The following is a 56,214-nucleotide window of genomic DNA, read 5'->3' as shown; positions in this document are numbered from 1 at the left end:
GGGTTGGCTTTGGTGATTGTCGGCAACGGCTTGTTCAAGCCGAATATTTCCTCGATGGTCGGGCAGTTGTACGGCGTCGGCGACGAGCGCCGCGACCGTGGTTTTACGCTGTTCTACATGGGCATCAATTTCGGTGCGTTGATCGCGCCGCTGTTGACCGGATGGATGGCTGCGTATTTCACCGGCACGCCGTTGCAGCAGAACTACAGGGTGGTGTTCGCGGCCGCAGGTATCGGCATGGCCTTGAGCCTGCTCTGGTTCTGGTTCGGTCGGCGCGGCCTTCGCGGCGTGGGGCGTCCGGCGCCGGGTGCGGAAAGTTTGATGCGTGTGGTGTGGGTGCTGGTAGGCATCGCGATTGCCGTGCCGCTGGTGTACCTGCTGTTGAAGTTCGCGGCGGAACGTCTTTCGCTGGTATTGGCGCCGTTGTTCGTGATCGTGGCAGCATCGCTGATCGTCGAAGCGAAACGTCACGACAAAGCGCAGCTCGATCGCGTTATCGCGATGTTGATTATTTTCGCGTTCAACGTGCTGTTCTGGACGTTCTATTACCAGCTCGGCACCTCGTTCAATTTCCTTGCGGAAAATCTTGTCGACCGCCGGATGCCGGGCGGCTGGGTTTTCCCGACGGCGTGGTTCCAGTCGGTCAGCCCGCTCGCGATCATTGTGTTGGCGCCGGTGGTGTCGCTGACCTGGGGCCTGCTCAGCAAGCGGCATAGGGAGCCTTCGATTCCGCGCAAGTTCGGCCTGGGCCTGATCTTCAATGGGCTTGGATTCGCGGGCCTGATGTTTGCGTTGTCGCGGTTGATCGGCGAAGGCGGAAACTTGATTCCGTTCTGGCCGCTGGCGCTGTGTTACGTGCTGCAGACCGTCGGCGAGTTGTGCTTGTCGCCAATCGGTTTGTCGATGGTCACCAAGCTGGCGCCGCCGCGACTGGTCGGCGTGGCGATGGGCGGATGGTTTTTGTCGTTGGCCGTGGGCGGCAATTTGTCCGGCATGGTGGCCAGCTATATCAGCGGCGCCAACGGCATGACGGCTGCTTCTGCCCTGGGCGGGTTCACCTTCGGCTTCTGGCTGTTAGTGGGCGCCGGCGTGTTGTTGTTGCTGGTCTCGCCGTTGATCAACCGGCTGATGCACGGCGTGAAATAACGTCGCACAAATCTCGCAACTAAAGAACAACGGCGAGCGATTTTTATCGCTCGCCGTTTTCGTTTTTGGGTGCTCCAAGCAATTTGTCGAGAATTCGCGTCAGCCATTGCTGCTCGTCGGTATCCAGCTTCGCCAGCACATCCCGCTCGCGTGCCCGCGCCATGGGCGCGATGTCGTCGTGGATCAGCCATCCGGCCTCAGTGAGATTCAGCACGGAACGGCGTTTGTCGCCGCCGTGCGTTTCGCGGTGCACGCGACCGGCCTCCACCAGACGGGCCAGGGCACGGCTGACGGCGACCTTGTCCATCGCGGTGCGTTCGGCTACTTCGCGAGCGGAGAGGCCGTGGAAGCGCGCCAGCACGGCCATCACACGCCATTCCGTCATGCTGAGGTCGTAACGTCGCTGGTAGTCGTTCGCGATCGCCTGGCTCACCGTGTTCGACAGAATCGACAGCCGGTAGGGCAGGAAGTGCTCCAGCTCCAAGGGAGCGTGCTCGGCTCCGGCGGGGGCGGGCTTACGCGAATGCGACATGCGGCAGTGTTCCTTGCAATTAGTTTCAATTGTAACTATAACGGTGGCCTGATCCCGATGGTGGCACGCTGTCGCAGTCGCCGTCGCGCATCGACTTACTTCAGGAGAGCGCTATGAACGCCCAGCCCAACCTCGGCATGCACGTGACCACTTTCGAGAACCCCATGGGCATCAACGGATTCGAATTCGTTGAATTCGCCGCACCGGCGGGCCGAGGCGGCGAGTTGCATAGGTTATTCCAGAACATGGGCTTTTCGGCGGTGCTCAAGCACAAAAGCCGACCCATCACGGTGTATCGCCAGGGCGGCGTGAACTTCCTGATCAACGAAGATCCCGACTCCTTCGCCGCCGACTTCGCTGCGCAGCACGGGCCTTGCGCGTGCGGCTTTGCGATCCGCTTCCAGAAGCCCGCGGCCGACGTGCTGAAGGTTGTTCTGGGCAACGGTGGCGAGGCGTTGACGCACAAGGCCGAAAGCAAAGCCGTACAGGCGCCGGTGGTGAAGGGTATCGGCGATTGCATGCTTTATCTGATCGATCGTTACGGCGACGCCGGGTCGATTTACGACGGCAATTACGAGCCGATTCCGGGCGCCGAACAACATCCCGCCGGTTTCGGGCTGACCTTTATCGATCACCTCACGCACAACCTCTACTTCGGCAACATGCAGAAGTGGTCCGATTACTACGAGCGCCTGTTCAACTTCCGCGAGATTCGCTACTTCGACATCAAGGGTGCGAAGACCGGCCTCGTCTCCAAGGCGATGACGGCGCCGGATGGCATCGTGCGCATTCCGCTTAACGAGTCGAGCGATCCGAAGAGCCAGATCAACGAATACCTCGACGCGTATCACGGTGAAGGCATTCAGCACATCGCGTGTTTCACCGACAACATCTACGACACCGTGGAAGCGATGCGCGCCAAGGGCGTGGCGTTTCTGGATACGCCCGATACGTATTTCGACGTGATCGATATGCGCATTCCCAACCATGGCGAAGACGTGCCGCGTCTGGCGAAGAACAAGATCCTGATCGATGCCGATCCGGAAACCAAGCAGCGCAAACTGCTGCAAATCTTTACGCAGAACAATATCGGCCCGATCTTCTTCGAAATTATTCAGCGCAAAGGCAACGAAGGTTTCGGCGAAGGCAACTTCCAGGCGCTGTTCGAATCGATCGAACGCGACCAGATGAAGCGCGGCGTGTTGTAATGTTTTTCGTGCCCGTCTCCCTCATAGGAGACGGGTGAAGTGCAGGGGAAAACGGTTTCTCCGAACTTCAACAGAACCATCGCTCGTTATTTTCTTCCAAGCACGATTGGCCCCTCACTCCGCTGGAGCGCGAGGGAGTAACCGCTAGGCAAGAGCACTTCACATGCATTCGAACGGCTACCAATCCGGCTTCGGCAACGAATTTGCCAGCGAAGCGATTCCGGGCGTGCTTCCGGTCGGCCAGAATTCGCCGCAGCGCGTGGCGCACGGTTTGTATGCGGAGCAGCTTTCCGGCAGCGCATTCACCGCGCCGCGGCATAGCAATCGGCGCAGCTGGCTGTATCGCATTCGTCCGGCGGCCATGCACAAGCCGTTCGAGCCGCGTCCGCACACCACTTTTCACAATCGCTTCGACGAAGCGCCGCCGACACCCAATCAGTTGCGTTGGGACCCGTGGCCGATACCGGGCCCGCCGACGGATTTCGTCGATGGTCTGGTGACGGTCGCCGGCAACGGCGGTCCCGCGGAGCAGGCCGGTTGCGGCATTCATATCTACGCCGCGAATCGTTCCATGCAGGGACGCTTCTTCTACGACGCCGACGGCGAATTGCTGATCGTGCCGCAACTTGGGCGACTGCGCATCGCCACTGAGTTTGGCGTGCTCGACGTCAAGCCGCTCGAGATTGCCGTGATTCCGCGCGGCGTACGTTTTCGCGTGGAACTGATGGATGCCGAAGCGCGCGGTTATGTCGCGGAGAATTTCGGCAGCTTGCTGCGCCTGCCCGATAACGGTCCGATCGGCGCTAACTCCATGGCCTTGCCGCGCGACTTTCTCACGCCGCACGCGGCGTACGAAGACGTGGAAGGCAACTTCGAATTGATCGCGAAGTTTCAAGGTTCGTTGTGGAACGCGAGCATCGATCATTCGCCGTTGGACGTGGTCGCGTGGCACGGCAATTACGCGCCCTACAAATACGATCTCACGCACTTCAATACGGTCGGTTCGATCAGCGTGGATCATCCAGATCCGTCGATCTTCACCGTGCTTACCTCGCCCAGCGATACACCCGGCACCGCGAATGTGGATTTCGTAATCTTCCCGCCGCGCTGGCTGGTGGCCGAGCATACGTTCCGTCCGCCGTATTTCCATCGCAATATCGCCAGCGAATTTATGGGCTTGATCGAAGGCGTGTACGACGCAAAGGCCGGCGGTTTTGCGCCGGGCGGCGCGAGTCTGCATAACTGCATGAGCGGTCATGGACCGGATGCGGCGAGCTTCGAAAAAGCGACGGTCGCGGATATCAGTAAGCCCGATCATCTCACCGGCACCATGGCGTTTATGTTCGAAACGCGCAAAGTCATTCATCCGACGATGCAGGCGCTCGATACGCCGCTGCTGCAGCGCGATTACTACACGTGCTGGCAGGGCATCAAAAAGCATTTCAATCCGGAGCGTGCGTGACCTGCGCATCGCTGCACATCGACTACGTGAAAGGCCGCGCGGTTGCGCAGCCGGCGGAGCAATGACATGAAACTGGGCAGTCTCAAGGAAGGCGGTCGCGACGGTACGCTGGTCGTGGTGAGTCGCGATCTTACGCACGCGGTGAAAGCGACCGGCATCGCCGCGACGATGCAGGCGGCGCTCGACGATTGGTCGAACATCGCGCCGCGCTTGAATGCGTTGTCGGACGAGCTCAATGCAGGCAAGGCATCCGGCGCGTTTGCGCTCGACATGACCAAGCTTGCCGCGCCGTTGCCGCGCGCTTACGAATTTGTCGACGGCAGTGCGTATCTGCCGCATGTCGAACGTGTGCGTCGTGCGCGTGGCGCGGAAGTTCCTGAATCGTTCTACGTCGATCCGTTGATGTATCAAGCGACCAGTGCAGGTTTTCTGGGGCCACGCGATCCGGTGGTGGTGCCGAGCGAAGATTACGGCATCGATCTGGAAGCGGAAGTCGTCGTGATCACTGACGACGTGCCGATGGCGATGACCGTTGCGCAGGCCGCTGAACACATCCAATTGGTTGGCTTGGTCAACGACGTGAGTTTGCGCGGTCTTATTCCTGGCGAGCTTGCGAAGGGTTTCGGTTTTCTGCAATCGAAGCCACGTTCTGCGTTGTCGCCGGTGTTCGTTACGCCGGACGAACTCGATGGTGTGTGGCAAGACAATAAGCTGCATCTGCCGATGCGCACGTGGCTCAACGGCAAATGGTTCGGCGAGGCCGAATGCGGCGTGGATATGCAATTCAATTTTGCACAGCTGGTGGCGCACGCCGCCAAAACGCGGCCGCTTACCGCCGGCACCATCGTGGGCTCTGGGACGATCGCCAACGAAGACACCGGCAAAGGCGCTTCGTGCCTGGCCGAGCAGCGCACGGTGGAAACCTTGCGCGATGGCAAGCCGAGCACGCCCTTTATGAAATTTGGCGATACCTTGCGCATCGATGTCACCGACAAGAATGGTGTGTCGATCTTCGGCGCCATCGAACAAGTGATCGCGCCGTTGAAGTAAATCGTCATCCCGGGCTGGCGGGATGCCATGCTCAGCGATGAAACAGGTGACGCGCCGAAGCATCGGCGCTATCGTGACCTGATCGTTCTCTCACAGACGTCAGGAGTTCCCCATGTCGCAAGTCACTTTGAAGGGCAATCCGGTAAAGGTCGACGGTCACCTGCTTGCCGTGGGCGAGAAAGCGCCGGCTTTTAGCCTCGTCGCCAAAGATCTGTCCGATGTCGCGCTGTCCAGCTTCAGCGGCAAGCGCAAAGTGTTGAATATTTTTCCGAGCATCGACACGCCGACGTGCGCGACGTCGGTACGTCATTTCAACGAATCGGCCAGCAAGCTCGATAACGCGGTGGTCTTGTGCATTTCGGCCGATCTGCCGTTCGCGCAGGCGCGCTTCTGCGGCGCGGAAGGTCTGAGCAACGTAGTGATGCTGTCGACCATGCGCGGACACGACTTTCTCGAGCATTACGGTGTGGCGCTGGCGTCTGGCCCGTTGGCTGGTCTGGCTGCGCGCGCCGTGGTGGTGTTGGACGAACACGATAAAGTGCTGCATACGGAGCTGGTCGGCGAAATCGCCAACGAGCCGAATTACGATGCGGCGCTTGCTGCGTTGAAGTAATCGCTGGTTTCAGAAATTTCCAAGAAAAAAGCCGGGCATTCCCGGTTTTTTTTGCGTCGTCGTTCCAGCGATCACCGAATCAACTTTTGCTGACGATGGGAATGCCAAGCCCTCGCTTTTCCATCTGTTCCGGCAAACCAAGCCCCAGTCGCAGACTGCGTCCGATGCGTTCGGCGTATTCGATCATCTGGGCGGTGCCTGCTTCGTCCAGCACTTCGGGCGTGGTTTCGCGCCACAGCGCCAACCAGCGTGCGAAATGTTCGACACGGATCGGCTGCCCGCGATGCATCGCCATCGGATTGCCGCGATAACTCGCCGTGCGCAACGCCACCGACGACCAGAAAGACGTAAGCGTGCGCTTGTGCTCGTCCCAGTCGTGCACGGCGGCGTTGAATACCGGGCCGAGCAGCGGGTCGATACGAACTTTTTCGTAGAAGCAATCGACCAGTTGAGCGATCTGTGTTTCATTGAACGTAGGGTCTTGCATGACCACCATGATAATACCCGCGCGGTTGGCGAGTTCTGCGGCAAGTGGACGCTGGCACAAAAAAAGCCGGGCAAAGCCCGGCTTTTTTTTCGAATGCGATAGCGAAGAACTACTTCGCCGCCATCAACGCCTTGGTCATATCCAACATGCGGTTGGAGAAACCCCACTCGTTGTCGTACCAGCTCAGCACCTTCACCAACGTGCCACCCATCACGCGGGTCTGCGTGGAGTCGTAGATGGACGAATGCGAGTTGTGGTTGAAGTCGATCGACACCAGCGGCTTGCTGTTCACGCCCAGGATGCCCTTCAGCGCGCCGTTCGCGGCGTCGTGGATGGCGGCGTCAATTTCTTCCTTCGTGGTGTTGCGCGCTGCCACGAACGAAAGATCCACCACCGACACGTTGATGGTCGGCACGCGCATCGCGAAACCGTCGAGCTTGCCGTTGAGTTCCGGCAGCACCAGGCCTACCGCGGCGGCGGCGCCGGTCTTGGTCGGGATCTGCGAATGCGTGGCCGAACGGGCGCGGCGCAGGTCGGAGTGGTAGACGTCCGTCAGCACTTGGTCGTTGGTGTAGGCGTGGATGGTGGTCATCAGGCCGTGCACGATGCCGATCTTTTCGTGCAGCACTTTGGCGATCGGCGCCAGGCAGTTGGTGGTGCAGGACGCGTTGGAGATTACCTGATGCTTGGCGGTGATCGTGTCGTGGTTCACGCCATAAACGAAGGTGCCGTCCACGTCTTTGTCGCCGGGAGCGGAAATGATCACCTTCTTGGCGCCGGCCGCCAGATGCGCGCCAGCCTTGGCCTTGGAGGTGAACAGGCCCGTGCATTCCAGCACCACGTCGACGCCCAGCTCGCCCCAGGGCAGCTTGGACGGATCGCGCTCGGCGAAGACCTTGATGCGGTCGCCGTTGACGACGAGCTCGCCGCCATCCACCGACACTTCGCCGGGGAATCTGCCGTGGGCCGTGTCGTACTGCGTCAGGTGCGCGTTGGTCTCGGCGTTGCCGAGGTCGTTGACCGCGACGATCTGGATTTCGTTCGTGCGATGAGCTTCGTACAGCGCACGCAGCGTATTGCGGCCGATACGACCGTAACCATTGATGGCGACCTTGATGGCCATGAGACAGCGTCCTCCAAAGGATGATGGGGCAGCGAAGCGGCGGCCCATAAGGCCGCCGAAACCCGCATTTTAGCCCGAATCGACCGCCTCCCTCACCCCGGGGCGGCGGAGGCGTTCGGACCGGGTAAATCGTGCATGATGGCGAGGCCATCCCACATGAAGATGCGTCATGAGCGACGAGCAGCAGATCGAGCTGAGCCTGGAGCAGACCGGCGACTATGAGTTCCGGGTGCGTTTCGACGGCACCGCGATGCCGGACATCACCACCGACGAAGCCTCGCCGCTCGGCGGCGATACGGGACCTAATCCGGCGCGCTTGCTAGTGGCGTCGGTGGCCAATTGCTTATCCGCCAGTCTGTTGTTCGCCTTGCGCAAGTACAAAAACGCGCCAGGCAAGCTCGCCACCAAGGCGCTGGCGACCCTTGCGCGCAACGAACATGGCCGCTGGCGCGTCACGCACATCAAGGTGGATGTGCAGCTGGCCGACGCGGTGCCTGCGCTGGATCACGCCGACCGCGCGCTGCTGCAGTTCGAAGATTTTTGCATCGTGACCGAGAGCGTGCGGGAGGGCATCGTCGTCGACGTCAGCGTGCGCGACGCCACGGGCGCAGTGGTGCATACCCGCGGCGCCTGATTGTCATAAGGCGTATGGCATGATCGCAGGCTTCACGCTCAGGTGTTTGATCATGCTCAAAGCACGCCGTCTCGCCGCCACCCTGTTCACTGCGTTGGCTATCGCTCCGTCTGCTTATGCATGGGGACCGTTGGGTCACAGCGTCGTCGCCGAATTGGCGCAGCGGCATTTGAGTCCTGCGGCGGAAGCGGAAGTGAAGCATCTGCTGGCGCTCGATCACACCGCATCGCTGGCTGATATCGCCAGCTGGCCGGACGCGATTCGCAACGATCCTACGCAGCAAGATTTGTGGAAGCAAACACGCCCGCTGCACTACGTCGATATTCGCAGCGATTCCTGCCACTACGTGCCGCCGCGCGATTGCAAGAACGGCGAGTGCGTGGTCGAAGCTATTCCGCACTACATCGCCATCTTGAGCGACCGGACCCAGCCAGACGCCGCACGACTGCAAGCGCTCAAGTTCGTAGTGCATTTTGTCGGCGACATTCACCAGCCGCTGCATGCGGGTTATCGCGATGACGCCGGCGGCAACACGTACCAGGTGCAATTCCAGGGGCAGGGCATGAACCTGCATCGCGTGTGGGATTCGGGCCTGCTCGGCACGCGCGGCCTGGATTGGAAAGCGTATGCGAAGCGGTTGGATGCCGAAGGCATTGCGCCGCTGCCGCCGACCATCGCGCCCTTGGACCAACCGGCGGCGCAGTGGGCGGAAGAATCCTGCCAGATCACTCGCGATATTTACCCCGCCGGTCACAAGATCGATCAGGCATACATCGACGCGGAACTGCCCGTGGCGGACAGCCGCCTGCGCGAAGCCGGCAGGCGCTTGGCCGAAGTGTTGAATATCGCGTTGCAAAACGGATGATCTCTGCGTGGCGCAGCGGCCGCAGTCAACCATAGGACGGACCATGCGCGACAGTATTGGATGTCGCGCCGATCGACGGCGCGTGCGCGTTGCAGGTTATTTAAACGTCTAAAAAAGGTCGCGCAGACCAAAGAGCCCGATTTACGTCTATCCGTCCAATCGCGATGCAAACCTTGTCACATGGCGACATCACGATCTTGCATACGATTGCATGACGAGATGTTGCCGAGTCCGCATTCAGTTCTGTTAGGCTCCACGGACTACTGTGAAAACGTGAACATGACTACCGAAACTCCCGCTCGCCGCACCAAGATCGTCGCCACCTTAGGGCCTGCCACCGACGCACCGGGCATGCTCGAACGCATCATCACCGAAGGCGTCGACGTCGTACGTCTCAATCTCTCCCACGGACAGCCCGACGATCACCGCGCCCGCGCCGCTGCTGTGCGCAAGGCTGCCGAGAAAGTAGGCCGCGAAGTCGGCGTGCTTGCCGACCTGCAAGGGCCGAAGATCCGCGTCGAGCGTTTCGCCAACGGACCGATCGAATTGCGCGAAGGCGATTCCTTCGTGCTCGACTGCCGCAACGATGCGCCACCCGGCGACAACACCCGCGTGGGCGTGAGCTATCTGGGTCTGCCGCAAGACGTGAAAGCCGGCGACGTGTTGTTGCTGGACGACGGTCTGGTCGCGCTGACCGTGCTCGATGTCGTCGGCACCGAAGTGCGGTGCAAAGTGTTGATCGGCGGTCGTCTGTCGGATCGCAAAGGATTGAATCGCCAGGGCGGCGGTTTGTCGGTCAATGCGTTGTCCGATAAAGACAAGGCGGATATCAAACTCGCGGCCGAGATCGGTGCGGATTTTCTCGCCGTGTCGTTCGTGCGTTCCGCAGCTGACATGGAGCAGGCGCGGCGCTTACTTAAAGAAGCCGGCGGCAACGCATCGCTGGTGGCGAAGATCGAACGCGCGGATGCGATTCCAGTGCTCGGCGAAATCATCGACGCCTCCGACGTAGTGATGGTGGCGCGCGGCGATCTCGGCGTGGAAATCGGCGATGCCGAACTGCCGGGTCTGCAGAAGAAGATCATTCGCGAGACGGTGCAGCGCAATCGCGCAGTGATCACCGCAACGCAAATGTTGCAATCGATGGTGCGCTCGCCGATCCCCACGCGCGCCGAAGTGCTCGACGTGGCCAACGCCGTGATCGACGGCACCGATGCGGTGATGCTTTCGGAAGAAACCGCCGCGGGCGCGCATCCGGACAAAGCCGTGGCCGCCATGCGCCGTATTTGTCTCGGCGCCGAAAGCCAGTTCGAGCCGAAAGAAGATTTCGTCAAAGGCGGACACCGCTTGGACCGCACCGATCAGGCTATCGCCCTGGCTGCGATGGTCATGTCGAACGAAGTGGGCGTGCGCGCCATTGTCGCGTTGACCGAATCCGGAGCGACCGCGCAGTGGCTGTCGCGTTATCGCAACGCGGTGCCGATCTACGCGCTCTCGCCGTTCGCCGATGCGCGCCGTCGCATGCTGATGCTGTGCGACGTGCATCCGGTGGCGTTTACGCACGACACGCTCAATCCGGCGGTGTCGGCGCGCGAAGCGGTGCGTCAGTTGTTCGTGATGGGCAAGCTCGCCGAAGGCGATCGCGTGGTGCTGACGCACGGCGACCATATCGGTCGTGGCGGCGGCACCAACACCGTGAAATTGCTGTCGGTGGGCGCCGATGGCATGGTGGAAAGCCTGCGGGATCTCTGAGCAGATCGCCCGTGACGTTCCGTTCGCGGCGCTAATTAAATGGCATCGAAGGCCTGCAGCCCCTAGCGACTGCAGGTTGGCTAGACTAAATGCCAGTCCCCACCCGCCCACTTCGGAGAGATGCCATGCGCACGACGACTCGTTTCGGCCACATCCTGCTTGTCGCCACCGTACTGGCGGCCGCCGCGCCGGCCATGGCGCAACAGGTGCGCAAGGTCGCGCCCGAGCAGCTTTCCAACGATTGGGTCTTGCTCAACCGCGATGTCTCGGTGGATGTGCCCAATAGCGGCGTGAATATCTATAAGCCCGGATGCGTGGCGGTGACTTACACCATCGGCAACGACGGCGTTCCCATGAACGTTCAGGCCGTCAAGGTGTTTCCGCCCAGCGATCTGGCCAAGCCGGCGGTGAGCGCCGTCTCCAACTTCCGCTACGGCCCGGCGCTCAACAACAAGTACCACGCGCCGGTGTCCACGTATTACATCGTGCCCTTCAACGCCCCCGACGACCCGGCGCAGCAGGCACAGGTCATGGCGCCCTGCAAGCTGCCGGGCTACGCCCAGAGCTGAGGCCCGTTTACAGGCCTGACCGACCGGCCAAACGGCGTCTTTCGCCGGATGGGGCTATAATCGCGCGCTTTCCAGCTTGTCCGCCCACCCGGGTGGCCTCCCATCCTTGCGGCCCAACGCCGCCAAAGTTTTATGGAGTCGTCCCATGAGCATTGAAGATCTCGAGAGCGTCGCATTGGCGATGGTCGCGCCCGGCAAGGGCATCATCGCCATCGATGAGTCGACCAACACCATCAAGAAGCGTTTCGAATCGGTCGGCATCGAGAACACGGAAGAGAATCGCCGGGCCTACCGCGAACTGCTGCTGACCGCGCCGAACCTCTCCGAGCACATCTCCGGCGCGATTCTGTACGACGAAACCATCCGTCAATCGACCAAAGACGGCGTTCCCTTCACCCAGATCATGAAGAAGAACGGCATCATTCCCGGCATTAAAGTCGACAAGGGCACCGTGCCGCTCGCCGGTTTCCCGGGCGACGTGATCACCGAAGGCCTCGACGGTCTGCGCGAACGCCTCGCCGAATACGTGAAGCTCGGCGCGCAGTTCGCCAAGTGGCGCGCGGTGATCAACATCAGCGAAGACAACCCCAGCTCCACCGCGATCGAAGCCAACTGCCATGCACTCGCCCGTTACGCCGCGCTGTGTCAGGAAGCCGGTCTGGTGCCGATGGTGGAACCGGAAGTGATCATGGACGGCGACCACAGCATCGAAGTGAGCTACGAAGTGCACGAAGCCGTGCTGCGCAGCTTGTTCAATGCGCTGTACGAGCAGAACGTGCTGCTGGAAGGCACTATCCTCAAAGTGAGCATGGTCATTCCGGGTAAAGATGCCGACGAACAAGCCAGCGTCGAAGAAGTCGCCGAAGCCACCGTGCGCGTGCTCAAGACCACCGTACCCGCAACGCTGCCGGGCATCGTGTTCCTTTCGGGCGGTCAGACCGACGAGCAATCCACCGCGCATCTCAATGCGATGAATCGCATGGGCCCGCATCCGTGGCCGCTGTCGTTCTCCTACGGTCGCGCCATGCAGCAAGCGGCGTTGAAGTTGTGGGCGAAGGATATGAAAGCCAACTACGTCGATGCGCAGAAAGTGGTGCACGCACGTGCGAAAGACAACGGTCTCGCTGCGTTGGGTCAGTGGAAAGGCTGATCGGTTTCAGGCTTTTTTGCAGTAAGAAAAGGGCGCCTTCGCGGCGCCCTTTTTTATTATCTATTCGCTTCCCTTGCGCTGTATTTTCGAGGTTATAACGAGTGACTTTTCGATATAGCCGTCTAAATATCAGTCGGTTTTATTTATGTGTTTCGCCGACAGATTTTGATCGTTTTTTAGAGTAGTGTCCGCGCCAAATAGTGCTTGTGTTTGTCGTGCTTTTGCATAACACGGCACTGATGTCCTGATCTGGTTCTCTTCATGTCTTAGCAGTCCCGTCGGTTTATCCATTGGGGGCAGTCATGAACAGGGTGTATCAGGTTGTCTGGAGTGGCGCGTTGCAGGCGTGGGTTGTCGTATCGGAGTTGGCGCGTTGTCGCGGCAAATCGAAGGTGCGACGCGTAGCTTGCTTGCTGACGGTATCCCTTCAACCTGCCGCAATTGGGCAGCAACTTCGTACTGGAACCGCAAGGTCAGATCGTGTGGCAACACACAGCATTCGATCAACGCAACGACGGCGAAGGCGAAGTAGGTCTTGGCAGTTCTGACATGACCAGCGGACGGATCGGCGTGCGCGGTAAGTGGACGCTGGAAACCGACGATCACCACGTGTGGCAACCGTATGCGCGTGTCAATCTTTGGGACGATTGGCGTGCGCGATCACGCACTAACTTCGGCGGGACGAATGTCGCACTGTTGGCAGGTGGCGAACGACTGGAGGCCGGCGGCGGCGTCACGACAAAGATACGCGACAACCTCTCGTTCTATCTCAACGCCGACTATGAATTCGCCATCGGTCACAACGACGGCGGCAAGCGCGATGGTGTACGTGGAGCGGCGGGAGTGCGTTACAGCTGGTAAATCGCGTACAAAAAAACGGGCGCCATCAAGGCGCCCGTTCATTACAACGTCATTGCAGATTGCGATGGAAATTTTTATTAGAAGCGATATTCGACGGAAGCCGTCACCGCATTGGTGTCCAGCTGTACACCGTGGTTGCGGTTGGAGCCGTCGTAGTAGTTGTAGTTCACGCCCACGCTCCAGTTCTGCGTGAGGTTGTAACCGACGCCGACACCTGCGTAGTAACGCGTGCGATCGAAGCGTTGATAGCTCCCGTTGAAGTTATCGGTGAGACCTTGGCCTTGCGCATAGAACGCGCCGCCACGGACTTCGCCGTACCACTCGGGCGTGAAGTTGTAGCGCAGGTTGGCGCCGAGCGTCGGGCCGTACAGCTTCGAACGAAGCGAGGAATCACTCGAGTAACGCGCATCGACGCGGCCGAGGTACTGGTAACCGGCTTCCACGCCGATCGAGGTGGCCTGGCCTACGGCAAAGCGATAGCCGCCCTTGACGCCGCCAATGGCGTCGCCGTTGGAATTGTAGGGACCTTTGTTGATCTGGCCGTAGCCGGCTTCAGCGCCGACGTACCAGCCTTGCTGCGCCGTTTGAGCGGGGGTGCTCTGCGCGAATGCAGCGGGGACTGCGGCAAAACCCGCAGCAGCGAGGGCAATAGCAAACAGCGTCTTTTTCATGGAGTACTCCTTGTTATGCATTGATCGGGACGGTCGGCACGAGGGGGGAAGCCGACCGTCCCGTACGGCCGCTTGAGCGGCGCGTACCCGGGAAATAGGGGCGGGGTGATGGGATTCAATACCGGTCAGTACAGTATTAAGGAATGATTAAGGCTGTAGGAAAACCGAGTGAAAGGTGGCAGCCAGGCGATTGGCTCTAGATGCGGCGAATAAGGCGTCGCCCTGTGCGGAAGCGGACGACAGGCCGCACCCGATCGGCGACAATAGGCATCTTTGCGCCTGCCCTCGGAGATAGAACTGATGACGTCCCGCCGCGAACTTGCCAACGCCATCCGCGCCTTAGCCATGGATGCCGTCCAGGCAGCCAATTCCGGACACCCCGGCATGCCCATGGGCATGGCCGACATTGCCGAAGTGCTGTGGAACGACTACCTCAAGTTCAATCCGACCAACCCGAAGTGGCCCAACCGCGACCGCTTCGTGCTCTCCAACGGTCACGGTTCGATGCTGCAGTACGCGTTGCTGCATCTCACCGGCTACGACCTGCCGATGGATCAGCTCAAGCGCTTCCGCCAGCTGCATTCCAAGACGGCCGGCCATCCGGAAGCCAGCGAAACGCCAGGCGTGGAAACCACCACCGGTCCGCTCGGCCAGGGCTTCGCCAATTCCGTGGGTTTTGCGCTGGCTGAAAAAGTGCTCGCCGCGCACTTCAATCGCCCCGGTCACGACGTCGTCGACCATCACACCTATGTCTTTATGGGCGACGGCTGCATGATGGAAGGCATTTCGCACGAAGCCGCCTCGCTCGCCGGTACGTGGAAGCTCGGCAAGTTGATCGCGGTGTACGACGACAACAACATCTCCATCGACGGCGAAGTGGAAGGCTGGTTCACCGACGACACGCCGATGCGTTTCGAAGCGTATGGCTGGAACGTGATTCGCGCCGTCGACGGTCACGATGCCGAAGCGGTAAAGAAAGCCTTCGCCGCCGCCGTCGCGCAAAGCGACAAGCCCACGCTGATCTGCTGCAAAACCATCATCGGTTTCGGCGCGCCGCATAAGCAGGGCAAGGAAGAATCGCACGGCGCAGCACTCGGCAAAGACGAAGTCGCCGCCGCGCGCGACGAACTCGACTGGCGTTCGCCGCCGTTCGAAATTCCGGCCGAGATTTATGCAGGCTGGGACAAGAAGAAAGTCGGCGCCGAACGCGAGCAGCAGTGGAACGATGCTTTCGCCAAGTACGAAGCCGCCTTTCCGGAACTCGCCGCCGAATTCCGTCGCCGCACCGCGGGCGAATTGCCGGCCGATTGGGCGAGCAAATCGCAGGCCTTTGTCGACAAACTGCAGGCCGATGGTCCGGATGTCGCATCGCGTAAAGCGTCGCAGATGACGCTCGATGCCTTCGGCCCGCTGCTGCCGGAGTTGGTGGGCGGTTCGGCCGACCTTGCCGGTTCCAACCTCACCATGTGGAAGGGTAGCAAGAACATCACCGGTCCCGACGGCAACTACGTGCACTACGGTGTGCGCGAATTCGGCATGACCGCGATCGCCACCGGTCTTGCGCTGCACGGTGGCATCCTGCCGTACGACGCCACCTTCCTGGTGTTCTCCGATTACGCGCGCAACGCCGTGCGCATGAGCTGCCTGATTCCGTCGCATGTCGTGCACGTCTACACGCACGATTCGATCGGCCTGGGCGAAGACGGCCCGACGCATCAGCCGGTCGAACATCTCGGCTCGCTGCGTCTGATTCCTAACAACCGCGTGTGGCGTCCGTGCGATGCGGTGGAATCGGCGGTGTCGTGGAAGGTGGCGATCGAGCGCAAAGGCGCGCCGTCGTGCCTGATCTTCTCGCGTCAAACGCTCAAGCATCAGCAGCGCACCGCGCAGCAGGTGGCTGATATCACGCGCGGCGCGTACGTGCTTTCCGATCCGGCGGACGCCAAGTTCAACGCCATCATCATCGCCACGGGTTCCGAAGTGGAGCTGGCGATGGAGGCGGCCCGCACGCTGGCGCAACAGAACGTGCCGGTGCGCGTGGTGTCGATGCCGTGCACCGAAGAATTCGACGCGCAGCCGCTGGAATACCGCGAAGCGATCTTGCCGAGCTGGTGCCGCGCACGCGTGGCGGTGGAAGCGGCCAGCGTCGATTTCTGGGGCAAATATGTCGGCCTGGATGGCGCGGTGGTCGGCATGACCACGTTCGGTGCGTCAGCGCCGGCGCCGGCGTTGTTTGAACACTTCGGTTTCACCGTCGCCCATGTGGTCGATACGGTGAAACGCGTTATCGACTAACGCACTTCACACCCTCTCCCCTCCGGGGAGAGGGCTGGGGTGAGGGGGCCGCACTCGCGAATGCCACCATTGATACCTCACCGTCATTCCGGCGCAGGCCGGAATCCAGTCCAAAATGGCGTCCGCAGGACACTAAATTTATTTAGTGTGCTTCGCACAACGTATTGAAACTGGATGATTCGTTTCGCTCACCCCTTCGGGGCCGCCCTTCGGACGTTCTCCGCGCTTCGCGCTCCGTCCGGCCTGCGCCGGAATGACGCTACGGCTTGGTTGAATTGCTTGACAAGTAATTGTGGCTGCGTTCGATCAAACGCTCGCTAACGTCGTAACAACTCCGAACGCAATCGCCATCACTACTGCCACCGCGACACACGCGCTACCCACGCGAATACGTCGAGCATCGACGCGCGGAACCAGGCGCCACAACGTCACCACGCCGATCAGCATCGACACCACCAGCGATGCGCGGAATGTTCCGCTACCGATCAACGGACCAAACGGTGCGCGTGTCACGCCGACATGCACAGCGGCGACTGCGCCGATCAACAACGTGAGCAGACACCAGATCAAACACGCGAGATAAACGCGGTTGAACACCACCGCCGCGCGTTCGCTCCAACGCAACACGACCCATGCGATCACCGCCGGCAAAATCGCGCCGGCGCTGCTTGCCAACACCCACCAGATCAGGCTGCTGAGCAGCGTGAGCACACTCGTCATGCGGTTTCCTTGAAGCCGAGGCGACGCAGAAATTTATCCATCAGCCACGCTGGTCCGACCAGCAGGTACGCGAGGTCGGTAAAAAAGCTCGGCCGGCGTCCTTCGAAAATATGGCCGATAAATTGGCCGATCCATGCAACGACGAACACGCCGATGCCAAGCTGTAGCAAATGCCTGGGACCGTATTGCTGAAACAAGTAGAAACAGCTCAGCGCAAATAAACTCAATACGATCAGCAGCGCACCGCCGAGTCGGTGCGACCGTTTCCAATACCACGCAAACGCCAGCACGATCGCAAATACCGACCACGCGCCGGGATGTAAAAGCGATTCCGGCACCGGAATCGTCCACAACATGGCGACCGCGCTCCACACGATCAGCGGCACGCAAATCCAGTGCAAGATCTGATTAGTCGGATGCTGATGATCGCGGCTGTAGCTGTCGAGCCAATCGCGCATGCTGCGTGCGCTTTGTGTGGTGTCGTCGGTCGTCATCAATGGGCGCTGCTCCGTGAGAAAAGGTTGAGCACTAGCACGCCGGCCACGATCAGGCCAATACCAAGCACAGCGGCCAGGTCCAGTTTCTGTCGATATACCACGACACCGATCAGCGCGATCAACGCGGTGCCCGCGCTGGACCACACCGCGTAAGCGATGCCGAGCGGCATCTGTCGCAGCGTGAGGCTCAGGCAATAAAAAGCCACGCCATAGCCGACGACGACAATCGCGCTCGGCAGCCAATGGCTGAAGCCGTCAGAGGCTTTCAGCGCACTGGTTCCGATGACCTCGGCGAGTATCGCGAGGCTCAGGCTAAGCCACGCGTTCATGCGGTCAGTCCAGCGTGATGCCGGCCAGGCGTTGCAGCGCTTCGGCGTATTTGGCGGACGTGCCTGCAATGACTTGCTCGGGAACCTTCGGTCCTGGCGCTTTCTTGTTCCAGTCCAGCGTTTCCAGGTAATCGCGCACGAACTGCTTGTCGTAGCTCGGGGGGCTGATGCCGACGCGGTATTGATCGGCCGGCCAGAAGCGCGAGGAATCCGGCGTGAGCATTTCGTCCATCACATACAGCTTGCCGTTTTCGTCGGTGCCGAATTCGAACTTGGTGTCGGCGATGATGATGCCGCGCTCGGCCGCAAACGCCGCCGCCCATTTGTAGATGGCGAGCGTGGCGTCGCGTACTTGTTCGGCGAGATCTTTGCCCACACCGGCAATCACCGCGTCGAAACTCACGTTCTCGTCGTGATCGCCCACCGCCGCCTTGGTCGACGGCGTAAAGATCGGTTCGGGCAATTGATCGGCCTGGCGCAGTCCCGCTGGAAGCGTGATGCCGCACAGCGAACCGGTCGCTTGATAATCCTTCCAACCCGAGCCGATCAGATAACCGCGCGCAATCGCTTCCACCGGCACTGGCTTTAGGCGACGCGTCACCACCGCGCGCTTTTCATACAGCGCGATATCGGTGCCCGCCGGCAGTACTTCTTCCAGCGGCGTGTGCAGCAAATGATTGGGCACGATATGCGCGGTCTTGCCGAACCAGAAGTTGGAAATCTGCGTCAGCATCTCGCCCTTGCCGGGTATCGGATCGGGCAGCACCACGTCGAAGGCGGACAGGCGATCGGTAGCGACGATCAGCAAGCGATTGCCGGGCAGCGCGTAGACGTCGCGCACCTTGCCGCGGTGGATCAGCTCAAGGCCGGGCAGGTTCGATTCCAGCAGGGTGGTAGGCACAGCGCACTCCGGGGGTGAGACGAATTAGGGATGCTCTGATTAATTCCACGTGGGCGGCATGATGTCCAGAAGGCGCGCAGGGTGTGTTGCGCGGCGCAGGACAGACTGGCCGTCTGTTCAAGCCGCGCGGCGCAGCCTGCACGCCTTCTGGACATCACCCTTCGGGCCGGTCCTGTCTTTCCGCATATCTTCGGCCCATCGTCTCGACAGACGGCCAGTCTGCCTTCGCCGATGGTCCTGTGATCTTCGAACAGACAGGACCGGTGACGCCCGCGTGGAATTAATCAGAGCATCCCTATTGTACCGGTCAAGCCACGGGACGCTGCTAGAATCGGTGACTTTCATGCCTATGTGTTACCGATGCGAATCGTACTCGCGGCACTCGTTTTGACCTGTGCCCTGCCAGCGTTTGCCGCCGATATGCCCGCCAAGCCGGTCCGGTTGGGGTTGTGCGCGGCGTGTCATGGGGAAACCGGCATGGCGCAAATGCCCGGCGCGCCGAATCTTGCCGGCCAGCGCCTTGATTACTTGCGCAAGGCGCTGGGCGAATACCGCGACGGCACGCGTAACGTACCGCTGATGCGCACGGCCATCGGCCCGCTCAACGATGCGGAGCTGGATCAACTCGCACGCTGGTACAGCGCCCAAACACTCCCGCCGCAGGCCGCCGCGCGCCCATGAGTTACACCTACACGTTCTGGTTCGCCATGGCGGGCCTGCTGCTTGGCCATGGTTTTGTCGGCATGGGCGTCGGCGCGATCGTCGGCTTCGTGCTCGATAATCTGCGCTATACGCAGCGGCGCAGCGCGATTCCCGAGTCGGGCGGCTATGTGTTTCCGCTGTTTGCGCTGCTCGGCGCGATCGCCAAATCCGATGGCCGCGTTTCCGAAGCGGAAATCGCGACCGCCGAACGCATCATGGCGCGCATGGGCTTGGATGCGAACGCGCGCCAAGTTGCAATACAGGGTTTCAACAAAGGCAAGCAGCCCGAATTCGACGTGACCGGTCCGATCAGCGCCTTGCGCCAATGGGTGGGGCTGCGCCGCGATCACGCGTTTCCGTTGCTCGATGTGGTGATCGAAACGGTGCTGGCCGAAGGCAATCCGTCGCCGGAGAAAATGGCGATCTTGCGTCAACTCGCTTTCGCCCTGCGCATCAGCGACATGGAGCTGATGGCCTTGATGGCGATGAAGGGGTTTGTCTGGCAAGGCGCTTACGGTGGCGGTCGCGGTCCGGGCGCGGGTCATGGTTATGTGCCGCCGCAGCGGAACACGCAGGGGCCCGATCCCTACGCCGTGCTCGGCATCACACGCGACGCCGACGAGCGCGCCATCAAGCGCGCCTATCGCAAACTGATTTCCGAACATCACCCCGACCGCCTGGGCGATCTGCCCGAAGACATGCGCAAGCGAGCCGAAGGGCGCGCCAGCGAGATCAATGCGGCGTACGAGCGGATCAAGGCGGAGCGCGGCTTCAAATAAGCCACAAGCGGAACGCGCCCGCGTCCCGGTAAAATGACGGCTTCGCATTCGCCGCATCTCACCTGGGCCCGTCATGAGCAAACAATCCCCCATCATCGCCCCGTCCATTCTCTCCGCCGATTTCGCGCGGCTGGGCGAGGACACCGCCAACGTGCTGGCCGCCGGCGGCGACTGGGTGCATTTCGACGTGATGGACAACCATTATGTGCCCAACCTCACCATCGGGCCGATGGTGCTCAAAGCGCTGCGCAATTACGGCATCACCGCACCCATCGACGTGCATTTGATGGTGAAGCCGGTGGATCGCATCGCGCCGGATTTCGCTAAGGCCGGCGCCAGCTTGATCAGCTTTCATCCGGAAGCCTCCGAGCATGTGGATCGCACCATCGGCTTGATCAAGGACTCCGGTTGCCAGGCGGGCCTGGTGTTCAATCCGGCCACGCCGCTGAACTGGCTCGATCACGTGCTCGACAAGCTCGATCTCGTGCTGATCATGTCGGTGAATCCCGGTTTCGGCGGACAGAAATTCATTCCTGAGGCGCTGGAAAAACTGCGTCGCGTGCGTCGACTGATCGACGACAGCGGTCGCGGGATCCGCCTGGAAGTCGATGGCGGCGTCACCGCGGAAAATATCGGCGAGATCGCCGCCGCCGGCGCCGACACGTTCGTGGCCGGCTCGGCCATCTTCGGCGCGCCCGACTATCGAACCGTGATCGAGAAAATGCGCGCCAGCATCGGCTGAGTTCGCAACGCCAACCTCAAAAAAGAGAAACCCGGCACAGGGGGAAGTCTGTGCCGGGCAGAGGGGCGTCGGAAAGACGCTAGAGGAGACACCATTGGCAGTTGCATCCTGCACGCGGCTGAAAGACGGGAGGCTCGGCCGTCAGTCAGACCTCGGCGAGTTCCACGGCAATGGACTATGCGCCTGCCAAGTAATCGGACCGGGCTCTTTTCGATTGGTTCCCGGCGTGCCGAAAATATTTTTGTACGGCAAAAAAATCCCCTTCGGACCAGGAAGGGGAAGGAACGCTAGGACAGGGGGAAGGTCGGAAACGGCTTGGTATCGCGGTTTGTGGAGGCTTACCGATTCAGGTTGCCGGATGCGCGACCGGCGAACGTCCTTGCGTGCCGGTCGCGCCCATGCCTTCCACGGCAGTTCCACGCAAAACTCAGTGCAAGCTCATCAAGGCCGCCAACAGCAACGAACCCACGGCCAGCACCACGCGCAGCGGTTCGAAGCTGCGAAGTTCGGCATTGGGGTCGACGGAAGGATCGGCGCGCATGGATGAGACTCGTAATCGGGGCGTTGGAGATATCAAACACCCCGCCCGGGCGCGGTCGCCGACGCCTCAAGGGCGAACGAACGACGGAATCTGGCAGAACGCGGGCAAACGTCGTGAGCGGCTTGCGTAAGCCGCACCCGCATAGCAACCTGCGCGCCATCGTCACGAGGAATCCACATGGGACGCAACATCGCCATCGTCGAAGATGAACCCCTGATCCGCGCCAACTACGTCGAGGCGTTGAACCGCTTCGGCTACGACACGCGCGGCTACGGTTCGCGGCAGGACGCCTCCAGTGCGTTCGCCATACGGCTTCCGGAATTGGTCATCATCGATATCGGTCTGGGCGACGAGCCTGAGGGCGGTTTCGATTTGTGCCGCGAACTGCGCGCGAAATCCTCCACGCTGCCGATCATTTTTCTGACCGCGCGCGATTCGGATTTCGATGTGATCTCCGGCCTGCGCCTGGGCGCCGACGATTACCTCAGCAAAGACACGAGCCTGCATCAGCTGGCTGCGCGTATCGCTGCGTTGTTCCGTCGTATCGAATCGCTGAAAGCGCCGGCGTCGAGCGAAACGGTGATCGGGCACGGTCCGCTCAAGCTCGAATCGGAACGCATGCGCGTAACCTGGAACGACGTGGAAGTGCCGCTTACGGTGACCGAATTCTGGATGGTCCACACTTTGGTGCGTTTCCCTGGACACGTGAAAAATCGCGATCAGTTGATGCGCGAAGCGGAGCTTGTCGTGGATGACGCCACGATCACCTCGCACATCAAACGTATCCGCAAGAAATTTATTGCGGTGGCGGAAGATTTCGACGCAATCGAAACCGTACATGGCGTGGGTTATCGGTGGCGTCCGTAATGGTTTCGCGTTGGATTTTGGCCAGCCTGCTGCTGTGCGCAGGTTCAGCGCTGGCGGCGAAGTCCGATACGGCGGTCGATGCGCATGGTCTTGCCGACGGCAACGCGCCCGCGTGGACGATCAACACAAGCGCGCCGTCTGGTTGGACCAAGGATTGCTGCACGTACGCGAGCGCGATCGGCGTCAACTACGTGCTGTATCAGGGCGAGTGGACCGGCAAGCCCGAGCGTGTGATGGTGCTCAACGTTTGGCCGTCCAAATTGCCATCGCTGGATGCGGAGCTGCAGGATGATCGCAAGCAATATCTGCTGCGCGATCCGAACGGGCAGGTCGTTACGTTTGCCGTCAACAATCGCAATATGCCATGCCGCGGCGTGCTGTATGCCGGCACCGATCATATCGACGACGCGATTGTGTTCTGCGATCCCGGCAATGCGTCGGGCATTCGTTACAGCTGGTCGATGTCCATCGCCGCGGACGACCCGTCGCGTCAGACGCTGCTCGATCAATTTCAGCAAGTAGCGGAGCGTTCGAGCTACGCCCACGGCGCCAAGGCGCCCGGCGGCAGCGGCAAATCCAGGTAAATTATCGCCTGTGAGCCTGCGCCAAAAACTCCTGCTGGTCGCCCTGTGCACCCTCGCGCTGCCTATCGCGGGGTGGTTGTACGTGCGCCAAATGGAAACCTTGCTGCGCCAAGGCCAAGAGCAAGCGTTGACGGCAACCGCGGCAGCCGTCGCGCGCAGTTTGGCCGTGACGGACGTGCCGCTGCCGCAACCGGGCAACGGCTGGTACGTGCAGCAGGCGGTGAGTCCCATCGTTGTCGACGGTTACGGCGACGATTGGGCGCCGATGACGCCATGGAGCCAACCGGTCGGCGCACACGGCAAGTTGTTGTTGGCCGAAGACGATAACGGCTTCTATCTCTACATCGACGTGCGTATCGCGCGGCGAGCACGTGCGGATGCGGGCGATACGAATGCGCTCGCATCCGATCATGTGGTGCTCGACTTGGTGCAAGGCGCCGTTCATCGGCGCTACTTGATCGCCAGCGCCGCGCCGGGCGCCTTCACCGCGCTGACGCTCGATCCGCCCGCGGGCGATTTGCCCGAGCGCGTGGTGGGACAGTGGCAAGAAGATGGCAGCGGCTATCACGCCGAGCTTCGCTTGCCGCGCGGTCTGGGATTGAGTGCGCTTGGCGTGGGCGTTTATAGCGCTGTCGATGGCGGCGATCCCATGGCCGTGGATGTGCGTCCGCTGTGGCGTTACTCGGGCGACCTTTCACAAGAACTGGCGCAGCTGGCGCCGAGCGGTACCCGCGCACGTTTGTTGGTGCCTTCTGGCTGGTTGCTGGCGCAAAGCGGTCATCTGACGACATCCGGTCCGCAGCCAAGTTGGTGGTCGTCGGTGATTTACCGCTCCTTGCTCGCCAATCCGTTGGAAGAAGCCGAAGCCTGGACGTCCGATGCGCCGCGCCTGGATCTGCCCGAAGTGAAAGCGGCCGACAGCGGCGCGGCGTCAGTGGTATGGCGCCAGGGCGAACAACGCGACAGCGTGGTGCTGGCGACGGCGGTGCCCGTACGGCGCGGCGACGATGTGGTTGGTGTGCTTTTGTTGGAGCAAGCCAGCCGTGCGGTGCCGCTGCTCGCCAATCGCGCCTTCCTGAGTCTGCTGACGACCAGTTTCGGTGTGATGCTGGTCGCAGGCGCGATTTTGCTGTTGTTCGCCACGCGCCTTAGCTTGCGCCTTGGCCGATTGCGCGACGCCGTGGAGCGGGCACAGCTCAACGACGGACGTTTGGACGGCCAATTGATGCAAAGCCATTTTCCGATGGCGGATTCGGAAGACGAAATCGGCGATCTGGCGCGCAGCTTCCAAAAATTGTTCGAAGCCGTCGGCGGCTACACCGACTATTTGCGCACCCTGGCGTCCAAGCTCTCGCATGAGCTCAATACGCCGCTGGCGATCGTGAAATCCTCGCTGGACAACCTCGAACACGCCGAACTTTCCGACGAAGCGCAACCGTATCTGGCGCGCGCACGCGACGGCGTTGCGCGTCTGGGTACGCTGGTTCGCGCTATGAGCGAAGCCAGCCGTATGGAGCGCGCGATCGCGGCGGCTGAGCCGGAAGATGTGGATCTGGTGGATGTCGTGGACGGATGCGCCGAAGCCTATCGGCCGCTGGCAGGCACGCGCCGGCTCGACTGCGTGCTGCCCGATCAGTCGGTGCATCTGCACGGCGCGCCGGAACTGATCGCACAGGCCTTGGACAAACTGTTCGACAATGCGCTGTCCTTCACGCCTGCCGACGGCTGGCTCAGGCTCACGTTGCGCCCGTTCGACGATGGCGCCGAAATCGAATTGGCGAACCAAGGGCCGCCGCTGCCCGCAGCGATGCAGGGCCGATTATTCGACTCGCTGGTCAGTCTGCGCGACAAAACCACGCCTGGCGACGTGCCGCATCTCGGCCTGGGCCTGTACGTCGTGCGTCTGGTGGCCGAGCGTCACGGCGGCATGGCCTCGGCGCGCAACTTGGAAGATGGTAGCGGCGTGGCCTTCAGCCTGCGCCTGCACGGCATGCCGAGGCAACGTCTAGCCGGTTGAGGCCGCGTTTCTCCTACCGCTTCCCCTACAATGGCCGTTCCCCGTTCGGCCATCCGGAACCTTACGTGATTTCTCGCGACGAATTCGAAGCGCTCGCCGCCCAAGGACACACCCGCATTCCGCTTGTGCGCGAAGTGTTCTCCGATCTGGATACGCCGCTATCGGTGTATCTCAAACTGGCCGATGGTCCGTACACCTTCTTGTTCGAATCGGTGGAAGGCGGCGCGACATGGGGTCGCTACTCGATCATCGGTCTGCCTGCGACGCGCGTGTATCGTCTGCGCGGTCACGAATTGGAAGTGGAAGACGCCGGGGAAATCGTCGAACGCCGTCATCTCGACGACCCGCTGGGCGAAATCGAGAAGCTGCGTCAGCAGTATCACGTGCCGCGCCTCCCGCAGTTGCCTGCGTTCAGCGGTGGCCTGGTGGGTTACTTCGGATTTGAGACCATCGGCTATATCGAGCCGCGTCTGGCGCAGTGGGATCGTCCCGACGAACTCGGCACACCCGATGTGTTGCTGATGCTGGCCGAAGAAGTGGCGGTATTCGACAACCTCAAAGGCCGTCTGTATTTGATCGTGCACGCCGACCCGTCGCAGCCGCAGGCGTATGCGCACGCGCAGCGCAGGCTCGATGCCTTGACGCATCGTTTGCGCCAAGGCGGGGCGTCGTATCCGCAACTTACGCAATCCACCGCGCTGAACGAAAGCGATTTCAAATCGTCCTTCACGCGCGAGGAATTCGAAGCGGTGGTGGATCGCGCGAAGGAATACATTCGTGCGGGCGATATTTTTCAGGTGGTGCCGTCGCAACGCTTAAGCGTGGGCTTTAACGCGCGACCGGTGGACGTGTATCGCGCGTTGCGCGCGATGAATCCGTCGCCGTATATGTATTTCGTCGATCTAGGCGATACGCAGATCGTCGGTTCGTCGCCGGAGATTCTGGCGCGTTTGCAAGACGGCAAGGTCGTGGTTCGCCCCATCGCCGGGACGCGTAAGCGTGGCGCTTCGGAGGAAGAGGATAGGGCGCTCGAAGCCGAATTGCTGGCCGATCCCAAGGAACGCGCCGAGCATGTGATGCTGATTGATCTCGGTCGCAACGATATCGGTCGAATCTGCGAGGCGGGCAGCGTGGAAGTGAGCGAGTCGTTCGTGGTCGAGCGTTATTCGCACGTCATGCATATTGTGTCGCAGGTGCAGGGCGATGTGCGTCCGCATCTCAGTTATATGGACGTGCTCAAAGCGACATTTCCCGCAGGCACGGTCAGCGGCGCGCCGAAAATCCGCGCAATCGAAATCATCCAGGAACTCGAACCCTACAAGCGCAACATCTACGCCGGCGCCATCGGCTGGATCGGCTGGTGGGGCGATGCGGACACCGCCATCGCCATTCGCACGGCGGTTATTCAAAACGGCCGTCTGCATGTGCAGGCGGGCGCAGGCATCGTGTACGACTCCGATCCAGCGTCGGAGTGGGAAGAAACCATGAACAAGGGCCGCGCGCTGTTCCGTGCGGTGGCGCAGGCGGCGAAGGGACTATGAGCCATGCAACCACGTTTCAATCGCGGTCGTAGCTGTTTGGTGGCGCTCTCGGTGTTGGCATGTGCGGCGCCGCTGGCGGCGCGCGAATCCTCGCAAAGTTGGCCGGATACGCCGCTCAGTCGTACGCAGGCGTTAGCTGAACTGCAAACCTTGAATGCACAACTGCTGAGTCATCCCAGCGCGACGTTGACGCTGGAGCAATGGTGCGCCGCGCATCATCTCGCACCAGAACCGCGCGTGCTTGCGCATCGTGTGCACGGTGCGGATAAACCCTTGCCGGATGGCGGACGCACGTTGCTCGGCATCGGTCCGGACGAACCGGTGCGTTATCGCCGCGTTGCGTTGAGCTGCGGCGATGTGGTGCTGTCGGATGCGGATAATTGGTACGTGCCTTCACGCCTTACCGCCGAGATGAATCATCAACTGGATACGTCCGACGCGCCCTTCGGCAAAGTTGTTCAGCCGCTGCATTTTCGCCGCCAGACACTTTCGGCTGATCTGTTGTGGTCGCCGTTGCCGGAAGGTTGGGACAGCGGCGCACCGCTGCCGCCGTCGCATGATGAAGCGCTGACCATTCCCGACCACGTGCTGCAGCATCGCGCCGTGCTTTTTACCGGCGAAAATCAGCCTTTCAGTTTGGTGGTCGAGAGCTATACGTCGCGCGTGCTGGTTCATCCTTAGCGCGCGGCGGCATCATCTGGCCGATCAAACCGATCGCGACCAGCGATGCGGCGAACACAAAAAAGCGGTACGTGTCGGCTGGAAAGAGCAAAAGGTGCGCGGCGACAAACGCCATCGGGATGACGAAAACGGCGCTGATCAAGCGCCTCTCGATGCGAAGCGCACGAGCTCCGTTGCTTATCAGTAACCAAATGGCGAGGCTGTAGATCACGAAATGCGGATGCATCGTGAAGTTATAGATCGTGGAAGCGTACGGTCGTAGGTAATCGTCGAGAGCGTGCGATGGAAGAAGTGTGGCTGGATACGCCGTCTTGTGGATCAGAGACGTGTTGAACAAAGTCAGCCATCCGTAGGCGTGGTTCATTTTTACGGTCAGCAGATACAGCAAACACGCCATCATCATCGAGGCGAGTGCGAATTTTCTTTGCCCGAAAAGAAAGGCGTGCCCGAGTACGAGCAACGAAAGCAGCAATAGATCCGTTCTGATCAAAGGCAGCAATGCTGCAAGCAGGAAAGCCCACATGTTGCGCCGGATCAACATGTAGATCGTCAACATCGAAAAGAAACACGCCATCGCATCGGGCGTCGATAGTCTTGCGATGTCGACGAATCCCGTGAACGCGACGACTAAAGGTACGGCAGCGATGGGCGCGCCGATGTTATGCGCAACCAGCGCAAGCAGCACGACTGAAAGCGCCGCGAACACCGCGCTTATCGCGTAGGTCGACTCGGGATAGTTCAATCCCAGCGCATGAATCATCCGGATCAATCCGACATACAACACGCGAATGCGATAGAACGGGAGCTGTTGCGCCAGCGACGTCGGATCGCGAAAAACGGTTTCGCGATAGTCACCCTGCGTCAATTGCGCGAACGTATTCGCGTCGACCGCATTTCGCACGCTGTCATACGTCATTTTGTTGAGATCGGCGCCGCGATATCCGTCGGCGCTATATGCCGTCGCGACGTAACCGATGAGGTCCCAGTTGTTGGTCGGCTTCTTCCATCCGAAAAACAGCACGATGAGCGCCGTGACGGCCGTGAGAAGCAGCGCCGAGATACGCAAGGAAGACCGCGCGAGGCGTGGCGTCTTGGTGTCGTCGATAGTTGTCACCGCCATGCGAAATTCCGACAAGTAATCGGCAGTAGGTGCCCCCGCTCGATCATCGGGTTGCGTCTAAGCGAAGACAGGCATAGGTGTTCATGTGCTCGATCACTTGGGCACAGTTGAGATTAATTCTCATTTGCCGGAAAACACGGTGCCGAGCCACGCACATGACGGTTTAGCATGAGCTGGCCAACTCAAAGCAGATGACGGCGGCGAAGGGGATCGCGCACAATGGGCGTCCATGCCGCAATGCCGCATAGCACTCAGGATTCCCCGGCCATGTTGTTGATGATCGACAATTACGACAGCTTCACGTTCAACCTCGTGCAGTACCTCGGCGAGTTGGGGCAGGACGTAAAAGTCGTGCGCAACGACGACTTGGATGTGGCCGGCATTCGCGCCCTGAAACCTTCTCACCTCATGATTTCGCCGGGCCCTGGCACGCCGGACGACGCGGGCGTATCGCTCACCGTGCTGCGCGAGTTGGCCGGCGAGATCCCGGTGTTCGGCGTTTGCCTCGGTCATCAGGCGATCGGCCAGGCATTTGGCGGCAAGGTGATTCGCGCCAAGCAGATCATGCATGGCAAGACGTCGCCGGTGCGCCACCTGGGCAAAGGTGTGTTTGCCGGTTTGCCCAATCCGTTCGAAGCCACGCGCTATCACTCGCTGGTCGTGGAGCAATCGTCGCTGCCCGATTGTCTGGAAGTGACGGCGTGGACGGAAAATCCCGACGGTTCCATCGACGAGATCATGGGGTTGCGGCACAAGACGTTGGCGGTCGAGGGCGTGCAATTCCATCCCGAATCGATTCTCACGCAGTATGGTCACGATCTGCTGCGCAACTTTCTTGGCCTGCCGTTGAAAAAGCTCGCCGCATGACCGTGCGCGCCATCACCATCACGCCGCAGGAAGCGCTACAGCGCACGATCGAACATCGCGAAATTTTCCACGATGAAATGATCGCGTTGATGCGCCAGATCATGAGCGGCGATGTGAGTCCGCTGATGACGGCGGCGATCATTACCGGCCTGCGCGTAAAAAAGGAAACCGTCGGCGAGATCACCGGCGCGGCGCGGGTGATGCGCGAATTGTCGGCGAAGGTCGATGCACCGCCGCATCCTTATTTTCTCGATATCGTGGGCACCGGCGGCGACGGCGCCTCCAGTTTCAACATTTCAACAGCGTCGATGTTCGTGGCGGCGGCGGCGGGTGCGCGCATCGCCAAGCATGGCGGACGCAGCGTGTCGTCCAAGTCGGGCAGCGCGGATGTGCTCGAAGCGCTAGGTGCGTGCATCGATCTTTCGCCGCTGAAAGTCGCCGAGTGCATGACCGAGACGGATATCGGTTTCATGTTCGCGCCCAACCATCATCCGGCGATGAAGGTGGTGGCGCCGGTGCGCAAGGAAATGGGTGTGCGCACGCTATTCAACATCCTCGGGCCGCTTACCAATCCGGCAGGCGCACCGAACATCTTGATGGGGGTTTTCCACCCGGATCTCGTAGGCATTCAGGTGCGCGCCCTGCAGGCGCTGGGCGCCAAGCACGCCATGGTGGTGTGGGGCCGGGACGGGATGGACGAGATTTCGCTGGGCGCCGCCACCCTGGTCGGCGAACTGCGCGACGGCGAGGTGCACGAATACGAGGTCGAGCCGGAGGATTTCGGCTTGGCCATGGCGTCTAGCCGCAATCTGCGGGTGGAGAACGTCGAGCAGTCCAAGGCCATGTTGCTGGATGCCCTGGAAAATCGGCACGGCGTGCCGCACGACATCGTTTGCCTGAATGCCGGGGCTGCGCTTTATACCTGCGGGCTGGCGACCAGCATCGCCGGTGGCATCGAATTGGCCCGGGCGACCATCGCCAGCGGCGCGGCTCGTGCCAAAATGGACGCGTTCGTTGCGACCACACAGCGCCTTGCCCATAGCTGATACTAGCCTTGGCCCAAGGTTTTTGTTTTCACGTTTTCTACGTGCCGATCAGAGCTCATGACCGACATTCTTCAACGCATCCTCGCCCGTAAGGCGGAAGAACTCGCCGAACGCAGCGCCAAGTTGCCGCTGAAGGAGTTGTCTGCGCGCGTGGCGGACATGCCCGATACGCGCGGCTTCGCTGCGGCTATCGAAGCGCGAATCGCTTCCGGCGATGCCGCCGTGATCGCCGAAGTGAAAAAGGCGAGCCCGAGCAAGGGCGTGATCCGCGCGGAGTTCGATCCGGTCGCCATCGCGCGCAGTTACGAGCTGGGCGGCGCGGCATGTTTGTCCGTGCTCACCGATCGGGATTTCTTCCAAGGCAGCGAAGATTTTCTGCAGCAAGCGCGTGCCGCGTGTTCGTTGCCGGTGCTGCGCAAAGATTTCGTCATCGATCCGTATCAAGTGTACGAAGCGCGCGCGATCGGCGCCGATTGCATTTTGTTGATCGTCGCCGCGTTGAGCGATGCGGATTTGCTGGAGCTGTCGTTGCTCGCCGCCGATCTTGATTTGGACGTGCTGTGCGAAGTGCACGACGCCGAGGAACTGGAGCGCGCCCAGGCGGTGCCGGTGCCGTTGATCGGCGTCAACAATCGCAATCTGCGCACGTTCGAAACATCGCTCGAAACCACGCTCGAATTGCAGCAATTGATGGAATACGACCGCATCCTGGTGGCCGAATCGGGTATCCACACGCTCGACGATGTGGCGCGTCTGCGCGAAGCGGGCATCAACGCATTTTTGGTCGGCGAAGCGTTTATGCGCGCGGCCGATCCCGGTTTGGAACTGAAACGGCTGTTCAACACGCACTGATCATGTTTACAGGGGATACGATTCAAGCGCCGGCGCAAACCGGCGGCGACGCCGATGCGTCGCGCACGGTGCTATTCGATTTCGATGGCGTGCTGCATCACGGCGATGCGTTTTATCTTTTTATTCGGCATCGCTATGCAAGTTCCTTGCATTGCAAGCTGCTCGCTGCGCTGACCATGCCCTGGTGGTTGCTTTGTCTCGTGTTCTCGCGCAGGTTGGCGGCGCGTGCGCTTGTGCATGTTGCGTTGCTTGGCGTCAGCCAAAAGCGGTATCAGGTCATCGCCGAAACATTTGCCGATCAGCTGGTGCAGCGTCCGCGTCAATTCTGTCGCGACGGCTTGAATGCGCTGCGTCGTCATCAGCAGGAGGGCGACGACGTGATCATCGTGACGGGTTGTGAGCACGTGCTGGTCAGTCGCTTGGTGAGCCGGTTGGGTTTGTCCAACGTCACCATCGTCGCATCGCGATTCAAGCCGGGCTGGCTGGGCATGCGGGTGGCGTTGCACAACGTCGGCCGCCGCAAGCTGCAGAGCTTGGCGAAGCTGGGCATCCAACAGTGGCGGGTCGCCTACAGCGACTCCTTTCAAGACACGCCCATGCTCAAGCAGGCGGGGGAGGCCGTGCTGGTCAATGGCACGCCCAAGCTCTGCAAGCGCGTGGAAAAGGCACTAGGCCGTTCGGTCATGCGGGTCGTCTGGTACTGAGCGTCGAGCCGGGCTTTTTCGTTTTTTGAAAAACGCTAGAAAAGCGCTTGCAGGCGGCATCGGCAAGATATACGTTAGTACTTACGTTAATGCTTACGCATATCTTGGGTGGCGCGCTATGTACTTGGCATCCTTGGGGAAATTGGCGCTCGGTAGCCGGCTTAAGGCGCTTAGCGATCACTTTTACGGTGCGGCCGACGAGGTCTATCAGACGCTCGGCGCGCGGATCGAATCGCGCTGGCTGCCGGTGCTGCGCTATCTGTGGGACGTCGGGCCCCGCTCGGTCACCGAGGTGGCCGATGCGATCGGCCAGACCCATTCCGCGGTCAGCCAGCTCACCGACAAACTGGTTCGCGCCGGCATGGTGGAGCGCCAAAACGATCCCAATGACGGACGCCGTACGGTGCTGGTGCTGACTGATCAAGCGCATGAGTCGCTCGCCGAACTCGGCCCGATCTGGTGCGCTGTGCGCCGTGGTGTTGCGGTATCGCTGGAAGAGCACGCAACGCAGCTGCTCGATGCGATTGCGCTATGCGAGCGCGCGTTGCAGGAGCGCCCCATCGTCAAGGCGATCCTGACCGAACACGCCGCGATCATGAAGGCGCCGCTTGAGATCGTCCCTTATACGCCGGAACTGCGCGATCACTTTTATCGCTTGAACGCGCAGTGGTTGGAACGTTACTTCCGCATCGAAGATATCGATCGCACCGTGCTTAGCGATCCCGAGCGCTACGTGTTGGAACCGGGTGGGGCGATTTTTTTCGCCAAACTCGGAGACGAGATCGTTGGTACCTGCGCGCTCTTGCAGGAGTCGCCCGGCGTGTTCGAGTTGACCAAGATGGGCGTGGACGAAACCTTCCGCGGCCTGGGAGCCGGCAAGCGGCTGCTCGATGCGTGCATCGCCGAATTTCACCGGCGCGGAGGACGCGAGTTGTTCCTGGAATCCAACAGCGTTCTCAAGCCGGCGCTGCGGATGTACGAGAAAGCAGGATTTGCCTTCCAGCCGGCCATTCGCCCGGGCTCGCACTACGAGCGGGCTGACGTCTACATGATTTACCAGCCGACGGTGAAGGAATTCGCCTGAGATGGCTCGCCCCGGCGAACGCCGGGGCGATAAAGCGTTTTAGCGCGTACCGCGCACCACGATGGTCTTGCCCGACACATCGATCATGCCTTGCTCTTCCAGCTGCTTGAGCACGCGGCCGACCATTTCGCGCGAGCAGCCGACGATGCGGCTGACTTCCTGACGAGAAATGCGGATCTGGGTGCCGTCGGGATGGCTCATCGCGTCCGGCTCCTGGCACAGGTCCAGCAGGGTGCGCGAAATGCGGTTGGTGACGTCCATAAACGCCATGCGGCTGACCTGGCGCGAGGTGCGCAGCAGACGATGGGTGAGCTGGGCGCCGATCGAGAACAAGATCTTGGGGCACTCGTCCCGCAGCGGGCCTTCCAGCAGCTGGAACAGGCGTTCGTAGCTGATTTCGGCCATTTCGCAGGGGCTGCGCGTGCGCACCATCGATTCGCGCTGGGCTTGCTCGACGAACAGACCCATCTCGCCGATGAACTGGCCGCGGCTGATGTAGGCAAGGATGAGCTCGCGCCCTTGTTCGTCTTCCGTACAGACCGCCAGCGAGCCCTCGATCACGTAATACAGCGTGTTGGCGGGGTCGCCCGGACGGATGATGGCGGTCTTGCCGGGGTAGCGTCGACGGTGGCAGAGCCCCAGGAACCGCTCCATGGAGGCCGGGTCTGGCGCGAAGCCAAGCGGAGCCTGCGACCGTTCGAAGGCCTGTTGTAACTGGTATTTCAGTTGCACCACAGAGGTTTTCCCCACGCTGAGTTATCTTCCCGGCCGCCCGATCCAGCGGCCTATGTCTGAGCATCCCTGGCAACTTTCGCATTATGGCAAAGTCAATGCGAGCCCCGAAGGTTACGTTTTCAGTCCAATTGCCTCATACTTCGCAGTCTTCCGGAGGATGCGCTTTGCCATCGTCCGTACACAAGGGGCGTGCAGGATAAGGGTCCAGCACGCTTTATTAATCAGCGGGGACCCTTGTAGCTAACCCGCCTCACCTGTCGGCCGTGACCCGGCCATGGAGTGTCGCCGTGGTGAAACCCCTCCCGCGCCTGCGTTTGCAGGGCTTCAACAACTTGACCAAGGCCTTGAGCTTCAATATTTACGATATCTGCTACGCAGTATCGGAAGATCAGCGCCAACGGTACATCGAGTATATCGACGAGCAGTACGACGCCGATCGTCTCACGCAAATTCTTACTGACGTGGCCGAGATCATCGGCGCGAACATCCTCAACGTGGCCCGCCAGGACTACGACCCGCAGGGCGCTTCGGTCACCATCCTGATTTCCGAAGAGCCGGTGGTCGAAAAGCTCGGCCGCGACACCATTTCGGATGCCGTGGTGGCCCACATGGACAAGAGCCACATCACCGTCCACACCTATCCGGAAACGCATCCGCACAACGGCATCGCGACGTTCCGCGCGGATATCGATGTTGCTACCTGTGGCGTGATTTCCCCGTTGAAGGCGCTGAACTACCTGATCGACAGCTTCGAGTCGGACATCGTGGTGTGCGACTACCGCGTGCGCGGCTTCACCCGCGACGTGAAAGGCAAGAAGCACTTCATCGATCACAAGATCAACTCGGTGCAGGATTACCTCGCTCGCCACATCCGTCAGAAGTACGAGATGTTCGACGTGAACGTGTACCAGGAAAACATCTTCCATACGAAGATGCACATCAAGGACTTCGACCTCGACACCTATCTGTTCGAAGCGCACGCGGACGATCTTTCGTTCAAGGAGCGCCAGAAGATCGAGCAACTGCTGCGTCGCGAAATCGAAGAACTGTTCCACGGGCGTAATCTGATGTAATGAAAAACCCGCCGAAAGGCGGGTTTTTCTTTTCCACCATCGATAGCGATTTACAGGCGGTACGCGACCGTCTTCATCACCATCGAACTGGCATGCATCAACTGCGGAATCGGAAACGGCAACTTGATGCCGCCACGATCCAACGCATTCTGCGCATGCCGCACTTCATCTTCTTGCATCTGCTGCAGCACCGCGCGCGAGCGTTCGTCTTGCGCCGGCAATTTGTCCAGGTGATCGGCGAGATGCGCTTCGACCTGCTTCTCGGTTTCCATGACGAAACCCAGGCTCACCTTGTCGCCCGCCAACGCAGCCAGCGCACCGATCGCGTAACTGCCCACGTACCACAGTGGGTTGAGCAAGCTCGGTTGGCTTTCCAATTCGTGCAAGCGCTCCGTGCACCATGCGAGATGATCGGATTCTTCCGCGGCGGCGTCGAGCAGGTGCGTACGATTTTCATCTTTGCGCGCCAGTGCGGCTTGTCCGTCGTAAAGCGCTTGCGCGCACACTTCACCGGTGTGATTGACGCGCATCAACCCGGCGACGTGACGGCGTTCTTGATCGTCGAGTTCCGCTTCGGCGATGTTGTGCGCCGGAGACTTGCGATGCGTTTCAGGTGAGCCGGCGACGGTTTCGAGCGCGCGTTCGAAGCCGGCCAGCAAGCGATCGAGCGGAGTAAGCGTGCGTACGTTCATGACGGAATCCATTGCTGCGCGAGCAGGGTCAAAGGGTGCAGCGTCGGCAGAGCGGACGCTTGTTCGTCCAGTCCGGCGGCCAGATGCAACCGACAGCCGATATTGGACGACAGAAGCGTCTGCACATCCAGCGCATTGACATGCGACAACACATCGTCGCGCAATCGCGTGGCGCGTTCTGGAAACTGCAGCACATGACTGCCGGCGGCGCCGCAGCAATAGGGCGGCGTCGGCAGGCGTTTTACGTCCAGTTGCGGGATACGCTGCAGCAAGGTCATCAGTGCCGCGTCGCTGCGTGCGACATTGGCTTGCGTGCACGGTACGTGCAGCGCTACGCGGCTAGGCAGGGGGCGGAATTGCAACGTGTCGATGCGTTTGGCGAGCAGGCCGTAGGTGTCGTCCACGCGCACGTCCGGCAACGCGAGGCGCAGCGTGCTCAGGCAGCCGGGCGTGATCGTCACCAGATAATCCGCGCGTGCATCCGCCCAAGCTCGGCGAACGTGGTCGGCGGCGGCTTCGGCGTCGCGCGAGGCGCCATCGTGAAGATCCAGTGCGCCACAGCAAAAGGCTGGCAGGCGGATGACGCGATAACCAGCAGCCTCCAGCAATCGTTCCGCCGCGTGCTCGGCGTCCGCATCCTGCACGCTGGCGGCACAACCAGGAAACAGCGCCACTGTCCCGATCTCACTCCCACCCCTGCGCGTCAGGGGTGGGCTGGGGTGGGGTTGCCCAAGTTTGCCTCGGTTCCTCGGCAATAACGACAATGCCGTGCGCCAGGCGCTGTCTTTGCCTTCAGCGGTACGTCGGGTGAGCCATGAAATCCCTGACCAGCGAGCGAGCCGCTGAGCCCATCGGAGCAGTTCCGGCCGCTTCACGGTCTGGAGCAAAAGCCCCGGGCGATGCGGGGCGGGTCCGAGCAACCCCCGGGTCTCCACCAGCAGCTCCTCATATTTGACCCCGGCCGGGCACACCCGCTGGCAATTCAGGCAGCCCAGGCAATGATCCAAGGGCTCACGCAGCTCCGGGCTGGGGGAAACCTGCCCCCGGGCCAACGCCGCCGCAATGGCGATCCGCCCCCGCGGTGACTCGGCTTCGTTGCCATCCAGGGCATAAGTGGGGCAAACCGGCAGGCAAAGGCCGCATTGCACACACTGGTCGGCCAGCACGGCGATGCGGGATCGGGGGTTCTCAAGAGGCATACCGTTCATGCTATCATTCGCGGCTCGCAGCCCATCGTGGGCTTGCGCGATGGATGAAAGCTTCGTTATCATCTCGCGCCTTTATTCCATCGATTCCGCTTACCGCCTCGTGTGGCGGCAGACAGGTATTCCGAAATGAAAACGTTCAGCGCCAAGCCGGAAAGCGTCAAGCGCGACTGGTACGTGGTCGACGCCACGGACAAAACGCTCGGTCGTCTCTCGACCGAGATCGCGCGTCGCCTCCGCGGCAAGCACAAGCCCGAATTCACCCCGCACGTGGATACCGGCGACTATATCGTCGTGATCAACGCGGAGAAGGTGGCTGTCACCGGCGCCAAGCTGGACGACAAGATGTACCACCGCTTCACCGGTTACGTCGGCAACCTCAAGACCACCAGCCTGAAAGACCTGCTGGCGACCCATCCTGAGCGCGTCATCGAAATCGCCGTCAAGGGCATGTTGCCGAAGAACCCGCTGGGCCGTGCGATGTACAGCAAGCTCAAGGTGTACGGCGGCGCCGAACATCCGCATACCGCCCAGCAGCCGAAGGCGCTGGAACTGTAATGCGATTCCTTCGCAAGAGCCCGCACATCCATGTGCGGACTTTTAAATAAGAGCAAACATCATGGCGATTCAGCAGAACTACGGCACCGGCCGCCGCAAAACCTCCGCAGCTCGCGTGTTCCTGCGCAAGGGCACCGGCGCGATCGAAGTGAACGGCAAGACCCTCGATGAATTCTTCGGCCGCGAAACCTCGCGCATGATCGTGCGCCAGCCGCTCGAACTCACGCAGAGCGCCGACAAGTTCGACATCAAAGTCACCGTCGCTGGCGGCGGCATCACAGGCCAGGCCGGCGCGATCCGTCTGGGCATCGCCCGCGCTCTGATCGAGTACGACGAAAGCCTCAAGACCTCGCTGCGCAAGGCCGGCTTCGTCACCCGCGACGCCCGTGAAGTCGAACGTAAAAAGGTCGGTCTGCACAAAGCACGCCGCGCCACCCAGTTCTCGAAGCGCTAATCCTCGCCCGAGGCAACGCGTCGACCGGCCGGTGCACCAAGTCAGAGCGCACCGCTCGGAGAGATATTGGGAGATCGTCTAACGGTAGGACAACGGACTCTGACTCCGTTTATCTAGGTTCGAATCCTAGTCTCCCAGCCACACGCAAAAAGCCCGCCCGCAAGGCGGGCTTTTTGCGTGTGGCTGGGAGACTTTCCGGATGAGAACCTCGTTGACTCGGCACGTCCCGTGCCTCGCCCTTCGGGCCATCGGCTGCGCCGATGTTCGCTTCGGCATCCATGCCTTCGCAGTGACAAATTCGCCTGGAGCGAATTTGGACAGCGCGAACGCGCTGGCCCCGGAGCGCGCAGCGCGGAGGGGTGAGTCCGATGGATGGGGCGAACAATCCTAGTCTCCCCGTCATATCAAATCTCGCCTCGAACAAGCGTGGCTATACTTCGAAGGATTAGCCCCTGGCGTGTGCTCAACCATGGCCACCACCCAAGACTTCGTCGACTACGTAACCGAACAAGTGGCACTAGGCGACCGCTTAACGCAAAAGAAAATGTTCGGCGAATACGCTTTCTACGTAGACGGAAAAGTCGTCGCCTTCGCCTGCGACAACAGCCTCTTCGTCAAACCATCCGCCGCCGCAACAAAGCTCGCATCAGAGCTTCCCATGCGACCTCCCTATCCGGGCGCCAAGGACTATGTGGTTGCCGATGAGTTTCTGGACGATACCGATCTTATTCGCCGACTCATCCTCGAAACGGCGGCATTGATGCCAGAACCCAAGCCTAAGAAATCGGCGCCATCGCGTAAGTCCCGCAAGTGACTCCGAATTCACCGTTACGACATCGATTGCGGAATGCGATGCGAACACGCGAAAGATCGGTTTCCAAAACGAACCCACTGCGTCATCGCATCGTATTCGCGTTCACGGCCCTACTGCTCTGCGCATCCGCCGCGAACGCTGCGACAACTTTGCAGCTCGAATCGCTGACTACCGAGCATCAAACGCAACCGCTGGCGATCGACACCACATCGCCGCGTTTCGCCTGGGTGGTCACCCAGGCGCCGCGCGGTACGTCACCCGCCGGTTACCGCATCGAAGTCGCACGCACGACGAAGGCTCTCGCTGACGATCATCCCGACGTATGGGATAGCGGCCGCATAGCGAGCCCCGAGTCGTTCGATATCGCTTACGCAGGGCCTGCGCTCGCACCGTCGACGCGTTACTACTGGAAGGTCATCGCGCAAACATCGGAAGGCGAGGCGAATGCGACGTCTTGGTTCGAGACCTCGCCGTCGCTGAAGGAGTGGTCGCACGCCGCATGGATCGGTAAGCCTGCCGGCGGAAACTTGGTGGCGCCGTTGTTGCGGCATCTATTTTCCGTGAGCGCGGATTTGGTATCGGCGCGGCTGTACGTGGCCGCTGGCGGCTACGCCGACGTATCGATCAATGGACAACCTGCAAGTAACGACGTGCTTTCGCCCGATTTCACCGATTACGACAAACGCGTGCTCTATCTCGCGCGCGATGTGACATCGCTGCTTCGGGCGGGATCGAACAACGCCATCGGCATCGAACTTGGGCGCGGTTACTACGGACTGACCAATCCGGATGTATGGCACTGGGAAAAAGCCCCATGGCACGGCGAGCCACGCGTGCGCGCATTGTTGAAACTGTGCTACGTGAATGGCCATTGCGAATTCGTCGGCACGAATGCGGACTGGCGCGTGCACGACGGCCCAACGCAACTGGACGACGTGTACGCCGGCGAAATCTACGACGCGCGCCGAGCACAACCCGGCTTCGACACGGTAAATTTCGATGATAGCGACTGGCGCGCCGTCGCCGTGCTGTCCGCACCGAAAGGCGTTTTACAAGCGCAGCATGAGCCGCCGATTCGCGTCGCGCAGACGCTGCAGGCAACCTCCGTCACCAAGTTGAACGACGGTAGTTACGTCTTCGCATTTCCTCGCGTCATCGCCGGTTGGGCAACACTGAGTGCGCGCGGCCATGCCGGTGACACTATCGTTTTGCATTACGGCGAAAAGCTGTTGCCCGATGGCAGCGTTGACGATCGCGACGATCATCATTATTTCCAACACGGCTTGCAAACCGATCGCATCACGCTGGCGAGGCACGGCGTGGAGCAGTGGCATTCGCATTTTTCGTGGAAGGGGTTTCGCTATGTGCAAGTAGATGGCTGGCCCAATGCGCCGCCGCCGCTTACTGCGTTAACGGCACAAGTGGTGCACACTGATGCGAAAGTGATCGGTCACTTCACCAGCAGCAACGACTTGCTTAATTGGATGCACACTGCCGCTGTCGACACCGTGCTCAACAACCTGTACGGCATTCCCACCGATACGCCGATGTACGAAAAAAACGGCTGGACCGGCGACGGCATGTTGGGTGCGGACATGATGTTGCGCAATGTCGACGCCGAGTCGCTGCTAACGAAATGGGTTCAAGACATCGACGACGCACGCAACACGGATGGCGTGCCGCTGCTTATTGCCCCCAATCCCGGATGGGGCGATGGCCGTGCGCCGCCATGGCATGCGGCGTATGTGCTCGTGCCATGGTCGTTGTATTGGCAGCGCGGTGACCGTCGTGTGCTGGTGGATCACGCGCAAGGCATGGCGCGTTACGTCGACGCCGAGTACGCGCGTTCGCCTGACGGTATCGCCGATACATCGCTCGGCGACTGGGTCAGCCCGAACACGCCTGCCGACGGCGGCAATGCCCCGGAGGATAAACGCGTGGCGGCCACAGCCTATGTGTATCGCATGGCCGATACGATGGCGCAGATCGAGCGCGTGCTCGGCGATAACGAAAAAGCGCGACACTTCGATGCGATGGCGGCACGCATACGCAATGCCTTCAATCGTCGCTTCTTCGATACGACAAAGGGCCTGTATCGCGGCGATGGCGATGACGGCATTCGTCAAACTCACCAATTGCTCGCGCTGGGCTTTGGCCTTGCGCCGGAAGCGCAGCGCTCACGTGTCGCCGATGCATTGGTGCAAGCCGTACACGCGCATAGCGATCATCTGGACACCGGCGCGCTAGGCACCAAACTGTTGTTGCCCGTGCTCACCGCAACCGGTCATGCGGATTTAGCTTGGATCGTCGCCACGCAAACCACTTTTCCAAGTTGGGGCTTTTGGCGCGCAAACGGCGCTACGAGCCTTTGGGAGCATTGGAAACTCGATGCGCGTTCGCGCGGACACTATTTCCTAGGCACCATCGACGATTGGCTATTCGGCGATGTCGCAGGGTTGCGGCCGTTGGCGCCGGGATGGCGGCGCATCGGTATCCGACCCGCGCTAACCGCGTGGTTGAATCACGCCGAGGCGGACACGCTTACGCCATTTGGGCGCGCTGCGGTGTCGTGGACACACGGTGCTGAAGGTTTGCAATTGGATGTCGACGTGCCAGTCGGCAGTACGGCGGATGTGCGCATTCCGAAGTCCAAGCCGATGCAGCTTACGGAATCGGGGCGGCCGTTGTCGGCGTCGTCGTGGGTGCGCAATGTGCGCACTTGCGGTGTCGATACGTGCTTTGAAATCGGATCCGGGAGCTATCGCTTTAAGCAGTTTCAATAGCGGCGCGATTCGGTCATTCTCGCAATGCCTTGGAATTCCTCAGTTGATTCCAATTTAAGCTTTAAGCGCCATTTTGCCTTTCGATACATAGAGGGCCATTTCTTCTTCAGGCACCATGCTGCCTCCCGTTGCCCAAGCGAGGTGCGTTGCCTTGGCAAGCGTCGCGGGATGCATGTTGAAGCGTTGGCGATAGATGTTTTGAGCGTGCGCCAGGACGCGCGCCATGCCGGGAATGCCTGCGCAAGCCGATGGTTCAAGACGAATGCCTTCCTCTCGTTCCATCAACGCTAGCAAGGCGTAGAGCTCCGTATCGCTAATCGTGTAGTACCCATCGATCAGCCGCTGCATCGCCTTGCCGACAAAGCCAGACGCTCTTCCCACGGCGAGCCCGTCCGCCGCCGTGACGTTATCGATGCCGAAATCTTGTACCGATACGTCGTCATGCAGGCCGGTGTACACGCCGAGAAACATGCATGGCGAATGCGTCGGTTCGGCAAAGATGCAATGCACGGCATCGCCGAACGCCAGCTTCAGGCCGAACGCCACGCCGCCCGGGCCGCCACCTACGCCACAAGGCAGATAGACAAACAATGGATGCTCGGCATCGACGACGATTCCTGCTTCGGTCCATTGCGTTTTAAGTCGCTCGGCCGCGACGGCGTATCCGAGAAACAAATGCTTGGAGTTTTCGTCATCGATAAAGTGACAAGCCGGATCCTGCGCCGCCTGTTTTCGCCCTTCGACCACGGCGGCGCTGTAATCGGCGGCGTGTTCGATGACGGTGACGCCGTGCGCGCGCAGTTTGTCCTTTTTCCATTGCCGCGCATCGGCCGACATATGCACGGTCACCTGAAATCCCAGTGTGGCGCCCATGATGCCAATGGACAGGCCCAGATTGCCGGTGGAACCGACGGCGATACGATAACGCCGGAAAAACGCGCGCGAGGTTTCGCTGTCGAGTTTCGAATAGTCGTCGTCGATCTTTAGCAATCCATTTTTGAGGGCCAGTTCTTCGGCGTGTTGAAGAACTTCGTATATGCCGCCGCGCGCCTTGATCGATCCTGATATCGGAAGATGGCTGTCGAGCTTGAGCCACAGATGCCCTGGTAAAGCGATGCCATAACGTTGTTGAAGCGCCAGTTTCAGGCGAGGAGCCGATCGGATCGGCGATTCGATGCTGCCGCCAGCACCCGCGGTTTGCGGAAACATACGCGCGATATAGGGAGCGAACCGCGCAAGCCGCGCGCTCGCTTCGCGTACGTTTTTCTCATTCAAGCCGACATCCGGCAAGGCTTCTTCCGCGGGTCGAACGGCGGGATTGAACCATTCCGTTTCCTTCAGCGCGACGAGGTCGCCGATAAGCGGATGGCTTTGCTTCCATGCTTCGATGGATTTTCCTGCAATCATGATTTCGTTCTTCATATTGCGCGCGACGAATTGAGTGTACCGCCCTGGTGGCGGGGCTTCAGTCCTGTACCGGGTAGCCCCACATCGTTACCGTGGCACTGTCCTTTTGAACGGTTATGGGCACGGGACCCGTTCCGTTGTCCGTGGCGTCGCCAATGCTCTTGATCGATTCGTAAGGAATCAACAGGCAGTCGCCGTGCTTGGCTAAGCGATCCACCACCGTTCGGCTTGTGCGGAATGCGGTGCCTGAATCCATCAGCTCCTGCATCGCTGCCTTCGAGCGGCAGACGAACAGATAACTGTTACTGGGCGACGTATCCAGTTTGGGGATATGTGGTGCATCTGCGCTGCACGCCGTCAAAAGAAAAGCTGAAAACCCGGCTATCACGAGCCGCATATAACCTCCATGTTTTTCCGCTGCGCCTGGCTTCCGTGGGCGCAGATGGCTTGGAATAATTTTGAGAGGCGCGAGCGTGCGCTCGCGCGATGTGGTTGGAGAGGGGGTACGAGCGAAACGGATTAGAGGGTTTTCGGAATAACCCTACGTTTCTTATTTACTTTGCTGACCAATAGAGATACCCGAGCGCTGCCGCAGTCACAGCCAATTTCAACGGCCAAGGCAACGTGCGCATAAGCTGCCAAATGCCGGCCCGCTCGACGTTGCGGGCAATGTCGCGTGTTACGTCGTCTTTCTTCACTGCGTATCACCGTTGCGTTGCATGAACTACGCAACGCTAAACGACTTGCAGGCATTAATCCACTGCCGTTTTATCAAGCGCCAGCGCCAGGAATTGCGTCCCGACGATCGGATTGAATACATACGGATCGATGGGCTCGAATCCCAAGGATCGATACAGACCTTGCGCCGTCGCCATGGTCGGCAACGTGTCCAGGCACATGCGCGTATAACCCGCGGCGCGTGCTTCATCGCAGAGACGTTCGGCGAGTTTTCTTCCAAGCTGCGTGCCGCGCGCTTGAGGCCGCACATAAAGGCGTTTCATTTCGCACGTAGCGTCTCGCAGCGGGCGCAGCGCCACGCAGCCGAGGACGTCATCGCCGTTCCACGCGAGCAACAGGCGGCCGCCGGGCGCTGCATATTTTCCCGGTAGCGACGTGACTTCGTCATCGAAGTTTTGAAAGCCGAGATCCACGCCAAGGCTATCCGCGTATTCGCGGAACAGGCGATTAACCTCATCGGCATCTTTCGGAAATTCCGCGTGTCGAATGTCGATCATGGGGATGATCATGCGTGTTGGGGACGCATGCGATATCACCACCACGAAGTGGACGCTTGCAACAGTACTTTCGGCCGACGCCTAGAAGCGGCTGAACTGTGGCACGGTGACCCGGTTGGGTGCGGGCGGGAGATCGTCGCCGGCCGTAGTGAGTTCCAGCAAGCTCGCCGCGGCCTGCGATGCGACGCGCCTTGGCCAGCAATCTTCAATATGTTCGGCGACCAGGCACGGTTCACCCGCTCGGCATTGCGGGCAAGTGAGGTTGTGGAGCATCAATTCTTGGACGACGGTCGTGGTGATCATGGCGCTACTCCTTCATGCATGGATCGGCATCGGCATTCCTTGCCGGCGGAGGAACCTTTGAGCGTTGTATCGGCCGATGTGCTTGGGACTTGAGCCAAAAAAAGCCCCGCGCGAGCGGGGCTTTCGGATTCGATGGTGGGCGGCGCAAAAAGCCGCTGTCACATCTCTTTATCGCCGATCAACACCACGTCCGCCGGGCGTCGCGCAAACAAGCCCACGCTGACGATGCCGGGAATCTGATTGAGATCGGTTTCCAGCGCGACCGGATCGGCAATCTGCCAGCCGTGCACGTCGATGATCCAGTTACCGTTGTCGGTGACCACGCCATCGCGCCACACGGGATTGCCGCCGCGCTTGACGATTTCGCGGCCGACCAGGCTGCGGGCCATCGGAATCACTTCAATCGGCAGCGGAAATTTGCCGAGCAGATCCACGCGCTTGCTGGCGTCGATAATGCAGACGAATTTCTGCGCGGCTTCCGCGACGATCTTTTCGCGCGTGAGCGCGGCGCCACCGCCTTTGATCAGGCGCCTATGGGGATCGCACTCGTCGGCGCCGTCCACGTATAGCGTGAGCGGCCCCGTGGCATTGAGATCGAACACGGGAATGCCGTGCTTTTTCAGTTGCGTAGTGGATTGTTCCGAGCTGGAAACCGCGCCTTGGATGCGGTCCTTGATGGTCGCCAACGCATCGATAAAGAAGGCCACCGTCGAACCAGTGCCGACTCCCACGATGGCGCCGTCTTCCACATAACGGATGGCGGCTTCGCCGGCCAGGCGTTTTCCTTCGTTGTTGCTCATGGCGTTGTCCTAAAAGGGCAAAAAGAAATGATCGTTTATTTGGCTGCCAGGCGCATGTTGCGCTGCTTTTTCCGTCCCGAAAGGGACGTTGCGCGCTTATTCCAAGCCCAGGATGTAACGCCACTCGTTCGCTTCCACCGGCATCACCGATAAGCGATTGCCTTTGCGCAACAGGCGCATGTCCGCAATGGCGGGGTGGTTTTTCAGTTCGTCCAGCGTGATCACGCGCTTGAGCTTTTTGACGAATTTGACGTCGACCAGCATCCAGCGCGGATTGTCGCGCGAGCTGCCGGGATCGAAGTATTTGCTCTTGGGATCGAATTGCGACGGATCGGGATACGCATCGCATGCCACTTCCGCGATGCCGGCAATGCCCGGTTCGGCGCAATTGGAGTGATAGAAAAACACGCTGTCGCCCACGCGCATCTCGTCGCGCATAAAGTTGCGCGCCTGATAGTTGCGAACGCCGTCCCACGCTTCGCGCTTCTTGCGCTTGAGATCGTCGATGGAGAACGTGTCCGGCTCCGACTTCATCAGCCAATAGTTCATGCGCTGTGGGTTCCTGAAGATTCTGCGCGGCAGTCGATAAGTTCGTGATCGGTGGCGACGAAATCCAGAGCGACATCCCACGGTTCCGGGGAGATGTCGGGGAGTTCCTGGAAGTCGTAGGCGATGCCGACCAGCAACGGTTCGGTCGGGCGCAATTGATCCCTCAGGAAGGCGAAGCTACGGTCGTAATAACCGCCGCCATAGCCCAGCCGATTGCCTTGGCGGTCGAAAGCCAGCAACGGCATGAAGACGAGGTCAAGCTGAAAGGGCGCGAACCATTCGCGCGGCGCCACCGGTTCGGGGATACCGAAGCGGTTGGGCTGTACCGGCTCGCCGGATGCCCAGGGGGCGAAACGCAACAGGTTGTCCTGGCCGATCACCGGCAGCAGGAACTGCTGACCGCGCGTCGCCAGCGGCGGAATCACCAAGTTGAGCGGCAATTCCCCATCGCAAGCCCAGTAACCGGCCACGCGGTTGTCCGTATGGTATTCCGGCAGGTGCTCCAGGCTGCGCCGAAGGCCCTGGGCGGCGGCGATGCGTTGGGGAGGGGTGAGGGCGCGGCGGCGTTCGGCCAAGCGCTGGCGTAGTTCACGACGTCGTGCGGCGGTGTCCACGTCGCGCGTCTCCTGAGATGGTGCGTCGTCCGGCGCCCCGCTTCCCGGATGCCGTTAGAACGGCATCCGGGCTGGGAATGAGGTGGCGTAAACCGCGATGCCGCTGCCCACCAAACGACCTTGATCCAAATGGGATCAGGTGGGAGGGAGATTAAGGCCTAAAGGCTTTCCGCACGCGGCGGACATGCACAACAGCCTTAAGTAACCGTCCCGGGTCGTATATAGGAACAAGGCAAATGTAAGAGTGTGCTGGCGCACACCGCAGAAGACGCCGTTGGCTATTTTAGTTGCGCGTCCAGTGCGGCTTCAAGCTTGCGGCGCAACGAAGCGAGATCTTCAGCGAGACCCGATTCAGCAACGTTGGCGTTACTTGTGCTTGCGGCGCTCTTTTGCAGCTGCAGATATTCGTGCGTGATACTGATGGCGGCGAGCACGGCGAGACGATCGAAACCCGGTGTCTTCATGTGCGAGCGCAACTCGCGCATTTTGCGGTCGAGAAAACTGGCCGCTTCCAACAAGCCGTCGCGCTCTTCCGGCGGACAAGCGATCAAAAACTCGCGGTCGATCAGTCGCAGCGAAACCGGTTCGTTGGTGGACATACTGATGACGTCAGCCATTGTTCTCGAGCGCCTTGAGTCGTTGGATCATCGCTTCGACGCGGCTGCGCGCTTGTTCGTTGCGTGCCAGCAAACCCGCGCGTTCGTTCGCCAGCTGTTCCTGGCTGTGGCGCAGGCTGCGATTTTCTTCACTCAGCCGATGGACATAATCGATCAGCCGATCGAGCTGCTGATGCAGGGCGGCTAGTTCGAATTTGGCGTCGGGTGAGTTCATGCGTCGCACTATATCAGGACGCCGGAGGAAATCTGTGGGCCGGACCGCCAGCGCGCGCCGGTGCATTAAACTTGAGCCTTGAACGTTAACGGAGACCTCGATGACCGCCCTCGAACCCATCGGGTACGACGAACTGGACGAAGCGGTTAACCACCTGCGATTGTCCATTCGCACCAGTGAGTTACACGGTTCTATTTGCGGGTTTCTGGCCGCCAACGGCCGGTTGCCGAAGCGTCACGTGCTGACGGCGCTGCACCTTCAGGCCGGCAGCAATGCGGTTGCCGAAGCGGACCAGGACGTGCTGGACCAAGTAGTCGCGCAGAGCGCCGAAGAGCTGGCCGATCCTGAATTGATCTTCGAACCCCTGTTACCGGCCGATGACCGACCACTGCCGGAACGCGCCGATGCGGTGGTCGACTGGTGTCGAGGCTTTTTAGGTGGTTTCGGTTTGGGCGGACCGGACGCGCACAGTCGGCTTTCGGAAGAAGGGCGCGAGATCATGCAAGACATCGGCGCCATCGCATCGTCGTCGCTCGACTTCAGCAATGAAGAAGAAGACGAAGACGCGTTGATCGAAGTGCACGAATTCGTGCGCATGGGCGCGATGCTGCTGTTTACCGAATGCCACATTCCCAACCAGCCTTCGAGCGGCACGCTGCATTGAATATCGCTCCCGACGAATTCGCGCGGCGTCGCCGCCAATTGATGAAGATGGCCGGTGAGGACGCGGTGGTGCTGATCGCTACCGCGCCCGAGCGCATGCGTAACGCCGACGCCGCGTGGCCGTATCGACAGGATTCGGATTTCCATTATTTAAGCGGTTTTCCCGAGCCGGACGCGGTTTTGGCATTGTTGCCGGGGCGTCAGCACGGCGAAATGGTGCTGTTCTGCCGTGAGCGCGATCCGCATCACGAACGCTGGCACGGGGAATCCATCGGCACCGAGCGCGCTGTGTCCGATTACGGTATGGACGACGCGTTTCCGATCGACGATATCGACGACATTCTGCCCGGCATGATCGAAGGTCGCGGCCGCGTTTATTGTCACTTTGGCCGTGAACCGCAATTCGATGCGCAACTGCTCGGTTGGATGCGCCGCCTTAGGCAATTGCGCGGCGGCGGCGTGGTGCCGAAAGAATTCGTCGCGCTGGGTCATCTTCTGCACGACTTGCGCCTGTACAAATCGCGCGCGGAACTGAAGCTAATGCGCGCCTCCGCAGCGATTGCCGCCGAAGCGCATCTCGCCGCCATGGCGATGGCGCATGCAGGGCGGCACGAGTACGAAGTGGAAGCCGAGCTGGTGCGCATCATGCGCAGCCGCGGTGCGGTCGCGGCGTTTCCGCCTATCGTCGCTGGTGGCGTGAACGCGTGCACCATGCATTACGTTGCCAATCGCGCGCCGTTGAAACACGGCGATCTGTTGTTGATCGACGCTGGCGCGGAATTGGATTGCTACGCATCCGATATCAGTCGTAGCTTTCCGGTGAACGGTCGCTACAGTCGCGAGCAGCGCGCGCTGTACGAGATTGTGCTGACCGCGCAGCAGGCAGCGATCGACGAAGTAAGACCCGGGCGCTCCTACAGCACCGCACACGATGTCGCGGTGCATGTCATCACGGAAGGCTTGTGCGCGCTCGGATTGATCAAAGAGTCGCCGGCCGAAGCGATCGAGCAGGGCAGCTACAAGCGGTATTTCCCGGCAAAAACCAGTCATTGGCTTGGGCTGGACGTGCACGATGTGGGCGACTACCGCGTCGATGGCGAACCACGACTGCTCGAGCCGGGCATGGTGCTGACGGTGGAGCCCGGTATTTACATCGCACCCGATGATACGTCCGTGCCCGAAGCATGGCGCGGCATTGGCATTCGCATCGAAGACGATGTGGCGGTGACGCGCGATGGCAATGAGGTGTTGACGGCTGCCGTTCCGAAAGAGCCGAGCGAGATTGAGGCGTTGTTGGCGACGCGATGATTTTCGTCGAACACGCGCTGTCAAATCCGTCTCGCCGCGAAAATGCAATGTATGTATGCGGTGCGTGAAAGCGTGATCGTCGCGACTTTCTCACACACTGTGATCGCGCGCCAACTTCGCAAACCGGTCCTATCGATGTCGCATCCCTGCAACGTTAGCCACGCAGCATCGCGATTCATCACGACGCCAGCAGAGGGTGCAACATGACATCGATGAGTCGCCGTAGATTTCTGCAGCTATTGGGCAGCACCACGCTGGCGTCGATGCTGCCTGCAAGTATCGCGCGCGCTTTGGAGATTCCCGCGCATCGACGCACCGGTACGATCGAAGATGTCGAGCACATCGTGATCCTGATGCAGGAAAACCGCTCTTTCGATCACTATTTCGGCTCGCTCAAAGGTGTGCGCGGATTTGGCGATCCGCGTCCGGTGAATCTGACGACCGGCGAATCGGTTTGGTATCAGCCCGACGGATCAGGCTATGTGTTGCCGTTCCATCCCACGGCGCCGGATCTGGGGCTTCAATTTCTGGAAGACCTCGCGCACGATTGGACGAGCACGCATGCCGCGTGGAACGCCGGTCAGTACGATCAATGGGTGCTTAACAAGGGCACCACCACGATGGCGTATCTGACGCGCGAAGACATCCCGTTTCACTACGCGCTCGCCGATGCGTTCACCATTTGCGACGCATATCACTGCTCGGTGATGGGCCCGACCGATCCGAATCGTTATTACATGTGGACGGGTTGGGTCGGCAACGATGGCGCCGGCGGCGGTCCGGTCATCGACAACGCTGAAGCGGGATACGGCTGGTCGACGTATCCGGAAGTCCTGCAAAACGCGGGTATTTCGTGGAAGCTTTATCAGGACGCCGGCACGGGACTCGACGCGGCCGGGTTTTGGGGCTGGACGGACAACGCGTACATCGGCAATTACGGCGACAACTCGCTGTTGTATTTCCTGCAATATCGCAACGCGCAGCCGGGCAGCCCGCTATACCAGGGCGCAAGAACCGGCACCCAAATTTCCGCGGGCGGTTCGCTGTTCGACGAATTGCGTAGCGACGTGATGGCCAACAAACTGCCGCAAGTGTCGTGGATCGTGGCGCCCGAAGCGTATACGGAGCATCCGAATTGGCCGGCGAATTACGGCGCGTGGTATGTGTCGCAAGTGTTGGATGCGCTGACCAGCAATCCCGAGGTTTTCAGTAAAACGGCGCTCTTCATCACCTACGACGAAAACGACGGGTTCTTCGATCACGCCGTGCCGCCGTGCGTGCCGCCTTCCGATGCGCAAGGCCAGTCGACGGTTAGCATTGCGAACGAGATTTTTCCGGGCACTGTGAACTACCCGGCCGGCCCCTACGGCCTAGGTCCGCGCGTGCCGATGATCGTGGTGTCGCCGTGGAGCAAGGGTGGTTGGGTGTGTTCCGAAGTGTTCGACCACACATCGATCATCCGTTTTATCGAACAGCGTTATGCGAACAGCCATCCGGGGTTGCAGGAATCCAATATTACGGCGTGGCGTCGCAGCGTTTGTGGCGATCTGACGTCGGCGTTCGATTTCTCCAAGCCGAATGGCGCGCAGCCGCCATTGCCGAGCACGAATGCATACGTGCCGCCGGATCAACTTCGTCATCCCGATTATTCGCCGACGCCACCGTCGATTCAGGCATTGCCGGATCAGGAGCCTGGCATCAAGCCCGCGCGCGCGTTGCCGTACGCGTTGCAGGCGATCGGTCGCGTAGAAGATGGTCAACTTCGTGTCGATTTCCATAACGAAGGTCGCGTTGGCGCCTGTTTCCATGTGCGCACAAGCGATGCGTCCAAAGGTCCATGGTTTTATACGGTGGAAGCGGAAAAATCGCTTTCGGCGACGTGGCCGGCGCAAGCTGCGTATGAGCTACACGCTTACGGGCCGAACGGTTTTGTTAGAAGCTTCAAAGGCGATGGCGCATCGCGCAAGACAACGTTGCACGTTGCCAATCGCTACGATCGCGAAAAAGCGCGCGTCGTGCTGACGCTGGCGAACGAAGGCCGCGATTTCTGCAACGTCTCCGTCGAAAATGTGTACAACGGCGAGTCGATCTCTTACATGCTCAAGCCCGGCGAGCAAGTCGAGCGATCTTGGATGTTGAGCGACAGCTACGGCTGGTACGACCTGATCGTGCGCGCCGATGCGGAAGCGGGATTCATACGGCGCCTCGCGGGACACGTGGAAACGGGCGAATCGAGCGTGACCGATCCGGCTATCGCGCAACAGCGGTGGCAGAACTTCCAGAAGCTTTGAAGTTCATCATTGTCACCCCCGCAAAGTCGGTGCACGGCGACTTCGACGCGAAGGCGTCGGCCGCCAGAAAGCCATGACCTGCCAGGTCATTGATCGCGTGCCCCAATTCGCGAATGATTCGCTTGTCGCCACATGGAAGATCCTCATGCAACGCAGAGCATTTTTGCAACTCGCCACCGGCTTGGTCGCCTCAAGCGTGCTGGCCGGATACGCATCGCCGCTATGGGCGGGTACAAAGGAACAAATCGGCGAAGCGAAACGCTTTCGCGCCAGTCGGCGATACATGCAGACATCGTTTGGGCGCATCGCTTACGTCGAGCGCGGCAGCGGCGAAGCCGCGCTTTTCTTGCACGGTTTTCCGCTCAACAGCTTTCAGTGGCGTGGTGCCCTGGAGCGCCTTTCGCCGTATCGACGCTGCATCGCGCCGGATTTTCTCGGACTGGGCTACACGGAAGTTGCGCCCGGACAAAGCGTGGCGCCGGACGCGCAAGTCGCCATGCTTATCGCCTTGCTCGATGCACTTGGCGTGGGTCGGGTGGATGTGGTGGGCAGCGATAGCGGCGGCGCAGTCGCCCAGTTGTTCATAACCAAACATCCCGAACGCGTTCGCAGCTTGCTGTTGACCAATTGCGATACGGAGCACGAAAGTCCGCCGGCCGCGATGAAGCCGGTCATCGCGCTGTCCCACGAGGGCAAATTTGTGGATACCTGGCTGGCGCCGTGGCTCGCGAACAAAACGCTGGCGCGTTCGCCGCAAGGTATCGGCGGCATGTGCTTTGCAGATCCGACGGACCCGACCGACGAAGCGATCGATTGCTACTTCACGCCGTTGGTCAGTTCGCCGCATCGCAAAGCGTTGGTGCATGCGTATGCGATTGCGTTGGAAAACAACCCGCTCGCCGGGATTGGCGCCGCGTTGCGGCAAAGCAGAGTTCCTACGCGCATCGTTTGGGGCATAGACGATACGATTTTTTCGTTCGCGGGCGCGGAATATCTCGATCGCACGATGGGCCGTTCGCTCGGCATACGGCGTGTGCCCAACGCCAAATTGTTTTATCCGGAAGAGCGACCGGATCTCATTGCCGAAGAAGCGCGCAAGCTTTGGAAGACGGTTTGACTGTTTATTGGCGGTCCCCACTCAAGGGACCGCCACGTCGTGATTCAGTTGACGGCAAACGCATTGCGCGTGAGGTTTTCGGGCTCGCTGTCCGTGCACACGACATCATCCTCGATGCGAATGCCGCCGTAGGGTCGGAACGCCTCCACTTTGGCCCAGTCGATATCTTTGGCGGCGGGCTTTGCGCGCAGTTCTTCCAACAGCATGTCGATGAAATACAAACCGGGCTCGATGGTGACGATCATGCCCGGTTCCAGCACACGCGTCATGCGCAAATAGGGGTGACCTTCCGGGCGCGGAATACTGCCGCCGTGCTCGTTTGCCTGGAAACCCGCGACATCGTGCACCTGCAAGCCGATCGGATGACCGAGTCCGTGCGGAAAAAACGTCGACGTCACGCCCGATTGCACTGCGCTTTCGGCACTCATGCGGATCACACCGTGCTCGCGCAGCACATCGGCCAGTACATGATGCGCATGGATGTGTAGGTCCGGATAACTCTGTCCGGCTTTCACTTTGGCGGCGAAACTTTGTTGCGCACGATCGACACTGTCGATCAGGGCCTGGAATTCGTGATGCCCCGTCGCAGCATACGTGCGCGTGATATCGCTGGCGTAACCGGATGCGCTGCCGCCGGCATCGATCAGAAACGAACGGCTTTGTTTCGGCGGCGTGCGATCGAAATTCGTGTAGTGCAGCACCGCGCCGTGTTCGTTCAAGCCCACGATATTGGCATACGGCAGTTCCGCAGCCGTTTGCGCGGCTGCGGCCAGATACGCCATCTGGATGCCGAATTCGCTTTCGCCCGCACGGAATGCTTTTTCCGCAGCGCGATGCGCGCGCGTACCGACGCGGCTGGCTTGGCGCATCAAAGCCAATTCATAGGGCGTTTTGTAGCTGCGATGCCAGTGCAGGTAGTTCACCACCGCTGGCGGATTGTTCGCTTCGACGCCGTGAATGCTTGGGCATTCCGGCGCGATCACCGCACGATGGCCTTTCGGCAACGCGTCGACGGCTTCGGCAAACGTGTGCACCACCGTGATGTCGAACTGATCCACCCAGTAACCGCTCGGTGCGTCTGGCACCACGTGCCAGTAATCGTGCGGCTGCACGAAGATCAGCTTCGGCTTGTTGCCCGGCGTGTAAACCATCCAGCTGCCCGGTGCATTCGTCAGAGGCAGCCAATGAAGGAAATGCGGATTAGCGACGAAGGGGTAATCCTGGTCGTCGAGGTATTTGCGCAAGGGCGTGCTGGCGGCGATCAGCAGATGATCGAAATTGCCCAAGGCCAGCGCCTTGTCCGCGCGTTGGCGCAGGGTGGCGATGTGTTGGGCGTACAGCGGAGCAAGATCGTGACTCATGCGAAAGTCCAGCAGTTCCTGAGTCCCTCAGTGTACTGCGGGCGGCGCGGCGAGCGCCGTGCGATTCACACGGTCACGACTGCTGCAACCAGCGTTCCAGCAGCGCCGCGTCCGCCGTGCCGATGGCGATGATCCGATAACCGGACCAGATCTGCCCCGGCGTGGCGGCCGGTTCGTGCCATTGCTCCTGGATACCGACTTCGATGGTCGGCAAGGTGCCGTCGTGGGAAGGCAGGGGCAGGGCGACTTGATACACCGCTTCGCTGCGTGGTGCGTGATGTCCGATCAGCAGCATGCCGTTGCTGGACAGATTGCCAAGATGACCCAGCGGTTGACTGGTGATCACATCGGTCACCGTCACGGCGAAATCGGGTTGCTTGCGCGGGGCGCGGCGTTGTTCGGGCGAATTCATGAGCGGGCTTCCGGCAACGACGACGCGGGACGCAGCAAGTTGGTGGTCAACGCATGCCATGCGCGATCCAACAGATTGTCTTGCTGCGGCGGCAATTCGCGCACACGATCTTCGGCGATGGCGCGGGCGAGTTCCTGCAGGTTCATGACGTCGCTGCGTTGGCCGCGGCGATTCACAAACAGACTATTGCCCGATACCGGCGAGAACCACGCCAGCTTGTATTGCGTGGTCTTGTCGCTCGCCCTGTCGATAAATTCGAACCATGTGCCGAACGGCAATTGACGCAGGTGGTTGAAGATGCGCGCTTCGCGCAAACCCAGCGGTGGTACGACCGCAGCGTGCGTCGGTTGCGGAGCGGCTGCTTCCTGATTGCGTTGCTCGCCCAGGCGTTGGCGCTGTTTCAAGCGAATAGCCAAATCGGTGGCGCTGGGCGCATCGGCCGTACGCACGATGGGCGGTTGCGGTTTCGGCGCAACCACCGGCGGTGCGGTCGGCGCTGGCGGTTGCTTGGGTTCTTCCTGGGCGACGGGCGTATCGACGACTTCCGGAAAGTCGAGGATCAACTTCTCCGGCGCGGCAGGCTCAGCCGGTTCGACACTTGTCGGCGCTTCCGCGCTGATCAAACGCTGCGCTACTTGCTCGGATTCATCGACATTCATGCCGATTTGCTGCAGGCCGATTTCCACGTCCAGCCGTAACGCCGCCGCATCGCTGACCGGGAACTGCCCGAGCAACTGATCGGTGACGCGCAGTTGATGCAGGAACGAATCGCTGTGTTCGCCATGACGCAGCAGCGTCAGCGCCAACACGTCCGTCCATGCGCGTTCGAGCAGCGTGCGCAACAAGCCACGCGGTGCGGCGACGGCGAAGCGTTCGGCCATCAATTCGTCGGCGCGACGGCGCGCTTGCTCCAAACGCTCGCGACCTTGCATGGCTTCGACGTGGCGACGCTCGGTCGCTTGCGCTTTGCGTGCGAGCTGACCAAGGTGATGTTCAATATCGGCGAGCAAGCTGGTGTAGAGGCCGGCGGTCGGCGGCTCGTTCTGCGTGCGCTCCACCAACTGCGTGAGTTTGGCGAGCAACTGGTGGTCGGTCTCACCGTTCGGTCCCTGCATCCAGGTGTCGATGGTTTCGGTGAGCTTGCCGAGCATTTGACGAGCTGGGTGCTCGCGTCGATTGAAAAACTCGCGATCGGTCACCGCCAGTCGCAACAACGGCAGTTGCAGATTACCGAGCAATGCCCGGGCATCCGGACCTTGATGCAATTGGTGCGCGAGCTGTTCGAACAACAGAGCGACGAGTTCGACTGTGTCGCCTTGTTCGGTCGTCAGCTCCATGCGCGGCGCGCCGGCCGGCTGGCCGACGTTGAGTTGCTGCACGAGCTCTTCATGCAAAAGCTGCGCGCTGCGGAGTTCGCGGCTGGTGCGATCCGTCACTTGGATCATATGTTGCTGCAGCGCCGACAGCGCAGTTTGCAATTCGTCCGCCGTTGCGGTGCGTACGCCGGGCGCTGGCGCCGTGCTGTGCGCGCCGACGCGCTGGCGCGCGAGCAGATCGCGCAAGGTTTCCAGCACGGCGATCGGCTCGTTGCTGCGTTCCGTTGCTGGAGCAGGCGCGGCTGCAGGTGCTGGCGCGGCCGGACCCGTTGCGCCCGCGTGAGCGGGGCCGTGCGTAGGCCGCACGACCGCAAAGGCGCGCAATTGCGGCAGGATGCCGTCGGCGAGCAATTTGTTGTTGACGCCTTCGTACAGAGAAACCAGGGTGGCGCCGACGCTGCTTTCGAACACTTGCAACAAAATCAGCCGGTGTTCGATCGGCAGATTCATCGGATCGCTGGCGATGCGCAGAATGCGCGCCATGTTTTGCGGGCCGACCGGCAAGGCTTTGCCTTCCAACGGCGGCGATGCCACCAGTACGGCCAAGCGATACGACAATTCGGACAGCATCTGTCCGTTATGCGCTTCGGCGCGCGCCGCCAGTTTGTCGAGCGCGGCGGTCAATTCGTGTTCGGTGCGAT

58 protein-coding genes, 1 tRNA gene, 1 other RNA gene and 1 pseudogene (2 of these 61 cut by a window edge) are annotated in these 56,214 nt (G+C 60.7%); 35 read left to right on the top strand and 26 right to left on the bottom strand.

The window, feature by feature from the left end:
- On the top strand, positions 1-1,146 hold the 3' portion of the coding sequence (locus tag L0U79_RS18080) for an oligopeptide:H+ symporter (RefSeq protein ID WP_233843614.1). It extends 363 nt beyond the left edge of the window; only the last 1,146 of its 1,509 coding nucleotides appear in the window; the start codon falls outside the window, past its left edge; it ends in the stop codon at positions 1,144-1,146.
- Positions 1,147-1,189: 43 nt separating this feature from the next.
- Here the strand turns inward: L0U79_RS18080 and L0U79_RS18075 are convergent, their stop codons facing one another.
- Positions 1,190-1,678 (bottom strand): MarR family transcriptional regulator, encoded by a 489-nt coding sequence (locus tag L0U79_RS18075; RefSeq protein ID WP_233843613.1) that lies wholly within the window; start codon positions 1,676-1,678, stop codon positions 1,190-1,192.
- A 113-nt stretch (positions 1,679-1,791) separates the two neighbouring features.
- Between L0U79_RS18075 and hppD the strand changes: the two genes are divergently transcribed.
- The 4 genes from hppD (at position 1,792) to tpx (ending at position 6,011) form a co-directional block, all read left to right on the top strand.
- The gene (gene hppD / locus L0U79_RS18070; RefSeq protein WP_233843612.1) at positions 1,792-2,886 is read left to right on the top strand and encodes a 4-hydroxyphenylpyruvate dioxygenase; all 1,095 of its coding nucleotides are present in this window, start codon (positions 1,792-1,794) and stop codon (positions 2,884-2,886) included.
- A 163-nt stretch (positions 2,887-3,049) separates the two neighbouring features.
- A complete protein-coding gene (hmgA, locus tag L0U79_RS18065; RefSeq protein WP_233843611.1) occupies positions 3,050-4,348 on the top strand; it encodes a homogentisate 1,2-dioxygenase in 1,299 nt (432 codons plus the stop codon).
- 66 nt (positions 4,349-4,414) lie between these two features.
- Complete coding sequence (locus L0U79_RS18060) at positions 4,415-5,398, top strand: fumarylacetoacetate hydrolase family protein (RefSeq protein WP_233843610.1); 984 nt, start codon at positions 4,415-4,417, stop codon at positions 5,396-5,398.
- Positions 5,399-5,510: 112 nt separating this feature from the next.
- Complete coding sequence (gene tpx, locus L0U79_RS18055) at positions 5,511-6,011, top strand: thiol peroxidase (protein ID WP_233843609.1); 501 nt, start codon at positions 5,511-5,513, stop codon at positions 6,009-6,011.
- Between the two features lie 79 nt (positions 6,012-6,090).
- On the opposite strand, the gene L0U79_RS18050 is transcribed toward tpx, so the two are convergent.
- Together L0U79_RS18050 and gap are read right to left on the bottom strand one after the other, a co-directional pair.
- A complete protein-coding gene (locus tag L0U79_RS18050) occupies positions 6,091-6,507 on the bottom strand; it encodes a group III truncated hemoglobin (protein ID WP_233843608.1) in 417 nt (138 codons plus the stop codon).
- A 100-nt stretch (positions 6,508-6,607) separates the two neighbouring features.
- Complete coding sequence (gene gap, locus L0U79_RS18045) at positions 6,608-7,621, bottom strand: type I glyceraldehyde-3-phosphate dehydrogenase (RefSeq protein WP_233843607.1); 1,014 nt, start codon at positions 7,619-7,621, stop codon at positions 6,608-6,610.
- Between the two features lie 169 nt (positions 7,622-7,790).
- Between gap and L0U79_RS18040 the strand changes: the two genes are divergently transcribed.
- The 6 genes from L0U79_RS18040 to L0U79_RS18015 all read left to right on the top strand — a co-directional run bounded on the left by L0U79_RS18040 (position 7,791) and on the right by L0U79_RS18015 (position 13,452).
- Positions 7,791-8,255, top strand: coding sequence for an OsmC family protein (locus L0U79_RS18040; RefSeq protein ID WP_233843606.1), 465 nt, complete (start codon positions 7,791-7,793; stop codon positions 8,253-8,255).
- Positions 8,256-8,307: 52 nt separating this feature from the next.
- Positions 8,308-9,120 carry a S1/P1 nuclease gene (locus L0U79_RS18035; RefSeq protein WP_233843605.1) on the top strand — a complete coding sequence of 271 codons (813 nt, stop codon included), beginning with the start codon at positions 8,308-8,310 and terminating at the stop codon, positions 9,118-9,120.
- 279 nt (positions 9,121-9,399) lie between these two features.
- A complete protein-coding gene (gene pyk / locus L0U79_RS18030) occupies positions 9,400-10,872 on the top strand; it encodes a pyruvate kinase (protein WP_233843604.1) in 1,473 nt (490 codons plus the stop codon).
- 125 nt (positions 10,873-10,997) lie between these two features.
- The gene (locus tag L0U79_RS18025; protein WP_233843603.1) at positions 10,998-11,441 is read left to right on the top strand and encodes an energy transducer TonB; all 444 of its coding nucleotides are present in this window, start codon (positions 10,998-11,000) and stop codon (positions 11,439-11,441) included.
- Between the two features lie 145 nt (positions 11,442-11,586).
- The gene (locus tag L0U79_RS18020) at positions 11,587-12,591 is read left to right on the top strand and encodes a class I fructose-bisphosphate aldolase (protein ID WP_233843602.1); all 1,005 of its coding nucleotides are present in this window, start codon (positions 11,587-11,589) and stop codon (positions 12,589-12,591) included.
- Positions 12,592-13,023: 432 nt separating this feature from the next.
- Entirely contained in the window at positions 13,024-13,452 is a 429-nt protein-coding gene (locus L0U79_RS18015; protein ID WP_255683006.1) for an autotransporter outer membrane beta-barrel domain-containing protein, read from the top strand.
- Positions 13,453-13,529: 77 nt separating this feature from the next.
- On the opposite strand, the gene L0U79_RS18010 is transcribed toward L0U79_RS18015, so the two are convergent.
- Positions 13,530-14,123, bottom strand: a complete 594-nt coding sequence (locus L0U79_RS18010; protein WP_233843600.1) for a porin family protein — start codon at positions 14,121-14,123, stop codon at positions 13,530-13,532.
- A gap of 300 nt (positions 14,124-14,423) precedes the next feature.
- On the opposite strand from L0U79_RS18010, the gene tkt reads away from it, so the two are divergent.
- Positions 14,424-16,418: a transketolase gene (gene tkt / locus L0U79_RS18005; protein WP_233843599.1), complete on the top strand. Its 1,995-nt coding sequence runs from the start codon at positions 14,424-14,426 to the stop codon at positions 16,416-16,418.
- Between the two features lie 306 nt (positions 16,419-16,724).
- Here tkt and L0U79_RS18000 read toward each other — a convergent pair whose 3' ends face one another.
- Genes L0U79_RS18000 through L0U79_RS17985 form a run of 4 tightly spaced genes read right to left on the bottom strand, consistent with a single transcriptional unit; the run spans position 16,725 to position 18,865 of the window.
- Positions 16,725-17,138: a hypothetical protein gene (locus tag L0U79_RS18000; RefSeq protein ID WP_233843598.1), complete on the bottom strand. Its 414-nt coding sequence runs from the start codon at positions 17,136-17,138 to the stop codon at positions 16,725-16,727.
- On the bottom strand, positions 17,135-17,632 hold the full coding sequence (locus L0U79_RS17995) for an Mpo1-like protein (RefSeq protein ID WP_233843597.1): 498 nt from the start codon (positions 17,630-17,632) through the stop codon (positions 17,135-17,137). Before L0U79_RS17995 ends, L0U79_RS18000 begins: the two co-directional genes overlap by 4 nt.
- Entirely contained in the window at positions 17,632-17,964 is a 333-nt protein-coding gene (locus tag L0U79_RS17990) for a multidrug efflux SMR transporter (protein WP_233843596.1), read from the bottom strand. Before L0U79_RS17990 ends, L0U79_RS17995 begins: the two co-directional genes overlap by 1 nt.
- A 4-nt stretch (positions 17,965-17,968) precedes the next feature.
- Positions 17,969-18,865 carry a phosphoribosylaminoimidazolesuccinocarboxamide synthase gene (locus L0U79_RS17985; protein WP_233843595.1) on the bottom strand — a complete coding sequence of 299 codons (897 nt, stop codon included), beginning with the start codon at positions 18,863-18,865 and terminating at the stop codon, positions 17,969-17,971.
- Positions 18,866-19,225: 360 nt separating this feature from the next.
- On the opposite strand from L0U79_RS17985, the gene L0U79_RS17980 reads away from it, so the two are divergent.
- The 8 genes from L0U79_RS17980 to L0U79_RS17945 all read left to right on the top strand — a co-directional run bounded on the left by L0U79_RS17980 (position 19,226) and on the right by L0U79_RS17945 (position 27,319).
- Positions 19,226-19,546, top strand: a complete 321-nt coding sequence (locus tag L0U79_RS17980) for a c-type cytochrome (RefSeq protein ID WP_233843594.1) — start codon at positions 19,226-19,228, stop codon at positions 19,544-19,546.
- On the top strand, positions 19,543-20,346 hold the full coding sequence (djlA, locus tag L0U79_RS17975) for a co-chaperone DjlA (RefSeq protein WP_233843593.1): 804 nt from the start codon (positions 19,543-19,545) through the stop codon (positions 20,344-20,346). The genes L0U79_RS17980 and djlA overlap by 4 nt, the downstream gene beginning before the upstream one ends.
- Before the next feature lie 73 nt (positions 20,347-20,419).
- Positions 20,420-21,088, top strand: coding sequence for a ribulose-phosphate 3-epimerase (rpe, locus tag L0U79_RS17970; RefSeq protein WP_233843592.1), 669 nt, complete (start codon positions 20,420-20,422; stop codon positions 21,086-21,088).
- 718 nt (positions 21,089-21,806) lie between these two features.
- Positions 21,807-22,496: a proteobacterial dedicated sortase system response regulator gene (gene pdsR / locus L0U79_RS17965; protein WP_233843591.1), complete on the top strand. Its 690-nt coding sequence runs from the start codon at positions 21,807-21,809 to the stop codon at positions 22,494-22,496.
- Complete coding sequence (locus tag L0U79_RS17960; RefSeq protein ID WP_233843590.1) at positions 22,496-23,080, top strand: hypothetical protein; 585 nt, start codon at positions 22,496-22,498, stop codon at positions 23,078-23,080. Before pdsR ends, L0U79_RS17960 begins: the two co-directional genes overlap by 1 nt.
- 10 nt (positions 23,081-23,090) lie before the next feature.
- On the top strand, positions 23,091-25,097 hold the full coding sequence (locus L0U79_RS17955; protein ID WP_233843589.1) for an ATP-binding protein: 2,007 nt from the start codon (positions 23,091-23,093) through the stop codon (positions 25,095-25,097).
- Between the two features lie 65 nt (positions 25,098-25,162).
- Complete coding sequence (gene trpE / locus L0U79_RS17950) at positions 25,163-26,638, top strand: anthranilate synthase component I (RefSeq protein WP_233843588.1); 1,476 nt, start codon at positions 25,163-25,165, stop codon at positions 26,636-26,638.
- Positions 26,639-26,641: 3 nt separating this feature from the next.
- Positions 26,642-27,319 (top strand): hypothetical protein, encoded by a 678-nt coding sequence (locus L0U79_RS17945; RefSeq protein WP_233843587.1) that lies wholly within the window; start codon positions 26,642-26,644, stop codon positions 27,317-27,319.
- Here the strand turns inward: L0U79_RS17945 and L0U79_RS17940 are convergent.
- Positions 27,270-28,439, bottom strand: a complete 1,170-nt coding sequence (locus tag L0U79_RS17940) for a hypothetical protein (protein WP_233843586.1) — start codon at positions 28,437-28,439, stop codon at positions 27,270-27,272. The two genes, L0U79_RS17945 and L0U79_RS17940, sit on opposite strands and share 50 nt — an antisense overlap.
- A gap of 267 nt (positions 28,440-28,706) precedes the next feature.
- Between L0U79_RS17940 and L0U79_RS17935 the strand changes: the two genes are divergently transcribed.
- From L0U79_RS17935 to L0U79_RS17915, 5 genes are all read left to right on the top strand, one after another.
- The gene (locus tag L0U79_RS17935; protein ID WP_233843585.1) at positions 28,707-29,306 is read left to right on the top strand and encodes an aminodeoxychorismate/anthranilate synthase component II; all 600 of its coding nucleotides are present in this window, start codon (positions 28,707-28,709) and stop codon (positions 29,304-29,306) included.
- A complete protein-coding gene (gene trpD, locus L0U79_RS17930) occupies positions 29,303-30,352 on the top strand; it encodes an anthranilate phosphoribosyltransferase (protein ID WP_233843584.1) in 1,050 nt (349 codons plus the stop codon). The genes L0U79_RS17935 and trpD overlap by 4 nt, the downstream gene beginning before the upstream one ends.
- 57 nt (positions 30,353-30,409) lie before the next feature.
- Positions 30,410-31,204: an indole-3-glycerol phosphate synthase TrpC gene (gene trpC / locus L0U79_RS17925; RefSeq protein ID WP_233843583.1), complete on the top strand. Its 795-nt coding sequence runs from the start codon at positions 30,410-30,412 to the stop codon at positions 31,202-31,204.
- Positions 31,205-31,206: 2 nt separating this feature from the next.
- Positions 31,207-31,908 carry a haloacid dehalogenase-like hydrolase gene (locus L0U79_RS17920; RefSeq protein WP_233843582.1) on the top strand — a complete coding sequence of 234 codons (702 nt, stop codon included), beginning with the start codon at positions 31,207-31,209 and terminating at the stop codon, positions 31,906-31,908.
- Positions 31,909-32,026: 118 nt separating this feature from the next.
- Positions 32,027-32,992: a helix-turn-helix domain-containing GNAT family N-acetyltransferase gene (locus L0U79_RS17915; RefSeq protein ID WP_233843581.1), complete on the top strand. Its 966-nt coding sequence runs from the start codon at positions 32,027-32,029 to the stop codon at positions 32,990-32,992.
- A gap of 39 nt (positions 32,993-33,031) precedes the next feature.
- On the opposite strand, the gene crp is transcribed toward L0U79_RS17915, so the two are convergent.
- The gene (gene crp, locus L0U79_RS17910; RefSeq protein ID WP_233843580.1) at positions 33,032-33,727 is read right to left on the bottom strand and encodes a cAMP-activated global transcriptional regulator CRP; all 696 of its coding nucleotides are present in this window, start codon (positions 33,725-33,727) and stop codon (positions 33,032-33,034) included.
- Between the two features lie 287 nt (positions 33,728-34,014).
- Between crp and speD the strand changes: the two genes are divergently transcribed.
- A complete protein-coding gene (gene speD, locus L0U79_RS17905) occupies positions 34,015-34,800 on the top strand; it encodes an adenosylmethionine decarboxylase (protein WP_126685269.1) in 786 nt (261 codons plus the stop codon).
- Between the two features lie 50 nt (positions 34,801-34,850).
- Here the strand turns inward: speD and coq7 are convergent, their stop codons facing one another.
- The 3 genes and pseudogenes from coq7 to L0U79_RS17890 form a co-directional block, all read right to left on the bottom strand.
- Positions 34,851-35,492 (bottom strand): 2-polyprenyl-3-methyl-6-methoxy-1,4-benzoquinone monooxygenase, encoded by a 642-nt coding sequence (gene coq7, locus L0U79_RS17900; RefSeq protein ID WP_233843579.1) that lies wholly within the window; start codon positions 35,490-35,492, stop codon positions 34,851-34,853.
- Positions 35,489-36,166 (bottom strand): (Fe-S)-binding protein, encoded by a 678-nt coding sequence (locus L0U79_RS17895; RefSeq protein ID WP_233843942.1) that lies wholly within the window; start codon positions 36,164-36,166, stop codon positions 35,489-35,491. Before L0U79_RS17895 ends, coq7 begins: the two co-directional genes overlap by 4 nt.
- 291 nt (positions 36,167-36,457) lie before the next feature.
- Positions 36,458-36,691 (bottom strand): annotated as a pseudogene (locus tag L0U79_RS17890) (4Fe-4S dicluster domain-containing protein); the annotation flags it as partial.
- Positions 36,692-36,826: 135 nt separating this feature from the next.
- Here L0U79_RS17890 and rplM point away from each other — a divergent pair.
- The 5 genes from rplM to L0U79_RS17865 all read left to right on the top strand — a co-directional run bounded on the left by rplM (position 36,827) and on the right by L0U79_RS17865 (position 41,306).
- Positions 36,827-37,255 (top strand): 50S ribosomal protein L13, encoded by a 429-nt coding sequence (gene rplM, locus L0U79_RS17885; protein WP_233843578.1) that lies wholly within the window; start codon positions 36,827-36,829, stop codon positions 37,253-37,255.
- A 61-nt stretch (positions 37,256-37,316) separates the two neighbouring features.
- Positions 37,317-37,709 carry a 30S ribosomal protein S9 gene (gene rpsI, locus L0U79_RS17880; RefSeq protein WP_233843577.1) on the top strand — a complete coding sequence of 131 codons (393 nt, stop codon included), beginning with the start codon at positions 37,317-37,319 and terminating at the stop codon, positions 37,707-37,709.
- A 67-nt stretch (positions 37,710-37,776) separates the two neighbouring features.
- Positions 37,777-37,850 (top strand) — tRNA-Gln (locus L0U79_RS17875).
- 328 nt (positions 37,851-38,178) lie between these two features.
- A complete protein-coding gene (locus tag L0U79_RS17870) occupies positions 38,179-38,523 on the top strand; it encodes a TfoX/Sxy family protein (protein ID WP_233843576.1) in 345 nt (114 codons plus the stop codon).
- Positions 38,524-38,672: 149 nt separating this feature from the next.
- A complete protein-coding gene (locus tag L0U79_RS17865) occupies positions 38,673-41,306 on the top strand; it encodes an alpha-L-rhamnosidase (protein WP_233843575.1) in 2,634 nt (877 codons plus the stop codon).
- 54 nt (positions 41,307-41,360) lie between these two features.
- Here the strand turns inward: L0U79_RS17865 and dsdA are convergent, their stop codons facing one another.
- The 10 genes from dsdA to L0U79_RS17815 all read right to left on the bottom strand — a co-directional run bounded on the left by dsdA (position 41,361) and on the right by L0U79_RS17815 (position 47,045).
- A complete protein-coding gene (gene dsdA / locus L0U79_RS17860) occupies positions 41,361-42,728 on the bottom strand; it encodes a D-serine ammonia-lyase (protein WP_233843574.1) in 1,368 nt (455 codons plus the stop codon).
- 43 nt (positions 42,729-42,771) lie between these two features.
- Positions 42,772-43,110 (bottom strand): hypothetical protein, encoded by a 339-nt coding sequence (locus L0U79_RS17855; protein ID WP_233843573.1) that lies wholly within the window; start codon positions 43,108-43,110, stop codon positions 42,772-42,774.
- Between the two features lie 355 nt (positions 43,111-43,465).
- Complete coding sequence (locus L0U79_RS17850; RefSeq protein ID WP_233843572.1) at positions 43,466-43,948, bottom strand: GNAT family N-acetyltransferase; 483 nt, start codon at positions 43,946-43,948, stop codon at positions 43,466-43,468.
- 81 nt (positions 43,949-44,029) lie between these two features.
- A complete protein-coding gene (locus L0U79_RS17845; protein WP_233843571.1) occupies positions 44,030-44,251 on the bottom strand; it encodes a hypothetical protein in 222 nt (73 codons plus the stop codon).
- A gap of 158 nt (positions 44,252-44,409) precedes the next feature.
- A complete protein-coding gene (gene rpiA / locus L0U79_RS17840) occupies positions 44,410-45,051 on the bottom strand; it encodes a ribose-5-phosphate isomerase RpiA (RefSeq protein ID WP_233843570.1) in 642 nt (213 codons plus the stop codon).
- Between the two features lie 96 nt (positions 45,052-45,147).
- Complete coding sequence (locus L0U79_RS17835; protein ID WP_233843569.1) at positions 45,148-45,600, bottom strand: EVE domain-containing protein; 453 nt, start codon at positions 45,598-45,600, stop codon at positions 45,148-45,150.
- Entirely contained in the window at positions 45,597-46,214 is a 618-nt protein-coding gene (locus tag L0U79_RS17830; protein WP_233843568.1) for a 5-formyltetrahydrofolate cyclo-ligase, read from the bottom strand. The genes L0U79_RS17835 and L0U79_RS17830 overlap by 4 nt, the downstream gene beginning before the upstream one ends.
- Before the next feature lie 85 nt (positions 46,215-46,299).
- Positions 46,300-46,485: non-coding RNA, 6S RNA (ssrS, locus tag L0U79_RS17825), on the bottom strand.
- A gap of 7 nt (positions 46,486-46,492) precedes the next feature.
- Positions 46,493-46,813: a cell division protein ZapA gene (gene zapA, locus L0U79_RS17820; protein ID WP_233843567.1), complete on the bottom strand. Its 321-nt coding sequence runs from the start codon at positions 46,811-46,813 to the stop codon at positions 46,493-46,495.
- A 10-nt stretch (positions 46,814-46,823) separates the two neighbouring features.
- Positions 46,824-47,045, bottom strand: a complete 222-nt coding sequence (locus L0U79_RS17815; protein WP_233843566.1) for a TIGR02449 family protein — start codon at positions 47,043-47,045, stop codon at positions 46,824-46,826.
- 100 nt (positions 47,046-47,145) lie between these two features.
- Between L0U79_RS17815 and L0U79_RS17810 the strand changes: the two genes are divergently transcribed.
- From L0U79_RS17810 to L0U79_RS17795, 4 genes are all read left to right on the top strand, one after another.
- Complete coding sequence (locus L0U79_RS17810; protein ID WP_233843565.1) at positions 47,146-47,709, top strand: UPF0149 family protein; 564 nt, start codon at positions 47,146-47,148, stop codon at positions 47,707-47,709.
- Positions 47,667-49,016, top strand: coding sequence for an aminopeptidase P N-terminal domain-containing protein (locus L0U79_RS17805; protein ID WP_233843564.1), 1,350 nt, complete (start codon positions 47,667-47,669; stop codon positions 49,014-49,016). The genes L0U79_RS17810 and L0U79_RS17805 overlap by 43 nt, the downstream gene beginning before the upstream one ends.
- Positions 49,017-49,228: 212 nt before the next feature.
- Positions 49,229-51,307, top strand: coding sequence for a phospholipase C, phosphocholine-specific (locus L0U79_RS17800; protein ID WP_233843563.1), 2,079 nt, complete (start codon positions 49,229-49,231; stop codon positions 51,305-51,307).
- 145 nt (positions 51,308-51,452) lie between these two features.
- Entirely contained in the window at positions 51,453-52,424 is a 972-nt protein-coding gene (locus L0U79_RS17795) for an alpha/beta hydrolase (RefSeq protein ID WP_233843562.1), read from the top strand.
- Between the two features lie 44 nt (positions 52,425-52,468).
- On the opposite strand, the gene pepQ is transcribed toward L0U79_RS17795, so the two are convergent.
- The 3 genes from pepQ to L0U79_RS17780 all read right to left on the bottom strand — a co-directional run.
- Positions 52,469-53,785 (bottom strand): Xaa-Pro dipeptidase, encoded by a 1,317-nt coding sequence (gene pepQ, locus L0U79_RS17790; RefSeq protein ID WP_233843561.1) that lies wholly within the window; start codon positions 53,783-53,785, stop codon positions 52,469-52,471.
- A gap of 73 nt (positions 53,786-53,858) precedes the next feature.
- Positions 53,859-54,197 (bottom strand): PilZ domain-containing protein, encoded by a 339-nt coding sequence (locus L0U79_RS17785; protein ID WP_233843560.1) that lies wholly within the window; start codon positions 54,195-54,197, stop codon positions 53,859-53,861.
- A protein-coding gene (locus L0U79_RS17780; RefSeq protein WP_233843559.1) for a DUF1631 family protein crosses the window boundary here: on the bottom strand, positions 54,194-56,214 show its 3' portion. Its footprint extends 367 nt past the window's final position; the window shows 2,021 of its 2,388 coding nt (coding positions 368-2,388); the start codon falls outside the window, past its right edge — the gene reads right to left on this strand; it ends in the stop codon at positions 54,194-54,196. Before L0U79_RS17780 ends, L0U79_RS17785 begins: the two co-directional genes overlap by 4 nt.

This window comes from Dyella sp. 2HG41-7 (genome assembly GCF_021390675.1).
Classification (GTDB): Bacteria; Pseudomonadota; Gammaproteobacteria; order Xanthomonadales; family Rhodanobacteraceae; genus Dyella_B.
The sequence above is the reverse complement of the archived record's forward strand: the minus strand, read 5'-3'. Positions and strand labels throughout refer to the sequence as shown.

Coding starts and splice junctions, on each gene's coding strand:
- L0U79_RS18075 (WP_233843613.1), bottom strand. CDS start 1,678: ATGTCGCATTCGCGTAAGCCCGCCCCCGCCGGAGCCGAGCACGCTCCC.
- hppD (WP_233843612.1), top strand. CDS start 1,792: ATGAACGCCCAGCCCAACCTCGGCATGCACGTGACCACTTTCGAGAAC.
- hmgA (WP_233843611.1), top strand. CDS start 3,050: ATGCATTCGAACGGCTACCAATCCGGCTTCGGCAACGAATTTGCCAGC.
- L0U79_RS18060 (WP_233843610.1), top strand. CDS start 4,415: ATGAAACTGGGCAGTCTCAAGGAAGGCGGTCGCGACGGTACGCTGGTC.
- tpx (WP_233843609.1), top strand. CDS start 5,511: ATGTCGCAAGTCACTTTGAAGGGCAATCCGGTAAAGGTCGACGGTCAC.
- L0U79_RS18050 (WP_233843608.1), bottom strand. CDS start 6,507: ATGGTGGTCATGCAAGACCCTACGTTCAATGAAACACAGATCGCTCAA.
- gap (WP_233843607.1), bottom strand. CDS start 7,621: ATGGCCATCAAGGTCGCCATCAATGGTTACGGTCGTATCGGCCGCAAT.
- L0U79_RS18040 (WP_233843606.1), top strand. CDS start 7,791: ATGAGCGACGAGCAGCAGATCGAGCTGAGCCTGGAGCAGACCGGCGAC.
- L0U79_RS18035 (WP_233843605.1), top strand. CDS start 8,308: ATGCTCAAAGCACGCCGTCTCGCCGCCACCCTGTTCACTGCGTTGGCT.
- pyk (WP_233843604.1), top strand. CDS start 9,400: ATGACTACCGAAACTCCCGCTCGCCGCACCAAGATCGTCGCCACCTTA.
- L0U79_RS18025 (WP_233843603.1), top strand. CDS start 10,998: ATGCGCACGACGACTCGTTTCGGCCACATCCTGCTTGTCGCCACCGTA.
- L0U79_RS18020 (WP_233843602.1), top strand. CDS start 11,587: ATGAGCATTGAAGATCTCGAGAGCGTCGCATTGGCGATGGTCGCGCCC.
- L0U79_RS18010 (WP_233843600.1), bottom strand. CDS start 14,123: ATGAAAAAGACGCTGTTTGCTATTGCCCTCGCTGCTGCGGGTTTTGCC.
- tkt (WP_233843599.1), top strand. CDS start 14,424: ATGACGTCCCGCCGCGAACTTGCCAACGCCATCCGCGCCTTAGCCATG.
- L0U79_RS18000 (WP_233843598.1), bottom strand. CDS start 17,138: ATGACGAGTGTGCTCACGCTGCTCAGCAGCCTGATCTGGTGGGTGTTG.
- L0U79_RS17995 (WP_233843597.1), bottom strand. CDS start 17,632: ATGACGACCGACGACACCACACAAAGCGCACGCAGCATGCGCGATTGG.
- L0U79_RS17990 (WP_233843596.1), bottom strand. CDS start 17,964: ATGAACGCGTGGCTTAGCCTGAGCCTCGCGATACTCGCCGAGGTCATC.
- L0U79_RS17980 (WP_233843594.1), top strand. CDS start 19,226: ATGCGAATCGTACTCGCGGCACTCGTTTTGACCTGTGCCCTGCCAGCG.
- djlA (WP_233843593.1), top strand. CDS start 19,543: ATGAGTTACACCTACACGTTCTGGTTCGCCATGGCGGGCCTGCTGCTT.
- rpe (WP_233843592.1), top strand. CDS start 20,420: ATGAGCAAACAATCCCCCATCATCGCCCCGTCCATTCTCTCCGCCGAT.
- pdsR (WP_233843591.1), top strand. CDS start 21,807: ATGGGACGCAACATCGCCATCGTCGAAGATGAACCCCTGATCCGCGCC.
- L0U79_RS17960 (WP_233843590.1), top strand. CDS start 22,496: ATGGTTTCGCGTTGGATTTTGGCCAGCCTGCTGCTGTGCGCAGGTTCA.
- L0U79_RS17945 (WP_233843587.1), top strand. CDS start 26,642: ATGCAACCACGTTTCAATCGCGGTCGTAGCTGTTTGGTGGCGCTCTCG.
- L0U79_RS17940 (WP_233843586.1), bottom strand. CDS start 28,439: ATGGCGGTGACAACTATCGACGACACCAAGACGCCACGCCTCGCGCGG.
- L0U79_RS17935 (WP_233843585.1), top strand. CDS start 28,707: ATGTTGTTGATGATCGACAATTACGACAGCTTCACGTTCAACCTCGTG.
- trpD (WP_233843584.1), top strand. CDS start 29,303: ATGACCGTGCGCGCCATCACCATCACGCCGCAGGAAGCGCTACAGCGC.
- trpC (WP_233843583.1), top strand. CDS start 30,410: ATGACCGACATTCTTCAACGCATCCTCGCCCGTAAGGCGGAAGAACTC.
- L0U79_RS17920 (WP_233843582.1), top strand. CDS start 31,207: ATGTTTACAGGGGATACGATTCAAGCGCCGGCGCAAACCGGCGGCGAC.
- L0U79_RS17915 (WP_233843581.1), top strand. CDS start 32,027: ATGTACTTGGCATCCTTGGGGAAATTGGCGCTCGGTAGCCGGCTTAAG.
- coq7 (WP_233843579.1), bottom strand. CDS start 35,492: ATGAACGTACGCACGCTTACTCCGCTCGATCGCTTGCTGGCCGGCTTC.
- rplM (WP_233843578.1), top strand. CDS start 36,827: ATGAAAACGTTCAGCGCCAAGCCGGAAAGCGTCAAGCGCGACTGGTAC.
- rpsI (WP_233843577.1), top strand. CDS start 37,317: ATGGCGATTCAGCAGAACTACGGCACCGGCCGCCGCAAAACCTCCGCA.
- L0U79_RS17870 (WP_233843576.1), top strand. CDS start 38,179: ATGGCCACCACCCAAGACTTCGTCGACTACGTAACCGAACAAGTGGCA.
- dsdA (WP_233843574.1), bottom strand. CDS start 42,728: ATGAAGAACGAAATCATGATTGCAGGAAAATCCATCGAAGCATGGAAG.
- L0U79_RS17855 (WP_233843573.1), bottom strand. CDS start 43,110: ATGCGGCTCGTGATAGCCGGGTTTTCAGCTTTTCTTTTGACGGCGTGC.
- L0U79_RS17850 (WP_233843572.1), bottom strand. CDS start 43,948: ATGATCGACATTCGACACGCGGAATTTCCGAAAGATGCCGATGAGGTT.
- L0U79_RS17845 (WP_233843571.1), bottom strand. CDS start 44,251: ATGATCACCACGACCGTCGTCCAAGAATTGATGCTCCACAACCTCACT.
- rpiA (WP_233843570.1), bottom strand. CDS start 45,051: ATGAGCAACAACGAAGGAAAACGCCTGGCCGGCGAAGCCGCCATCCGT.
- L0U79_RS17835 (WP_233843569.1), bottom strand. CDS start 45,600: ATGAACTATTGGCTGATGAAGTCGGAGCCGGACACGTTCTCCATCGAC.
- zapA (WP_233843567.1), bottom strand. CDS start 46,813: ATGTCCACCAACGAACCGGTTTCGCTGCGACTGATCGACCGCGAGTTT.
- L0U79_RS17815 (WP_233843566.1), bottom strand. CDS start 47,045: ATGAACTCACCCGACGCCAAATTCGAACTAGCCGCCCTGCATCAGCAG.
- L0U79_RS17810 (WP_233843565.1), top strand. CDS start 47,146: ATGACCGCCCTCGAACCCATCGGGTACGACGAACTGGACGAAGCGGTT.
- L0U79_RS17805 (WP_233843564.1), top strand. CDS start 47,667: ATGCCACATTCCCAACCAGCCTTCGAGCGGCACGCTGCATTGAATATC.
- L0U79_RS17800 (WP_233843563.1), top strand. CDS start 49,229: ATGAGTCGCCGTAGATTTCTGCAGCTATTGGGCAGCACCACGCTGGCG.
- L0U79_RS17795 (WP_233843562.1), top strand. CDS start 51,453: ATGCAACGCAGAGCATTTTTGCAACTCGCCACCGGCTTGGTCGCCTCA.
- pepQ (WP_233843561.1), bottom strand. CDS start 53,785: ATGAGTCACGATCTTGCTCCGCTGTACGCCCAACACATCGCCACCCTG.
- L0U79_RS17785 (WP_233843560.1), bottom strand. CDS start 54,197: ATGAATTCGCCCGAACAACGCCGCGCCCCGCGCAAGCAACCCGATTTC.